Origin of the sequence: Brevundimonas sp. NIBR11 (assembly GCF_027912535.1) — a bacterium.
Classification (GTDB): Bacteria; Pseudomonadota; Alphaproteobacteria; order Caulobacterales; family Caulobacteraceae; genus Brevundimonas.
On record NZ_CP115465.1, the window covers coordinates 2,773,918 to 2,829,380 of the forward strand.

The 55,463-nt window shown below is 67.5% G+C and carries 55 protein-coding genes and 2 tRNA genes (1 of these 57 running past the window's edge); 22 read left to right on the forward strand and 35 right to left on the reverse strand.

Annotated elements, in window-relative coordinates; translation table 11 throughout:
- Positions 1-112: 112 nt before the first annotated feature.
- Both O5O43_RS13905 and O5O43_RS13910 read left to right on the forward strand, forming a co-directional pair.
- Positions 113-188: transfer RNA gene (locus tag O5O43_RS13905), tRNA-Ala, on the forward strand.
- Between the two features lie 23 nt (positions 189-211).
- Positions 212-1,192, forward strand: coding sequence for a rhodanese-related sulfurtransferase (locus tag O5O43_RS13910; RefSeq protein WP_271084492.1), 981 nt, complete (start codon positions 212-214; stop codon positions 1,190-1,192).
- Positions 1,193-1,225: 33 nt separating this feature from the next.
- On the opposite strand, the gene O5O43_RS13915 is transcribed toward O5O43_RS13910, so the two are convergent.
- The 5 genes from O5O43_RS13915 to O5O43_RS13935 form a co-directional block, all read right to left on the reverse strand.
- Positions 1,226-1,513 carry an HPr family phosphocarrier protein gene (locus O5O43_RS13915; RefSeq protein WP_271084493.1) on the reverse strand — a complete coding sequence of 96 codons (288 nt, stop codon included), beginning with the start codon at positions 1,511-1,513 and terminating at the stop codon, positions 1,226-1,228.
- A 2-nt stretch (positions 1,514-1,515) separates the two neighbouring features.
- Positions 1,516-1,920: a PTS sugar transporter subunit IIA gene (locus O5O43_RS13920; RefSeq protein WP_271084494.1), complete on the reverse strand. Its 405-nt coding sequence runs from the start codon at positions 1,918-1,920 to the stop codon at positions 1,516-1,518.
- 109 nt (positions 1,921-2,029) lie between these two features.
- Positions 2,030-2,452: a serine kinase gene (locus tag O5O43_RS13925; protein ID WP_271084495.1), complete on the reverse strand. Its 423-nt coding sequence runs from the start codon at positions 2,450-2,452 to the stop codon at positions 2,030-2,032.
- A gap of 5 nt (positions 2,453-2,457) precedes the next feature.
- Positions 2,458-4,089: an ATP-binding protein gene (locus O5O43_RS13930; protein ID WP_271084496.1), complete on the reverse strand. Its 1,632-nt coding sequence runs from the start codon at positions 4,087-4,089 to the stop codon at positions 2,458-2,460.
- Positions 4,058-4,762 (reverse strand): response regulator transcription factor, encoded by a 705-nt coding sequence (locus O5O43_RS13935; protein WP_271084497.1) that lies wholly within the window; start codon positions 4,760-4,762, stop codon positions 4,058-4,060. Before O5O43_RS13935 ends, O5O43_RS13930 begins: the two co-directional genes overlap by 32 nt.
- A gap of 183 nt (positions 4,763-4,945) precedes the next feature.
- Here O5O43_RS13935 and O5O43_RS13940 point away from each other — a divergent pair, with 183 nt between their 5' ends.
- Entirely contained in the window at positions 4,946-6,658 is a 1,713-nt protein-coding gene (locus O5O43_RS13940; protein ID WP_271084498.1) for a hypothetical protein, read from the forward strand.
- Positions 6,659-7,000: 342 nt separating this feature from the next.
- Here the strand turns inward: O5O43_RS13940 and odhB are convergent, their stop codons facing one another.
- The 9 genes from odhB to O5O43_RS13985 all read right to left on the reverse strand — a co-directional run bounded on the left by odhB (position 7,001) and on the right by O5O43_RS13985 (position 19,380).
- Entirely contained in the window at positions 7,001-8,548 is a 1,548-nt protein-coding gene (gene odhB / locus O5O43_RS13945) for a 2-oxoglutarate dehydrogenase complex dihydrolipoyllysine-residue succinyltransferase (protein WP_271084499.1), read from the reverse strand.
- A gap of 80 nt (positions 8,549-8,628) precedes the next feature.
- Positions 8,629-11,631 (reverse strand): 2-oxoglutarate dehydrogenase E1 component, encoded by a 3,003-nt coding sequence (locus O5O43_RS13950; protein ID WP_271084500.1) that lies wholly within the window; start codon positions 11,629-11,631, stop codon positions 8,629-8,631.
- A gap of 281 nt (positions 11,632-11,912) precedes the next feature.
- Positions 11,913-12,815, reverse strand: a complete 903-nt coding sequence (sucD, locus tag O5O43_RS13955) for a succinate--CoA ligase subunit alpha (RefSeq protein WP_271084501.1) — start codon at positions 12,813-12,815, stop codon at positions 11,913-11,915.
- A 12-nt stretch (positions 12,816-12,827) separates the two neighbouring features.
- On the reverse strand, positions 12,828-13,253 hold the full coding sequence (locus tag O5O43_RS13960) for a PIN domain-containing protein (RefSeq protein ID WP_271084502.1): 426 nt from the start codon (positions 13,251-13,253) through the stop codon (positions 12,828-12,830).
- Positions 13,243-13,497: a hypothetical protein gene (locus O5O43_RS13965; protein WP_271084503.1), complete on the reverse strand. Its 255-nt coding sequence runs from the start codon at positions 13,495-13,497 to the stop codon at positions 13,243-13,245. Before O5O43_RS13965 ends, O5O43_RS13960 begins: the two co-directional genes overlap by 11 nt.
- Positions 13,498-13,553: 56 nt before the next feature.
- Positions 13,554-14,129, reverse strand: a complete 576-nt coding sequence (locus O5O43_RS13970; protein ID WP_271084504.1) for a hypothetical protein — start codon at positions 14,127-14,129, stop codon at positions 13,554-13,556.
- Positions 14,130-14,131: 2 nt separating this feature from the next.
- Positions 14,132-15,322 (reverse strand): ADP-forming succinate--CoA ligase subunit beta, encoded by a 1,191-nt coding sequence (gene sucC / locus O5O43_RS13975; RefSeq protein WP_271084505.1) that lies wholly within the window; start codon positions 15,320-15,322, stop codon positions 14,132-14,134.
- Positions 15,323-15,549: 227 nt separating this feature from the next.
- Positions 15,550-17,055 carry an MFS transporter gene (locus O5O43_RS13980; protein ID WP_271084506.1) on the reverse strand — a complete coding sequence of 502 codons (1,506 nt, stop codon included), beginning with the start codon at positions 17,053-17,055 and terminating at the stop codon, positions 15,550-15,552.
- A gap of 117 nt (positions 17,056-17,172) precedes the next feature.
- Positions 17,173-19,380, reverse strand: coding sequence for a TonB-dependent receptor (locus O5O43_RS13985; RefSeq protein WP_271084507.1), 2,208 nt, complete (start codon positions 19,378-19,380; stop codon positions 17,173-17,175).
- Positions 19,381-19,559: 179 nt separating this feature from the next.
- Here O5O43_RS13985 and O5O43_RS13990 point away from each other — a divergent pair, with 179 nt between their 5' ends.
- Complete coding sequence (locus tag O5O43_RS13990) at positions 19,560-20,273, forward strand: TetR/AcrR family transcriptional regulator (protein WP_271084508.1); 714 nt, start codon at positions 19,560-19,562, stop codon at positions 20,271-20,273.
- Positions 20,274-20,279: 6 nt separating this feature from the next.
- Here O5O43_RS13990 and O5O43_RS13995 read toward each other — a convergent pair whose 3' ends face one another.
- A complete protein-coding gene (locus O5O43_RS13995; RefSeq protein WP_271084509.1) occupies positions 20,280-20,813 on the reverse strand; it encodes a DUF2306 domain-containing protein in 534 nt (177 codons plus the stop codon).
- Positions 20,814-20,905: 92 nt separating this feature from the next.
- Positions 20,906-21,331: a DUF2141 domain-containing protein gene (locus O5O43_RS14000; protein ID WP_271084510.1), complete on the reverse strand. Its 426-nt coding sequence runs from the start codon at positions 21,329-21,331 to the stop codon at positions 20,906-20,908.
- A gap of 65 nt (positions 21,332-21,396) precedes the next feature.
- Between O5O43_RS14000 and O5O43_RS14005 the strand changes: the two genes are divergently transcribed.
- Positions 21,397-22,167, forward strand: coding sequence for a LytTR family DNA-binding domain-containing protein (locus O5O43_RS14005; protein ID WP_271084511.1), 771 nt, complete (start codon positions 21,397-21,399; stop codon positions 22,165-22,167).
- A gap of 38 nt (positions 22,168-22,205) precedes the next feature.
- Here the strand turns inward: O5O43_RS14005 and O5O43_RS14010 are convergent, their stop codons facing one another.
- Together O5O43_RS14010 and O5O43_RS14015 are read right to left on the reverse strand one after the other, a co-directional pair.
- The gene (locus tag O5O43_RS14010; RefSeq protein ID WP_271084512.1) at positions 22,206-23,672 is read right to left on the reverse strand and encodes a carotenoid oxygenase family protein; all 1,467 of its coding nucleotides are present in this window, start codon (positions 23,670-23,672) and stop codon (positions 22,206-22,208) included.
- A gap of 89 nt (positions 23,673-23,761) precedes the next feature.
- A complete protein-coding gene (locus O5O43_RS14015; protein ID WP_271084513.1) occupies positions 23,762-24,178 on the reverse strand; it encodes a DUF2141 domain-containing protein in 417 nt (138 codons plus the stop codon).
- A 261-nt stretch (positions 24,179-24,439) separates the two neighbouring features.
- On the opposite strand from O5O43_RS14015, the gene O5O43_RS14020 reads away from it, so the two are divergent.
- On the forward strand, positions 24,440-24,673 hold the full coding sequence (locus O5O43_RS14020; protein ID WP_271084514.1) for a hypothetical protein: 234 nt from the start codon (positions 24,440-24,442) through the stop codon (positions 24,671-24,673).
- On the opposite strand, the gene O5O43_RS14025 is transcribed toward O5O43_RS14020, so the two are convergent.
- The 10 genes from O5O43_RS14025 to rdgB all read right to left on the reverse strand — a co-directional run bounded on the left by O5O43_RS14025 (position 24,670) and on the right by rdgB (position 35,114).
- On the reverse strand, positions 24,670-25,068 hold the full coding sequence (locus O5O43_RS14025) for a DUF1801 domain-containing protein (RefSeq protein WP_271084515.1): 399 nt from the start codon (positions 25,066-25,068) through the stop codon (positions 24,670-24,672). The genes O5O43_RS14020 and O5O43_RS14025 overlap by 4 nt on opposite strands.
- 32 nt (positions 25,069-25,100) lie before the next feature.
- The gene (locus O5O43_RS14030; protein WP_271084516.1) at positions 25,101-26,780 is read right to left on the reverse strand and encodes a beta-lactamase induction signal transducer; all 1,680 of its coding nucleotides are present in this window, start codon (positions 26,778-26,780) and stop codon (positions 25,101-25,103) included.
- Positions 26,781-26,832: 52 nt separating this feature from the next.
- Entirely contained in the window at positions 26,833-28,380 is a 1,548-nt protein-coding gene (locus O5O43_RS14035) for a response regulator (protein ID WP_271084517.1), read from the reverse strand.
- Between the two features lie 70 nt (positions 28,381-28,450).
- Complete coding sequence (locus O5O43_RS14040; RefSeq protein WP_271084518.1) at positions 28,451-30,028, reverse strand: YifB family Mg chelatase-like AAA ATPase; 1,578 nt, start codon at positions 30,026-30,028, stop codon at positions 28,451-28,453.
- Between the two features lie 82 nt (positions 30,029-30,110).
- Positions 30,111-31,061, reverse strand: a complete 951-nt coding sequence (gene gshB / locus O5O43_RS14045; RefSeq protein WP_271084519.1) for a glutathione synthase — start codon at positions 31,059-31,061, stop codon at positions 30,111-30,113.
- Positions 31,062-31,219: 158 nt separating this feature from the next.
- Positions 31,220-32,035: a transglutaminase family protein gene (locus O5O43_RS14050; RefSeq protein ID WP_271084520.1), complete on the reverse strand. Its 816-nt coding sequence runs from the start codon at positions 32,033-32,035 to the stop codon at positions 31,220-31,222.
- Positions 32,036-32,076: 41 nt separating this feature from the next.
- The gene (locus O5O43_RS14055) at positions 32,077-32,481 is read right to left on the reverse strand and encodes a YraN family protein (RefSeq protein WP_271084521.1); all 405 of its coding nucleotides are present in this window, start codon (positions 32,479-32,481) and stop codon (positions 32,077-32,079) included.
- Positions 32,478-33,353 carry a 16S rRNA (cytidine(1402)-2'-O)-methyltransferase gene (gene rsmI / locus O5O43_RS14060; RefSeq protein WP_271084522.1) on the reverse strand — a complete coding sequence of 292 codons (876 nt, stop codon included), beginning with the start codon at positions 33,351-33,353 and terminating at the stop codon, positions 32,478-32,480. Before rsmI ends, O5O43_RS14055 begins: the two co-directional genes overlap by 4 nt.
- Before the next feature lie 26 nt (positions 33,354-33,379).
- Positions 33,380-34,519 (reverse strand): radical SAM family heme chaperone HemW, encoded by a 1,140-nt coding sequence (gene hemW, locus O5O43_RS14065; RefSeq protein ID WP_271084523.1) that lies wholly within the window; start codon positions 34,517-34,519, stop codon positions 33,380-33,382.
- The gene (gene rdgB / locus O5O43_RS14070) at positions 34,512-35,114 is read right to left on the reverse strand and encodes an RdgB/HAM1 family non-canonical purine NTP pyrophosphatase (protein ID WP_271084524.1); all 603 of its coding nucleotides are present in this window, start codon (positions 35,112-35,114) and stop codon (positions 34,512-34,514) included. Before rdgB ends, hemW begins: the two co-directional genes overlap by 8 nt.
- Positions 35,115-35,674: 560 nt before the next feature.
- Here rdgB and O5O43_RS14075 point away from each other — a divergent pair.
- The 4 genes from O5O43_RS14075 (at position 35,675) to O5O43_RS14090 (ending at position 37,675) form a co-directional block, all read left to right on the forward strand.
- Entirely contained in the window at positions 35,675-36,268 is a 594-nt protein-coding gene (locus O5O43_RS14075) for a DUF2975 domain-containing protein (RefSeq protein ID WP_271084525.1), read from the forward strand.
- 75 nt (positions 36,269-36,343) lie between these two features.
- Complete coding sequence (locus O5O43_RS14080) at positions 36,344-36,580, forward strand: helix-turn-helix transcriptional regulator (protein ID WP_271084526.1); 237 nt, start codon at positions 36,344-36,346, stop codon at positions 36,578-36,580.
- Between the two features lie 4 nt (positions 36,581-36,584).
- Entirely contained in the window at positions 36,585-37,163 is a 579-nt protein-coding gene (locus tag O5O43_RS14085; protein ID WP_271084527.1) for a Smr/MutS family protein, read from the forward strand.
- 20 nt (positions 37,164-37,183) lie between these two features.
- On the forward strand, positions 37,184-37,675 hold the full coding sequence (locus tag O5O43_RS14090; protein WP_271084528.1) for a hypothetical protein: 492 nt from the start codon (positions 37,184-37,186) through the stop codon (positions 37,673-37,675).
- Here O5O43_RS14090 and O5O43_RS14095 read toward each other — a convergent pair.
- The gene (locus tag O5O43_RS14095; RefSeq protein WP_271084529.1) at positions 37,672-38,682 is read right to left on the reverse strand and encodes an adenosine kinase; all 1,011 of its coding nucleotides are present in this window, start codon (positions 38,680-38,682) and stop codon (positions 37,672-37,674) included. The genes O5O43_RS14090 and O5O43_RS14095 overlap by 4 nt on opposite strands.
- 112 nt (positions 38,683-38,794) lie before the next feature.
- Here O5O43_RS14095 and O5O43_RS14100 point away from each other — a divergent pair, with 112 nt between their 5' ends.
- Complete coding sequence (locus tag O5O43_RS14100) at positions 38,795-39,499, forward strand: hypothetical protein (RefSeq protein WP_271084530.1); 705 nt, start codon at positions 38,795-38,797, stop codon at positions 39,497-39,499.
- Complete coding sequence (locus O5O43_RS14105) at positions 39,472-40,368, forward strand: transporter (protein ID WP_271084531.1); 897 nt, start codon at positions 39,472-39,474, stop codon at positions 40,366-40,368. Before O5O43_RS14100 ends, O5O43_RS14105 begins: the two co-directional genes overlap by 28 nt.
- Here O5O43_RS14105 and nth read toward each other — a convergent pair.
- Together nth and O5O43_RS14115 are read right to left on the reverse strand one after the other, a co-directional pair.
- Positions 40,365-41,036: an endonuclease III gene (gene nth / locus O5O43_RS14110; protein WP_271086442.1), complete on the reverse strand. Its 672-nt coding sequence runs from the start codon at positions 41,034-41,036 to the stop codon at positions 40,365-40,367. The genes O5O43_RS14105 and nth overlap by 4 nt on opposite strands.
- Before the next feature lie 65 nt (positions 41,037-41,101).
- Positions 41,102-42,394: an NAD(P)/FAD-dependent oxidoreductase gene (locus tag O5O43_RS14115; RefSeq protein ID WP_271084532.1), complete on the reverse strand. Its 1,293-nt coding sequence runs from the start codon at positions 42,392-42,394 to the stop codon at positions 41,102-41,104.
- A gap of 125 nt (positions 42,395-42,519) precedes the next feature.
- Between O5O43_RS14115 and O5O43_RS14120 the strand changes: the two genes are divergently transcribed.
- From O5O43_RS14120 to O5O43_RS14140, 5 genes are all read left to right on the forward strand, one after another.
- Positions 42,520-43,644 carry an HlyD family secretion protein gene (locus tag O5O43_RS14120; RefSeq protein WP_271084533.1) on the forward strand — a complete coding sequence of 375 codons (1,125 nt, stop codon included), beginning with the start codon at positions 42,520-42,522 and terminating at the stop codon, positions 43,642-43,644.
- Positions 43,641-45,230 carry a DHA2 family efflux MFS transporter permease subunit gene (locus O5O43_RS14125; RefSeq protein WP_271084534.1) on the forward strand — a complete coding sequence of 530 codons (1,590 nt, stop codon included), beginning with the start codon at positions 43,641-43,643 and terminating at the stop codon, positions 45,228-45,230. The genes O5O43_RS14120 and O5O43_RS14125 overlap by 4 nt, the downstream gene beginning before the upstream one ends.
- Before the next feature lie 51 nt (positions 45,231-45,281).
- Entirely contained in the window at positions 45,282-45,875 is a 594-nt protein-coding gene (locus O5O43_RS14130; protein WP_271084535.1) for a TetR/AcrR family transcriptional regulator, read from the forward strand.
- Between the two features lie 131 nt (positions 45,876-46,006).
- Entirely contained in the window at positions 46,007-46,762 is a 756-nt protein-coding gene (locus O5O43_RS14135) for a creatininase family protein (protein WP_271084536.1), read from the forward strand.
- Between the two features lie 23 nt (positions 46,763-46,785).
- Positions 46,786-47,289, forward strand: coding sequence for a phasin (locus tag O5O43_RS14140; RefSeq protein ID WP_271084537.1), 504 nt, complete (start codon positions 46,786-46,788; stop codon positions 47,287-47,289).
- A 3-nt stretch (positions 47,290-47,292) separates the two neighbouring features.
- On the opposite strand, the gene O5O43_RS14145 is transcribed toward O5O43_RS14140, so the two are convergent.
- From O5O43_RS14145 to tsaD, 3 genes are read right to left on the reverse strand one after another with little or no spacing between them, the layout of a single operon-like run.
- Positions 47,293-47,670 (reverse strand): Rieske (2Fe-2S) protein, encoded by a 378-nt coding sequence (locus O5O43_RS14145; protein ID WP_271084538.1) that lies wholly within the window; start codon positions 47,668-47,670, stop codon positions 47,293-47,295.
- Positions 47,667-48,665, reverse strand: a complete 999-nt coding sequence (locus tag O5O43_RS14150; protein ID WP_271084539.1) for an NAD(P)H-dependent glycerol-3-phosphate dehydrogenase — start codon at positions 48,663-48,665, stop codon at positions 47,667-47,669. Before O5O43_RS14150 ends, O5O43_RS14145 begins: the two co-directional genes overlap by 4 nt.
- Before the next feature lie 27 nt (positions 48,666-48,692).
- On the reverse strand, positions 48,693-49,865 hold the full coding sequence (gene tsaD / locus O5O43_RS14155) for a tRNA (adenosine(37)-N6)-threonylcarbamoyltransferase complex transferase subunit TsaD (RefSeq protein ID WP_271086443.1): 1,173 nt from the start codon (positions 49,863-49,865) through the stop codon (positions 48,693-48,695).
- Between the two features lie 37 nt (positions 49,866-49,902).
- Here tsaD and hemC point away from each other — a divergent pair, with 37 nt between their 5' ends.
- The 3 genes from hemC (at position 49,903) to O5O43_RS14170 (ending at position 51,639) form a co-directional block, all read left to right on the forward strand.
- Positions 49,903-50,832 carry a hydroxymethylbilane synthase gene (gene hemC, locus O5O43_RS14160; RefSeq protein ID WP_271084540.1) on the forward strand — a complete coding sequence of 310 codons (930 nt, stop codon included), beginning with the start codon at positions 49,903-49,905 and terminating at the stop codon, positions 50,830-50,832.
- Between the two features lies 1 nt (position 50,833).
- Positions 50,834-51,517 carry a uroporphyrinogen-III synthase gene (locus O5O43_RS14165; protein WP_271084541.1) on the forward strand — a complete coding sequence of 228 codons (684 nt, stop codon included), beginning with the start codon at positions 50,834-50,836 and terminating at the stop codon, positions 51,515-51,517.
- A 46-nt stretch (positions 51,518-51,563) separates the two neighbouring features.
- A tRNA-Thr gene (locus O5O43_RS14170) sits at positions 51,564-51,639 on the forward strand.
- 802 nt (positions 51,640-52,441) lie between these two features.
- On the opposite strand, the gene O5O43_RS14175 is transcribed toward O5O43_RS14170, so the two are convergent.
- Positions 52,442-53,053 (reverse strand): abortive infection system antitoxin AbiGi family protein, encoded by a 612-nt coding sequence (locus O5O43_RS14175; RefSeq protein WP_271084542.1) that lies wholly within the window; start codon positions 53,051-53,053, stop codon positions 52,442-52,444.
- A 411-nt stretch (positions 53,054-53,464) separates the two neighbouring features.
- On the opposite strand from O5O43_RS14175, the gene O5O43_RS14180 reads away from it, so the two are divergent.
- Together O5O43_RS14180 and O5O43_RS14185 are read left to right on the forward strand one after the other, a co-directional pair.
- Complete coding sequence (locus O5O43_RS14180; RefSeq protein ID WP_271084543.1) at positions 53,465-54,838, forward strand: ATP-binding protein; 1,374 nt, start codon at positions 53,465-53,467, stop codon at positions 54,836-54,838.
- Positions 54,835-55,463, forward strand: partial view of an O-methyltransferase gene (locus O5O43_RS14185; RefSeq protein ID WP_348637142.1) — the 5' portion only. It continues 328 nt past the right edge of the window; 629 of the gene's 957 nt are visible here — the first part of the coding sequence; it begins with the start codon at positions 54,835-54,837; its stop codon lies off the right edge, out of view. Before O5O43_RS14180 ends, O5O43_RS14185 begins: the two co-directional genes overlap by 4 nt.

Here is a 55,463-nt window from a genome sequence, read left to right on the forward strand (position 1 = left end):
CTAGCGGGCCGGGGGCGGAAGGCCAAGGATTCGCGAGGCGGCACCCGTGCGGCCCGTTGACACCGCCGCTCTCGCCCGCCTATGTCCGCGCTCGCCTGTGTGACCCGGAAACGGGGCCGTAGCTCAGTTGGTAGAGCGCGTCGTTCGCAATGACGAGGTCAGGGGTTCGACTCCCCTCGGCTCCACCAGGCGTTTGATCTTGACCGTGCAAATGTCTCCGAACAAACCGATGCGTGTCGCGGCCCTGTACCGGTTCGCCCCTGTGGCGGCGCCCGAGGTCCTGCGGGCGGCGCTGGAGGCGCTATGCGGGGAGGATGTGCGCGGCACGCTTCTGGTGGCGCGCGAGGGGGTGAACGGGACCATCGCCGGTCGCCGCCACGCCATCGCGCGCGTCATCGACGGTCTGAGGGCCATCGAAGGCTTCGCCGATACGGAGGTGAAATACGCCGATGCAGACGTCCTGCCCTTTCATCGGCTGAAGGTGCGGGTGAAGCCGGAGATCGTCACCCTGGGCCTGCCGGATCTGGACCCGGCGGTGAACGCCGGGACCTATGTGAGCCCTGAGGCGTGGAACGCCCTGATCGCCGACCCGGACGTGGTCGTGATCGATACGCGCAACGACTATGAGGGCGAGGTTGGGGCTTTCAAAGGCGCGGTCCAGCCGAACACGCGGTCGTTCCGGGACTTTCCGGCGTGGTTCCGGACCGAGGGTCGGACCCTGCTGGATCGGGCGGCCGAGGCGACAGGCAGGGCGCCCAAGGTCGCCATGTACTGCACCGGCGGGATCCGCTGCGAGAAGTCGACGGCGTTCCTGAAGTCCGAGGGGGTTCAGGATCTCTTCCACCTGCAGGGCGGGATCCTGAAATATCTGGAGACGGTCCCGCAGGCCGAGAGCCTGTGGGAGGGCGAATGTTTCGTCTTCGACGAGCGGGTGGCGGTGGGCCATGATCTGTCGGAGGGGACCCACAGCCTGTGCCGGGGGTGCCGCATGCCGGTCAGCCCGGAAGGACGGGCGTCGGCCCACTATGTCGAGGGGGTCTGCTGCGAGCGGTGCCACGACACGCGGACCGAAGAACAGAAGTCAGGCGCGCAGGAACGGGACCGGCAGGTGCGGATCGCGGAGCGGAAGGGAATCGCTCATATCGGAGCCAAGCCGGGCGCCAATGACCAAGGCCTGCCGGGGCTCAAGTAGCCAGGCGCCGCGCGCCGAGCGATAGCCTCAAACTCAAGAGTCCTCGTCGAACTTCCGCGCGACCAGATCGGTCAGGGCGTCGATGGCGTCCTGGGCGTCGGAACCCTCGGCGGAGATGTCGATCGAGCAGCCGTTGCCGGCGCCGAGCATCAGAAGGCCCATGATCGAGCGGGCGTCGACGGTGACGCCGTCGCGGGTGACCTGGATCTCGGCCTCGAAGCTGGAGGCCAGTTTGACGAATTTGGCCGAGGCGCGCGCGTGAAGGCCGCGCGTATTGCAGATGTTCGCGGTCGCCTGGGCGGTCGGCAGGGTCTCGGCCACGGCTACTTCTCGCCCGCCAGGACCCAGGAGGCCACGGAGATGTATTTGCGGCCCGCGTCCTGGGCGTGGGCCACGCAGGTCTCCAGCGTCTCGCGGCCGCGCACGCTCGCCAGCTTTATCAGCATGGGCAGGTTGAGGCCGGCGATGACCTCGGCATGGGTCTGTTCCATGACCGAGATGGCGAGGTTGGAGGGCGTGCCGCCGAACATGTCGGTCAGCAGGATGACGCCGGAGCCGTCGTCCACGGCGGCGGCGGCGTCGACGATGTCGCGACGGCGACGCTCCATGTCGTCCTCGGGCCCTATGCAGATGGCCGCGACCCCGCGCTGGGGCCCGACCACATGCTCCATGGCGGACAGGAATTCGGACGCGAGGCCGCCGTGGGTGACGATGACGAGGCCGATCATGCCGGGCCGAACCTGGAACGCGTTTGCAACGCCGGATATCCCCTATGCCGAGGATCGGAGGCCCCCGCCCCGGTCCAAGCGGGCCTAGATAGGCCAAACCGATCCCGGATTAAAGCCGGTCTATGGCCAGGGTCAGGATCGGACCGGCAGAGGCGGGGCGGATGTCCAGTTTGAGACGCGGCAGGCGGACGCCGTCGATGGTCTCGAAGTCCGGTTCGGGCAGGCGATCGGTCGGGGTCTGGACGCAGTCGACGACCAAAGCGACCCGCACCGAGGGCCGATATCCGCTGGGGATGATATCGAAGGCGCGCGCCTCTATCCGGCCGGCGATGGTCTCCGGCGTCGCGGCCCAGACGGCGCCGTTCGAAGCCCAGACGTGGGCGTAGTCGTCGGCGACCAGCCGCCAGCCCGCGTCGATCAGGCGCAGCGCCATATCGCTCTTGCCCGCGCCCGACGGACCGCACAGCAGGACGCCGCGCCAGCCGGATCGCCCCCATCGAGCGACGACGGTGCAGTGGCGGGGCTGCGGCACGACGCCTACGTCCGGCGTCCGACGGCGGGCAGGGCGACCTCGAACCGGGCGCCCGCGACGGCGCCCGAGGCGGCCAGCCGGTTCGCGGCCGAGACCACGCCGCCGTGGGCCTCCACGATCTGGCGCACGATGGACAGGCCCAGACCCGAGTTGGAGCCGAAGGCCGCCCCGCGCGGCCGCGAGGTGTAGAAGCGCTCGAACACCGTCTCCAGGTTCTCGGGCGGGATGCCGGGCCCGTCGTCCTCGACCACGACGTGGAGCAGGCCCTCCTCATCGCGGTGGACCGAGACGCGGACGCTCGCGCCGGAGGGGCTGAAGGAGCGGGCGTTGTCGATCAGGTTGCGGAACACCTGACCCAGAGGCCCGTCGCGGCCCATGACCCGGGCCGGTCCATCAAGCGCGATCTCCAGCGTCACCGGCGCCTCGCCGGGCTTTCCGGTGGTCTCGTAGATGCCGACGATGTCGGTCAGGAGGGCGGCCATGTCGACCGGGCGCGGCCGGTCGCGGGACAGTTCGGCGTCCAGACGCGAGGCGTTGGAGATGTCGGTGATCAGCCGGTCGAGGCGACGGACGTCCTGTTGCAGGACGGCGGTCAGCCGGTCGCGCTTGTCCTGATCCTTGACCAGATCCAGGGTCTCCAGGGCCGAGCGGATCGAGGTCAGGGGATTCTTGATCTCGTGAGAGACGTCGGCGGCGAACCGCTCGATGGCGTCCATCCGCGTCGACAGGGTGTCGGTCATGGACTCCAGCGACCGGGCGAGGTCTCCGATCTCGTCGCGACGATCCTCCAGGTCCGGCAGGGAGATGGCGCGAGCGCGCTGGAGACGGACCTGATCGGCCGCCGCCGACAGCCGCATCACCGGCCGGGCCACGAAGAGATGCAGCAGAAGGGAGGCCAGCAGATTGACGCCCAGCGCCACCAGGGCGAAGGGGATCAGGGCCCGGCGCTGGGCGTCCAGGATCTGGTCGACGTCGTTGGCCTCCAGCGTCAGCACGCCGAGCACCTGTTGCACATGGCGGATCGGCAGGGAGACGGAGACGACCCGTTCGCCGGTTTCCGAACGTCGCACCGTGGTCTGGGGATCGCCTCCCAGGGCGGCCAGGATTTCGTCGCCGAGCGCGATATTGGCCCGTTCCAGCGTCTCGGCGGTCCTGGCTTCGGACTTGTCGATCGGGGCGGGCGATCCGGCCGGGCGGGCCGGCGGCAGGGGCTGGCCCTCGATGGTGTCGGACACGTCGAAACTGTCGACCAGCAGGACGCCGTCGCGGTCGAAGATGCGGGCCCGCTGACCCTCCGGCACGAAGCGGTCGATCAGGACCTTGGCCGACTGGTCGCGGTTTAGTTCGGGGACCGGCTCGCCGCGCGTGTAGTCCTCGTCCGACAGGACCTTGGCCAGAAGCTCCGCCTGACCCAGCAGGCTCTCCTGACGCGCCTGGACCAGGCCTGTGCGCCATTCGTTGAGCGCCAGGGCGCCGCCGAGCAGGATCAGCAGGCTGATCAGGTTCAGGACCAGGATCAGTCCACCCAGCCGGGACCCGCCGAAACGGGTCAGGCGGCGGCCCAATGCCGCTCCTTGGGTCGGCTCCTCGGACGGCTCCGAAGCCTCAGCTCTCGCGGTATCGATAGCCGACGCCATACAGGGTCTCGATCGCGTCGAACTCGGGATCGACGACCCGGAACTTCTTGCGCATCCGCTTGACGTGGCTGTCGATGGTGCGGTCGTCGACATAGACCTGATCGTCGTAGGCGGCGTCCATCAGGTTGTCGCGGCTCTTGACGAAGCCGGGACGCTGGGCGAGGGCCTGAAGCAGAAGGAACTCCGTGACGGTCAGCTTGACCGCCTTTCCGTCCCAGGTGCTCTCGTGGCGGGCCGGGTCCATGACCAGCTTGCCGCGGCGGATCGCCTTGCCCGACACCTCGGCCGAGGGCTCCGGCTCGCCGCCGTCGCCGCCCGAGCGGCGCAGCAGGGCCTTGACCCGCTCGATCAGCAGACGCTGGGAGAAGGGTTTGTGGATGTAGTCGTCGGCGCCGAGGTTGAAGCCGAGGATTTCGTCGATCTCCTCGTCCTTCGACGTCAGCATGATGACCGGGATCTGCGAGGTCTGGCGCAGGCGACGCAGCACCTCCATCCCGTCCATCCGGGGCATCTTCACGTCCAGGATGGCCAGATCCGGCGGCGAGGCCTCCAGCGCCTCGAGGCCCGTGGCGCCGTCGTGGTACGCGACCACCTTGTGGCCGTGGCTTTCCAGAGCCAGCGACACGGAGGCGACGATGTTCTCGTCGTCGTCCACCAGGGTGATATTGGCCAAATCCGTCTCCTCGTCTGATCCCGACAGACGTCGGGAGCGGTTGAACGCGCCGCAAGCGTAACCGTTCGCCCGTGATCGCGGTGACTTTACGGCCACAGTCGGGCGCTGACCAGATTTGGTTCGCGAAACCGGACCTTAAAGCCTTCGCCCCTAGCCTGCCGCCCAGACCGCAGAAAGCGACCCATGGCCGGACCTGTCCACTACGAGCTCTACGTCCGCAAGACCGCGCCTTCCCCGTGGACGCTGATGCTGGCGACCGAAGAGCGCAAACACGCCGTCGATACGGCCGAGGAAATCCTCAAGGACAAGCACGCCGTCGCCGTCCGTGTCACCAAGGAGACGCTGGACCCCGACACCATGGAGTTCGCCTCCACCACCATCCTGACCAAGGGGGCGCCCGAGGGGCCCAAGAAGCGTCTGGTGTCGGACGACGACAGGTCGTCCAACTGCATGGGGCCGCAGGACCTGTATGCGCCGCACGCCCGCGAACTGATCGGCCGGGTGCTGGAAGACTGGTTGATGCGCAACGGCGCGACGGTCTTCGAACTGCTGCACCGTCCCGATCTGGTCGAGAAGCTGGAGGCGTCGGGGGTCGAGCTTCAGCACGCCTTGCAGAAGGTGGCGATCCCGGAAAGCCAGGCGACCGGACAGGCCTCGCACGAGCTGATCCGCCACTATCAGCGACTGGTGGAACAGGCGATGGAGCGGGTGATCGCCGCCGGGCGCAAGGGGATGTTCCCCGACCTCGCCAACCGGTCGTTGAGCGACGTGGCCCAGAAGCTGACCGGAACGTCGGATCGGGCCTTCGTCATGGGCGGGGTGATATCCGGCGCCCTGATCGGCCTTCGAGGCGCACGGCCGCGTCTGGACCGGCTGATGGATCTGGCGGACCGGGCGCCGGCCGACGGGGCGCCCCGCGCCATGGTCATGGTCGCGATCGAACAGATCGTGTGCGAACTGCTGGCTGCGCGCACCAACCTGTCGGAAATTCTCGGCCCGGCGCTGGATCAGGGCGGCAGCCTGGCCGCCGTGGTGCGGATGGTGGCGCCGCGCGAGATTGAGGCCCTGATCCTGCACGACCCGCGAATGGCGCTTCTGATGCCTTCGGTCGACGGACCTGCGGCGCGGCTGGGGGCGAGGCTGGAGGCCGGGGAGTTGCCGCTTCTGGCGGCGTCGCTGGCCCGGATGGTGCTGCGCGAACTGATGGGTCCGCGCCGGCTGCGGCCTTCGGATGCGCCGGGCGAGATCGACATCCTGCGGACGCTGGCCATCTCGCTGACGGCGACGGCCGGGCGGCTGCTGACGCTGGACGAGGTGCAGACCGCCTTCACCGAACGCTCCAAGAGCCTGGTCACCGCCGACTTCGTCCAGGCCTATGTCGCGCCCTGCGAGACCGTGCTGTGCGAGGCCGAGCAGCTGATCCGCCTGTGCGAGAACGTCACCGGGACCGCGAACAAAAGGTCGGCCGCGCGCTGGCTGGCCGCCTGCGTGTCCTCGCTACGGTTCGAGAGCGAGATGCGGATCAGCTCTCCGACGGCCTCGCGCAAGCTCCAGACCCTCGCCGGGCTGAACCGGTCAGTAAAGGCGGCGGCCCTTTCGGAGAACGACAGCGAACAGATCATGGGCGCCATCGGCAAGGTCGGGGGCGCGGTCGAGGCCGAGGCCAGACTGACCGCCCAGCTGGCTCGCGCGCCCGTCCCCGTGCCGCAGAAGCTCTCGGCCCTGCTGCGGCTGGCCGCGGGCGAAACGGCGCCGCTGGGGCCGGCCTCGGAACGGGCCAAGGCCGAGGCGATCAAGATCTTCCGCGCACCCGAGGCCCGGGCCGCGTTGAGCGCCGCGCCGGAGACGATCGCGCCGCTCAAGGGGCTTATGAAGGCGGCTGGGCTGGCGGCGTGATGCCGCTCCTGCCTGTTCGCCGCTCGGCGAATGGGGAGGAGGCGCGGCCCCGCATGGGGCCGTCACGGAAAAGCCTATCGTGTCATGAGCGGCGCGATCGTCTGCGGCGGCGGATCGGGGAAGGGATCATCCGGATCCATCGAGGCGTCTATTCGAGCCCACATGGATCCGGTTCCGGATGGGTCCTCGCCTTCCTGCGCACGGCCCGACGGCCGCCGTGTGCGAAGAGGCGGGCGGTGTCGGCGACACCGGGAGTCTTGCGAGAACCGGCCACGACGGGGCTTTCGTATCTACAGACAGTAGAGACGCGCTTCCGCCGCTCGCTTCAATCGAACGCTGCTCTCACAGGTCCAGCAGGGCCCGCGCCGGGTCTTCCAGCAGCTGCTTTACGCGGACCAGGAAGGTGACCGCTTCCTTGCCGTCCACGATCCGGTGGTCGTAGCTGAGGGCGATGTACATCATCGGCCGGATCTCGACCTGGCCGTTCACCGCCATGGGGCGCTGGACGATGTTGTGCATGCCCAGGATGCCCGACTGGGGCGCGTTCAGGATCGGCGTCGACATCAGCGAGCCGTAGGTGCCGCCGTTGGTGATCGTGAAGGTGCCGCCCTGCAGCTGGTCCAGCGTCAGGTCGCCGTCGCGCGCGGCCTTGCCTAGCGCTCCGATGCCCTTCTCGATGCCCGCCAGCGACAGCACGTCGGCGTCACGCAGGACCGGAACCACCAGACCCTTGTCGGTGCCGACGGCGACGCCGATGTCATAGTGGTTCTTGTAGATGATGTCCGTGCCGTCGATCTCGGCGTTGACGGCCGGAATCTCCTTCAGGGCGGCGACGACGGCCTTTGTGAAGAAGGACATGAAGCCCAGCTTCACGCCGTGGGCCTTCTCGAAGGCCTCCTTATACTGGTTCCGCAGAGCCATGACGTTGGTCATGTCCACCTCGTTGAAGGTGGTCAGCTGGGCGGCGGTGTTCTGCGATTCCTTCAGGCGGCGGGCGATGGTCTGACGCAGACGCGTCATCTTGACCCGCTCCTCGCGCGGCTGGTCGGCGCGGGGGGCGGCGGTCGGAGCCGGCGTCGCGGCGGACGCAGCCGGGGCCACCGCGGCGCCGATGGCGGCGAGCGCGTCCCCCTTGGTGATGTTGCCCTTCGGACCCGTGGCGGCGATCGCCTTGGGGTCGAGGTTGTTCTCGGCGACCACGCGCTGGACGGCCGGCGACAGGGTGTCGTTCGAAATCTGGGCCGAACCGGCGTTGGCGCTGGCGGCCCTCGGTGCGGGGGCGGTCGGAGCGGATGCCGCGGCGGCGCCCGAACCCGAGACCGAGCCGATGACCTGGCCCGGCGTAACCGTCGCGCCTTCGTCGACCGAGATGGTCAGGACGCCGTCGGCGGGAGCCACGACCTCGAGCGCGACCTTGTCGGTCTCGATCTCGACCAGGACCTCGTCCTTCTTGACCGCGTCGCCGGATTTCTTCGACCACTTGCCGACCGCGCCCTCGGCGACGCTCTCGCCCATCACGGGGATGGTGATGTCCACCGAACCGGCGGCCGCAGCCGGGGCGGCGGCAGGCGCGGGGGCCGGCGCGACGGCGGGAGCGGCCTCAGTCTTGGCGGCCGGCGCGGACGCAGCGGCGGCGGGCGGCTTCGATCCCGCGGCGCCTTCGGTCACCGAGCCCAGCACGGCGCCCGGCGTCACGGTGTCGCCCTCGCCGAACTTGATGTCGCCGAGCGTGCCGTCGACCGGCGCCACGACTTCCAGCGAGACCTTGTCGGTCTCCAGCTCGACCAGGACCTCGTCCTTCTTGACCGGGTCCCCGACCTTCTTCGACCACTTGGCGATCGTGGCTTCGGAGACGGATTCTCCAAGGGCGGGGGTCAGGATATCGGCCATGTGTCGGTTCCGTGCGTTCAGTCTAGGCGGTCATATAGGCCACAACGGCGTCGGGCGGGAGACCGCCCGTCGTCGCTGGTTCAGGCGAAGGCTTCGTCGGTGAAGGCGGCGAGTTCCTTCAGATGCCGGCTCATCAGACCTGCGGCGGTCGAGGCCGAGGCCGGACGACCGACGTAACGGGCGCGTTTCGCCTTCACGTCCATCTTCTCCAGCGTCAGCTCGATCCACGGATCGACGAAGGTCCAGCCGCCCATGTTCTTCGGCTCTTCCTGGCACCAGACCAGTTCGGCGTTGGGGAAGCGGGCCAGTTCGGCCGACAGCGACTTGATCGGCCAAGGATAGAACTGTTCCAGACGCAGGATGTAGACGTCGTTGACGCCCTTCTTCTCGCGCGCGTCCAGGAGGTCGTAATAGACCTTGCCCGAGCACAGGATGACGCGGCGGATGTCCTTGTCGCCCCTGATCGTGACGCCGGAGATCTCGGGGCGCGTCTGGGCGTCGTCATGCAGGACGCGGTGGAAGGACGATCCCTCCGCCATCTCCTTGAGGGTCGAGACCGCCTTCTTGTGCCGCAGCAGCGACTTCGGCGTCATCAGGATCAGGGGCTTACGGAACGGCCGGTGCATCTGACGACGCAGGATGTGGAAATAGTTGGCCGGGGTCGTGCAGTTGGCGACCTGCATATTGTCCTCGGCGCACTGCTGCAGGAAACGCTCGAGCCGTGCCGAGGAGTGTTCCGGACCCTGACCCTCGTAGCCGTGGGGCAGCAGCATCGTCAGGCCGCACATGCGCAGCCATTTGCGTTCGCCCGAGGAGATGAACTGGTCGATCACCACCTGGGCGCCGTTCACGAAGTCGCCGAACTGGGCCTCCCACATCACCATGGTGTTGGGGTCCGACAGGGCATAGCCGTATTCGAAGCCCAGCACCGCCTCTTCGGACAGGGCCGAGTCGATCACCTCGAAATGCGACTGGTCGCCGCCGAGGTTGTTCAGCGGGACATAGCGCTCCTCGGTCGTCTGGTCGACGATGCCCGAGTGGCGCTGCGAAAAGGTGCCGCGCACCGAATCCTGGCCCGACAGGCGGACAGGGAAGCCTTCCGACAACAGCGAGGCGAAGGCCAGGCTCTCGGCGGTGGCCCAGTCGATGTTCTGACCGGTGTCGATCATCTCGCGCCGGGCCTCGTAGACCCGCTTCAGCGTCTTGTGGATGTCGATCGAGTTCGGGATCGTCGTCAGGCGGTGACCGAAGTCCTGGAGCTTGGCCTCCGGCACGGCCGTGTCGCCGCGCGCGTCGTCGCCGTTCGGCAGGGTCTTGCCCTTCCATTGGCCGTCGAGCCAGTCGGCCTTGTCCGCCTTGAAGGTCTTGCCGGCCTCGAACTCCGCATCGAGGAAGGCCTCGAACCGCGCCAGTTCGGCGTCCACCTCGGCCTGGGTGATCACCCCCTCTTCGACCAGACGCTTGGAATAGATCTCGCGCGTCGACGGCAGGGACCGGATCTTCGCGTACATCAGCGGCTGGGTGAAGGTCGGGTCGTCGCCTTCGTTGTGGCCGAAGCGGCGGTAGCAGAACATGTCCACCACCACGTCCTTCTTGAACTTCTGGCGGTATTCGGTGGCCACCTTGGCGGCGAAGACGACCGCTTCGGGATCGTCGCCGTTCACGTGGAAGATCGGCGCCTGGACCATCAGGGCCACGTCCGACGGATAGGGGGTCGAACGGCTGTTACGCGGGCTCGTCGTGAAGCCGATCTGGTTGTTGATGACGAAATGCATCGTCCCGCCGGTGCGGTAGCCCTTCAGACCCATCAGGGCGAAGCACTCCGCGACCACGCCCTGGCCTGCGAAGGCGGCGTCGCCGTGGATCAGGACAGGCATGACCTTGGACCGATCCAGAGCCCACTGGCTTTCCGGCAGACCCTTGTTGGCCTCGCGGATGTCGAACGCCTGTTTGGCGCGCGCCTTGCCCAGCACGACCGGGTTGACGATCTCCAGGTGCGACGGATTGGCCGTCAGCGACAGGTGGACGGAGTTGTCGTCGAACTTCCGGTCCGACGAGGCGCCCATGTGGTATTTGACGTCGCCCGACCCCTCGATGTCGCTGGGCACGGACGAGCCGCCCTGGAACTCGTGGAAGATGGTCTTGTAGGGCTTGCCCATGACGGCGGCGAGCATGTTGAGGCGGCCGCGGTGGGCCATGCCGAACACCATCTCGTCGACGCCCAGCGCGCCGCCGCGCTTGATGATCTGCTCCATGGCCGGGACCATGGCCTCGCCCCCGTCCAGGCCGAACCGCTTGGTGCCGGGGAAGCGTTTGTGCAGGAACCGCTCGAAGCCCTCGGCCTCGATCAGCTTGTTGAGGATGGCGATCTTGCCTTCCTTGGTGAAGCCGTTCTTCTCGAAGGCGTCCGCGCCCTCGAACCGCTGCTGCAGCCAGGATTTCTCCTCCGGCTCGGCGATATGCATGAACTGGATGCCGATATTGCCGCAGTAGGTGCGTTTCAGCACCGCCATGACCTCGCGGATCGTGCCGGTCTCCATGCCCAGCACGCCGTCCAGATAGATCGGACGGTCCAGATCGGCCTCGGTGAAGCCATAGAACTCCGGCGTCAGCTCGGGATTGTTGGTCGCCGTCTCGATACCCAGGGGGTCGAGCGTCGCCTGCAGGTGGCCACGCACGCGATAGCTGCGGATCAGCATCAGGACGCGGATGGAATCGTGGGCGGCGGCGCGAACATCGGCGGCCGAGACCCCGGCGGCGGCAGGCTGGGCGGCGGCGGCCGGAGCGGCGGCGGGTTTCGCCTTCGGGTCAGGCTTGGGCGCCGGCCAGCGGCCGTCGAACACGCCGGTCTCTTCGGTCGGTTCGGTGACGCGCGAGCGGCCCCAGGATCCGGCGGCGGCCGAGGCCTGCACCGTCGCGGCCGAGTCCCGCAGCTGGTCGAAGAAGCCGCGCCATTCGGCCGAGACGCTGGACGGATCGGTCGCCCATTTGTCGTGCAGGTCTTCAATGAAGGCGGCATTGGAGCCGTAGAGGAAGCTGGTCTCGGCAAAGACCTGATTCAGCCGACCGGCATCGTCCGCCATGGTATCGTCGTCCCGACATCGGCCTCGGGTTTCTGAGCGGTCACATCCGCGTGAGGCCGGCGCGGATCATATAGGCGCTGTTTCCTTGTGGGTCATGACCGAACCGGGGCGAAGGGCGAAGAAATTGGCTGTTTCGCCAAAGAAAAACGCCTCCGGCGCGGGCCGAAGGCGTCTTCCCTGTCATTCCGCCGCACGAACGATGCCGAAAGCGGCGGATCGCGCTCCGTCGCTCAAGCAGAGAGCCGCCGCGCGGCGAGCGTTAGCGACACTAGCAAAGAGCCTTAGCCCTTCAGCACTTCAACCAGCGTCTTGCCGAGGCGCGCCGGCGATTCCGACATCTTGATGCCGGCGGCCTCCATCGCCGCGATCTTGGATTCCGCGTCGCCCTTTCCGCCCGAGACCACGGCGCCGGCGTGGCCCATGGTGCGGCCCTTGGGCGCCGTGCGGCCCGCGATGAAGCCCGCCATCGGCTTCTTGCGGCCCTTCTTGGCCTCATCGATCAGGAACTGGGCGGCGTCTTCCTCGGCGCCGCCGCCGATCTCGCCGATCATGATGATGGAGGTGGTTTCCGGGTCGGCCAGGAACAGCTCCAGCATGTCGATGAACTCGGTGCCCTTGACCGGGTCGCCGCCGATGCCGACGGCCGTCGTCTGGCCCAGGCCTTCGTTGGTGGTCTGGAACACGGCCTCATAGGTCAGGGTGCCCGACCGCGACACGATGCCGACCGAGCCCTTCTTGAAGATGTTGCCAGGCATGATGCCGATCTTGCACTCGTCCGGCGTCAGGATGCCGGGGCAGTTCGGGCCCAGCAGGCGCGACTTGGAGCGGTCGAGACGGGCCTTCACCTTGACCATGTCCAGCACCGGGATGCCTTCGGTGATGCAGGTGATGAAGGGCACTTCGGCGTCGATCGCCTCTATGATGGCCGCCGCCGCGCCCGACGGCGGGACATAGATCACGCTCGCGTCCGCGCCGGTCGCTTCCTTGGCTTCGGCGACCGAGGCGTAGATCGGCAGGGTTTCGCCATGCGAACCCGTCCAGTTCGTGCCGCCCTTGGTCGGGTGCACGCCCGCCACCATCTGGGTGCCGTGGTAGGCCAGGGCCTGTTCGGTGTGGAAGCCGCCCGTCTTGCCGGTCAGGCCCTGGACGATGATCTTGGTGTTCTTGTCGACGAGGATGGACATGGGGTCTCTCGATTAGGCGGGAAGGAAAGGATTTTCGACCCGGACCGACCCATAGGTCTGCCCGTGATTGAGGTCTTCGGAATACAGGACCCGCGCGCCGATCTTCTCGGCCGCCGCGATGATGGCGCCGTCCCAGTAGGACAGCTGGTAGCGTCGGGCGTTGTCTATGCCGGCCACCACAATCTCGGACGTGATGGGCTGGCAAGGCTTGAGGGCGATGACGCGGATCCACTCGCGCGCCTCATCGGACGTCAGCGGCGGCGCGCCCTTGCGCGTGGCGACGTCATAGAACTCCGCCAGAACCTGTCCCGAGGTGCAGTAGTCCTCGGTCAGCGCAATTTGACGCGCACGGTCCCACCGATGTCCGGCATGGTCCTGACCAAGCGCGGCATAGAGCAGGATGTTGGTGTCGAGAAAGACCTCGGGATCAGCGATCAAACCGACGATCCCCGCTGTAGATCTCGTCGCGGCTGCCCGGCCGCCAGTCGCCCATCCGGCCCTTGGATTCGTCGATAAGCTTCAGCAGCGCCTCGCGCGCCTCGTCCTTCGTCGTTTCCTGCTGCACCCACTGGGTCAGGAAGCCGCGCACCGCTTCGTTCACGGTCGTTCGCTTCATGGCCGCCAGAACCCGCACCTTGTCGAGCAGGTCGTCGTCGATGGCGAGGGTCAGATTGCGGGTCACGGGCCAAACTCTACACGGGTTATGTGGACCACACAATCCGTGGAGCCGTGCGCCCCCTAATCGAGGCGCGGCAGGAAATACATCAGGGTCGATCCATTTCCGCTCTGATCGATGCCGACCAATCGCATCTGACCGGTTGCGGCCATGGCGATGAACTGGGCGTCCGACAGGCTGCGGCTGGGCGCTCGTCCTTCGGGGGTCTGAAGCCAGGCATAGGCGTCCAGACCGGCGCCGCGCACCCGTTCGAACCCCATGGCCTCGCGCAACCGCGCGTTCAGGGCGCGGTGATCCGTCGGCCGGGCCGAGACGCCGCAGAACTCCATCACGACATCCTCGCGACCGACGCGCCGATTGATCCGTCCCGTCAGGATGATGCTCATGTCGGCGGCGTTCGACCGCATGAAGCCCGCGCGGTCGGAGCTGTTGCGCAGGCGCGGAACCATGCTCTCGGGCACCGGGGAATAGCCCGCCTCGGCCGCGAGCTCGGCCGCGCGCGCCCGGTCGCCCTGGGCGGCCACGCAGACCGAGTTCAGGGTGGAGATCAGATCGACGGGGTCCGGCGCAGGCGCTGTCTGCGCCCGCGCTCCAGTCATCATCAGGGCCGCCGCCGCGAGGACGAGCAGGCCGGGCACGATCAGCCGACCGCCGCGACGATCTTCTGCGCGGCGTCATCTAGGTCGTCGGCGGCCTGGATGGTCAGGCCAGACTCGTTCAGGATCTTCTTGCCCAGTTCGGCGTTGGTGCCTTCCAGACGCACGACCAGCGGCACCTTCAGGCCCACTTCCTTCACGGCCGCGACCACGCCCTCGGCGATGACGTCGCACTTCATGATGCCGCCGAAGATGTTGACCAGGATGCCCTGGACGGCCGGGTCGGCGGTGATGATCTTGAAGGCCGCCGCGACCTTCTCCTTGCCGGCGCCGCCGCCGACGTCGCAGAAGTTGGCCGGCTCCTTGCCGTACAGCTTGATGATGTCCATCGTCGCCATGGCGAGGCCGGCGCCGTTGACCATGCAGCCGATGTTGCCGTCCAGCGCGACATAGGCGAGGTCCCACTCCGAGGCCTCGATCTCCTTGGCGTCTTCTTCAGTCTCGTCGCGCAGGGCCTTGATGTCTTCGTGGCGGAACAGGGCGTTGCCGTCGAAGCTGACCTTGGCGTCCAGCACGCGCAGGCGGCCGTTCTCCATGACGATCAGCGGGTTGATCTCCAGCATCGACATGTCGGTGTCGAGGAAGGCCTTGTAGAGGATCGGGAACAGGCTCTCGCCGTCCTTCGCCGCGTCGCCGTCCAGCTTCAGGGCCGCGTTGATTTCGCTCACGTTGGCGGGCGTGACGCCGGCTTCCGGAGCGATGTCGATGGTCTGGATCTTCTCGGGCGTATCGTGGGCGACGGTCTCGATATCCATGCCGCCTTCGGTGGAGACGACGAAGGACACGCGGCCCGTGCCGCGATCGACCAGCAGCGAGCAGTACAGCTCGCGGGCGATGTCGGCGCCGTCCTCGATGTACAGGCGGTTGACCTGCTTGCCGGCCTCGCCCGTCTGGGCGGTGACCAGAGTGTTGCCCAGCATTTCCTTGGCGTGGGCGACGGCTTCCTCGACCGAGAAGGCCAGGCGGACGCCGCCCTTGGCGTCGGCCGGCAGTTCCTTGAACTTGCCCTTGCCGCGGCCGCCGGCGTGGATCTGTGACTTCACGACGTACAGCGGGCCGGGCAGGGATTTCGCGGCGGCCTCGACCTGGTCGACCGAGGTGACGGCGACGCCTTCGGCGACCGGGGCTCCGAAGCCCTTGAGGACCTGCTTGGCCTGGTATTCGTGAATGTTCATGGATGCGCCCAACGTCTCTCGAGGAGGAATTGGTCGCGCTTATAGGCGTGGCCCCTTCGCAGGTGCAACCGTCTCGCAGACAAGCTTTGGCGGTCTTTGCCGCAGCCGCCGGCGCGTTCGGCGTCGTCGGCGGGCTTTGCCGTAACCGGACTCACCGAAGACTGCGGTGAATGCGTGGGCGAAATCACCGGCTTTGGCAGGGACAGCCTAGCCGAACTCACCGCGAACTAGTCGATCCAGTCACGCTTCAGCGTCCGCGACGCCCCGAACAGCAGCACCGCCGCCATCAGGTAGAAGCCCATGCCCGTGTAGATGGCCCAGCGCAGGCTCTCCTCGCCGAAGCGGGGCGCCAGAAGGTCGCTCATCCAGCCGAAGTAGAAGAAGCCGACGGCGATCCCCAACAGGTTGTTGAACAAAAGGAAAATGGCCGAGGCGGTCGATCGCATCGGGGCCGGCGCCAGATGCTGAACGGCCGCCGTGATCGGACCCAACCACGCCAGGTTCAGACCCGTCGGGATCAGGAAGATCAGGAAGGCCAGGATCAGCTGGGCCGAGTTCGACCCGCCGCCCGGCAGGACCAGACCGATCAGCCAGGGCGAGTTCATCGCCGCGATGAAACACGGGGCCGAGATGATGAAGGCGATGGCGGGCGTCAGCGGATAGGCGCCCTTGCCCTTCTTGGCCAGCTTGTCGGCGATCATCCCGCCCAGCCAGATCCCCATGAGGCCGCCGATCAGGGCGATGCCCGAATAATACCAGCTGGTCTGGGCCAGGGTCAGGTTGAAGCTCCGCATGAAGAACAGCGGCAGCCAGCCCGCCACGCCGTAGCCGCAGACCGAGGACGACGCCGCTCCGAACGCCAGCAGCCAGAAGCTGGGCTTGGGCATGACCACCGAGGCCGTCTTCTTGGCGATCCAGAACGAGACGCCGATGACAAAGGCCAACAGCCCGCCGAAGGCCAACACCAGGGCGTTGCCGACCGCGACGCCGGCGAACTGATTGAGGGCGGCCAGGATCAAACAGCCGGCGCCGAGGCCCAGCATGATCAGGGAGGCGGCGCGGCCGACGCGGTCGGACACGCTTGTCGGCGCGACAGGCGCGGGGTCGACGGCTGCGACCTTGGCCGCATCCGTGCCCCCGCGTACCGGGTCCTTGATGGTCAGGCGCAGCAGAGGAGCCAGCAGCAGGCCCACCAGACCCACGGCGATGAAGGCCGTACGCCAGCCGTAGGTCGCCGCCAGCAGCCCTCCGACCAGCGTGCCGGCGGCGGTGCCCAGCGGGATGCCGAAGGCGAAGCCGGCCAGGGCCCGCGCGCGCTGGCTGGGCGGGAAATAGTCCGCGATCAGGGAATAGGCCGGGGCCACCCCGCCCGCCTCGCCCACACCGACCCCCATGCGGAACAGGAACAGCTGGCCGAAGGAGCCCGCCACGCCGCACAGGGCGGTGAACCCCGACCAGACGGCGAGCGCCCCGGTCATGATCCAGACCCGGCTGGCCCGGTCCGCCAGCGCCGCGAGCGGAATGGCCAGGGTGGAATAGACCGACGCGAAGGCGATGCCGCCCAGAAGCCCGAACTGGCTGTCCGACAGGCCGAATTCCGCCTTCAGGGGGGCGGCCAGAATGCCGATGATCTGGCGGTCCAGAAAGTTCAGCATGTAGACCAGGACCAGGATCGCCAGGACGTAATACCTGTAGCCGGGCTTGATCGGGGCGGCCGTCGTCGCGTCGGTCATCTGGGTTTCCTCTGGACTCTCGTTCCTTGCCCGGACCGTAACCTTGGCCGCGCGAGGTGCAAAAAGAAAAGGGCGGCGGCTCCTTCGAACCGCCGCCCCAGTCGTCTCATGGGTCGCCTAGTAGCGGACCGTCACCGACGCCGAGAAGGTGCGCGGCGGGCCGTAGAAGGCCGAGATCGAGTTGTTGAAGCTGGCGCCGGCGAAGTTGTAGCCGCCGACCTTGTATTCTTCGTCCGTCAGGTTCTTGCCGGTGAGGGCGACCTGGTAGTGGCCGCTCGGCGCGGTCCAGACGGCGGCCAGATCCACCAGGGTGTAGGCGCCCTGGTCGAGGATCGGATCCGGAGCGTCGAACAGGTGGTAGTCCGAGCGGTAGGACAGCGACGGGGTGATGTTCAACTCGCCGCCGCCGACGTCGCCCGTCCAGGTGACCGACCAGAAGCCCGACCAGTCGGGCGAGTTCTGGGGCTCGCGGGTGTTCGAGATATCGACCGGCGCGCCCGTGACCAGGGTCACGAACTTATCGAACTCATTGTGCAGGTAGCCGATCGAGAAGTTCGACGTGATGCTGTCGGTGATGAAGGCGCGGCCTTCGAACTCGAAGCCGTAGATGGTCGAGGCGCCGGCGTTGTCCACGACCGAGGCGATGCCCGTGGCCGGCGGGGTCGCGACCTGCTGGGTCGTGATCTGCTGGTCCTTGTAGTCCGAGTAGAAGACGGCCGAGGCGAACGACAGGCGGTCGTCGAAGGCGTTGCCCTTCAGGCCCAGCTCGTAGGTGGTGACCGTCTCAGGCTGGTAGCCGTTGACCGTCTGGGGCACCAGGGCGGCGTCGCCCCTCATGTCCCAGCCGCCCGACTTGAAGCCCTGCGAGATCGAGCCGTAGCCGGTGAGGTCATCGGTCAGGTCATACGAGACGCTGACGCGCGGCGTGAACTTCTCGAAGGTGTCATCCGCCATGTAGTTGGTGCGGGTCGCGAAGATCGGACGGGCGGCGCCGCCGGTCAGGGGCGAGCGCGTGGCGCCGAGGTAGAAGAAGCGCTGAACTTGGGCGTCCTTCTTGTCCTGCGTCCAGCGGCCGCCGACCGAGGCGTGCAGGCGATCCGAGAAGTCGTAGCTGAAGTCCGCATAGGCCGAGAGCGACTCGGTGTTGACATAGCCGGCCGCAGCGATCGTCAGGCCGAGGTTGCCGGCGATGGTGTCGAACACGCCCGAGGACTCGCCATCGAGATAGAACAGGCCGGCGACGCCGGACCAGTTGTCACCCTGGAACAGGGCCTGGAGTTCCTGGGTGAACTGGTTGTCCGAATAGATGGCTGGAACGTCCAGGAACGGCAGGGGCGTCTGGTCGAAGTCGATGACCGTGGCGGTGTCGCCGCTGCGCCAGGCCGAGATCGACTTCAGGGTCAGGCTGTCGTTGACGGTATACTCGACCGTGACGGCCGTGCCTTGGGTCTCGACTTCCTGGTTGCCGACGATGCCGGCGTTGGTGTCGTAGATGCCGGCTGGAGGCGTGTAGCCGCCGGTCGTCGAGTTCACTTCGCGGTGGCCGTGACGCGGGGCCGAGTCATCCTCGACGCGGTCCCAGGCGAAACGCACGAACAACTGGTCGGTGGGGGTCCACTCGGCGCTGGCGCGATAGGCGGTGACGTCCTTGTCGTACTGCTCTTCGCCGGTGAACAGGTTGGCGCCGAACCCGTCGCGGTCGTATTTGGCGAAGGCGCCGCCGACGGCGAAGGTGTCGCCCAGCGGCAGGCTGGCCGAGAGCAGAACGTCGCGCTGGTTGTAGCTGCCGACCGTGCCGCGCCCCATGACCTCGAACTCGTCGCCGAGGCGCTTGGTCACATATTTGATCGCGCCGCCGATCGTGTTGCGGCCATAGAGCGTGCCTTGCGGACCGCGCAGGACCTCGATGCGGTTGACGTCGAAGATGTCGAGCACGGCGCCCTGCGGGCGGGCGACATAAACGTCGTCGATGTAGAGACCCACGCCCGGCTCGAAGCCCCAGAGCGGATCCTGCTGGCCGACGCCGCGGATAAAGGAGATCAGAGTGGAGTTCGAACCGCGCGCGATCTGGACGGTCGCGTTCGGGGTCTGCTGCTGCAGGGCGGTGATGTCGGTGGCGCCCGTGTTTTCCAGCTGTTCCGACGACAGGGCCGAGACGGCAACCGGAACGTCCTTCAGTTGCTCGTCGCGACGACGGGCGGTGACGACGACGTCGTCCAGCGCGGTCTGGTCGTCCTGCCGCGCCACGTCCTGGGCCACGGCCATCGAGGAAGCCGCGCTCCACGCAGCCCCGGCCAGCAGCACGCTCTTCATGACTCTGTTCATGCGAAACCCTCTTCCAATGATGTTTCCAGCCGAGACGCTTTTATTCAGCGTTCGATGATTTTCGCGGAAACTGACGATCTTTGGCCCCGGTGTCAAACGGCGACGCTTCCGCCGGGGCACGTGGCGGCCTGTCTGTGGCGCCGTTGCACCGAACGGATTTTTCATGGCTAGCTGAATGGATGAGCAAGCTGGACGTCGAGAAGCCGGTTCCTGTCGCCCCCGCCCGTCGCGGGCGCCCCCCCAAGGTCAAGGCCGAGGGCGCAGGCGGCGACACCCGCGAATCCATTCTGGACGCGGCCGAGGATCTGTTTTCGAAACACGGCTTCTATGGCGTCACCATCCGCGAGGTGGCGCGCGAGGCCGGCGTCGATACGGCCCTGGTCCACTATTATTTCGGGGCAAAGCGGGACCTGTTCGACGCGGTCTTCCTGCGTCGGGCCGAAGTCTGGAACAACGAGAGGGTCGAGGCCATCAACCGCTACGCCCTCGCCAACGCCGGTTCGATGACACTGGAGGGGCTGCTGCGCGCCTTCCTGGAGCCGCCGTTCCAGTGGTCGCTGAAGGGCGGGCCGGGCTGGAAACATTATTCGGCGCTGGTCGCCCAGACCAACGCCAACCCGGCCTTCGGCGGCGAGACCATGGCCCGCTATTTCGACCCGGCGATCCGGCGGCTGATCGAGCTGGTCAAGGCGGTCCTGCCCAAGGCCAGGGAGGTCGATCTCTACTGGGCCTACCACAACCTGTCGGGCGCCCTGACCCTGACGCTTGGCGAGACCGGCCGTCTGGACCGCCTGTCGGGAGGGCTGTGCCGCTCCGGCGATCTGGAGACCGCCTGCGACTACATGGTCCGCTTCGCCTCGGCCGGGTTCCGGGCCGTGTGCCCGCAGGACTGAGGCCGGTCAGCCCAGGAAGACGCGCCACAGGCTTCGGCCCGGGAAGAAGGTCAGCATCCCCGCAATCACAAGGGCGCCGACGAACAGCCCGGTCATATGCCGACGATGCGCGGCCATATCGTGCCGGCGCGCGGCATAGAGGCCCAGCGGAAGGATCACGAGGCTCCAGCCCGACAGAATGTGAATCCAGGAGAACCCGCCTGGATTGATGTTGTGAATGAACAGCGAGCTGACGGCGACCGTCGCCATCAGTCCGGCCCAGAGCCAGCCGAGCCGCCGATGCCATGTCGCGCCCTTGACGCCCGTAAGCTGGACGAGGCCAAGGACGAAGGCGGCGAGCGCCGATCCGACGTGCAGTTGCAGAACACCGGTCTGCTGGCTCAGCCAGCGCCATTCCGGGGCGTGCGGGCGCAGCGGCAGCCCTCGCTGCGGACCCCACACCAGGAGCGCGTACAGCAAAACACAGCCCGCCACCGCCACGATCAGCCAAGGGATCGAGGCGCGGAAAGGCGTCGGGCGGGGGGAGGCGAGAGCGGTCATGTCGGTCCTTTCGAGGGACCCATCCTGCGCCGGTCAGGGCGGCGGCGAGCCGGGCCCTTCGTCAACGGCCATGCCGCCTTCGCCGATGAACACTAGCGAAGCGCGAAGGCCTGCGTGGCTCCTGAGGCCGGCAGGTCGAACGCCGCCTCGGCGAACGACGGCGGACCGAACCGGCCGCGTGCATCCCTGGAGAAGCCGTAGGCCTCCTTGGGCAGGCCGATGGGCCAGAGCGACAACCGCCCGTTCGCGTCGGTGTCGTGGAAGGCGGCGACCGCGTATCGACCCGGGGCGAGGCCGGGAATGACCACCGTGGTCAGCGCCCCGGCGCGCGGTACGGTCCGGGTCGCGACAGGCCGCTCGTTGCGGCGAAAGCTTTCGGCGTCGCGATAGACGGCGATGGCCAGGGACCCGCCGCTCCCTCGGCTCGACATGGTCAGGGTGAGGTCGGCGGCCTCGGCCACGGACGGTGCGCCGGCGAGAAGCGTCGCCAGGGCGGCCATCACGATTGCCAACTTCATCGAAGCGCTCTTTGGTCTGTGAACCTTCGACTCACAGACCATATGCCGAGGACCTTCGTCCAGTCATGACAACGACCTCCGCCCTTCTGTCACGACCTTCGACGCTGAGTCTGTTGCGCGGACTGGCGATCGCTGCGGCGGCGGGCGTCGTGCTGGCCCTGGTCGGCGCCTTCGGCAGCGGCAATGCGCCGATGGGATTGCGACTGGCCTACTGGGTTCCAGTGATGCTGGCCGGCGCCGTCTGGGGACACATCTGTTCCTTGCTGATCGAGCGCTGGATCGACATCGACGCGCGACCCTGGCTGGGCGTCGCAGCCCTGACCCTGGCGATCACCGGGCCCGTGTCGCTACTGGTCTGGTGGGTCACGGGCGTCGTGTTCGAGGGTCGCGCCTATCACGCCCACGCCCTGCCGCTGATGCTGGGGCCGGTCTTCATTGTCACCCTGGTGATGAGCGCCATCAATGTGTTCGTGTCCAAGGCCCAACCGATCCAGACCCATGCGGCCCCGGTCGGCGCGGCGCCGGCCCGCTTTCCCGACCGCCTGCCGATGAAGCTGCGGGGCGCCGCGATCCGCGCGGTCCAGGCCGAAGACCACTATTTGCGGATTCACACCGACCGGGGCTCCGACCTGATCCTGATGCGCCTGTCCGATGCGCTGGAGGAGCTGGAGGGCCTGGAAGGCTCGCAGACCCACCGCAGCTGGTGGGTGGCCAGGGACGCGGTTCGCGACGTGGCCCGGGGCGACGGCCGCGCGACCCTGACGCTGGACGGCGGCGTCACTGCCCCGGTCAGCCGGAGGTATGCCAAGGCGCTCAGAGACGCAGGCTGGTACTGAGCCCTTCTCCCTCCCCTCAGGGGAAGGGAGACAGCGTCTTACCCCCGCCACGCCCCATGGAAGCCCGCCGGCAGCGCCACATCCGCCCGCCAGGTCGCGACCGGCCCGGCCTCGACCGAGGCGACATCGAACACGTGCAGCTCGGTGACCCCTTCCGCCAGATTGATCGACGGCGCGACCAGCCAGGCGTCGCGTTCCGCCGAGGCGCCGGGCTTCGGCACGAACACCGCCTCCTCCATGATCTGGTCGTCGCCGAAGCTGAAGGCGTGGCTGCGGCCCGTCTTCCAGTCCTGTACCGCCAGTCCGTTCGGCAGGGGCCGGCCGCCGCGCTCGCCGGCGACATGCACCGTCAAGCTCCGCTCCAGACCGGCCCGGCGGGGGTCGCCTTTAGGAAACTCCGCCGCGACGCCCGATGAGGCGATCTCGGCTCGACCGTTCGGGTGGAGGGTCACAAGCTTCAGCACGCTGGGCTGACCCGGCACGGTTCCGCGACCGGCGACCAGGACACGCGCCCCTTCGATGGCGAAGCTGTTGTCGACATTGGCGGCGACATCGAAGCGAATCGCGCCGTCCGTGTCGACCCAGCCGTCGCCCAGGTGGAAGAAGCCGAAGGTCGGCAGTTCGTAGATCCGCCGGGCCGTCAGATCGGCCTTGTCGACCACCAGAACCTGGGTCCCCATCTCGGGTTTCCAGGCGAACTGCGTCGCGAAAGGCATGCCCCGGTGGTCGAAGACCCACGGCTGGAGCACGAAGACCAGGTGCCGCTCGGTCGCCGTGAAGTCGTGCAGGTACGAGGCGCGCGGCAGGCGGAGGACCTGGGCGTCGATCAGCGAGCCGTCGCCGTTCAGATGCCAGACGACGGCCTGGTCTCCGCTCATGCCCACGTTCCACACGGTGCCGTCCGGGGCGAAGCGCGGATGGGCCTGGAACGGCATGCCCTTCAGGTCGTCGCGCAGGGTGACGAACCGGTCGGTGGCCAGGGTCTCAGCGTCCATCCGCAGCGGCGAACCGCCTTCCCACAGGGCCCAGACCTTGTCGCCCGTGACCATGACGGCCGTGTTCGCGGCGTTGGCGTCATCGGGCGAGCCGATCCGGGCGCGGGCGTCGCCCGCCGTGCCGAAGCCTGGGGTCACGACGGCGTCGAGCGCGGTCTCGGTGCGGCGCTTGGGTGTATCGGCGAAGCGGGCGGCCAGGGTGACGCCGCCATCGCTCATCGTGAACGACCGCATCAGACCGTCGCCATCGAACCAGTGGGTGGCGCTGCCGCCCGGGCGACGGAACTTGCCCGGCCCGTTGCGGAACAGGGTCCCCTCCAGCCCTGCCGGCGTCCTTCCGTGGACCAGTCGCATGGCGCGAGGCGCGATATCGCCTTCCAGGTCGGCGGTGGCCAGGGCCCAGGGGGCGGCGACTTCCTGGGCGATCGCGGCGCGGACCATCTCGGGCGTGGCGACGGCGGCGGACAGGGCGGCGGCGCCCATCAGGAAATGGCGGCGGGAGGGGGTCATGTCGATCTCGATCGGAAGAGGAAGGAAACGGGGCTGAGGCGGCAGGCGACCGCGTCGCCTGCCGCCTCAGCCCTCTTCAGGACTGACGATCAGCGGATGCTGATCGTCTGGGCGGTAGCGCCATCGACCGTGAACTTCGCGCGGTCCCACCCGGCCGGGCCCATGTTGCCGACGGCGTTGTTGGAGAAGGCATAGGGCTCCACCGGCATGCCGAAGGGGTTGGTGTCCATGCGGCCGTTGCCGTTCAGGTCGTGGAAGGCCTTCACCCCGTACTCGCCGGCGGGCAGGCCCTCGAAGGTGACGCTGTGCTCTCCGGCCGCGACATCGACCATGGCGACGCGAACCGGCTGGCCGCCGCCGTAGGTCGCCTGATCGTAAAGGGCCACCATGACCTTGCCGGATGCGGCGGCGGTGTCAAAGGTCAGGGCGACGCTGGCGTCATCGGCGGCGAAAGCCGGAGCGGCGAACAGGAAGGCGGCGGCGGCGATCAGGGCGGTGCGGATCATGGCGGTAGTCCTTGTCTGGAAGAGGCCCGTGTGAGCCTCGTTGGGGGTCTCGATGTCCCGACCCTCGCCCTGTCGCGCTCCGGCCGCCACCGGACTTGCGGCGATGGACGGCGGGGCTTCGTGAACGGCGGCGTGCGGCCGTCCGCGATACGCGAACGAACACCTGCCGCAGGGTCGCTGCGCGAACGGACAGGTGGCCAGTGAAGCCGTTTGGGCGCAGGATGCGTTTCGGGGCTGACGTTCCCGTCCGGAGATCTGCCGATGACCGCGCGTATCCTTTTTTCGTCCATCGTCCTGGGCGCCGCCCTGGCCGCCTCTGCCTGCGCCAGCGGGCCGCGTTCCCATTCGACCTACAGCGAGGAGCTGGCCCAGCTCACCGCCGACTGCCGCGCGCGTGAGGGAATCCTCAGTCCCGTCGGCGGCGGAACCACCGGCCGGCCTCAAACGGACTATGTCTGCGAGATCCGGGGCGCGACCCGGCTGCCGCGCAACTAGGCTTTCGCCTTCGCGGCGTTGGCGGCGACCGCCTCGCGCATCAGGGCCTTGAACGCGGCCTCGTCGATACGCTCGCCCTCCTTGAGGTCGATGGCCCGTCGCGTGCGGCCGCCGAAGCCCGCGTTGAACAGGCCGGTCGGATCGGCCAGGGCAGCGCCGCGCGCAAAGGTCAGTTTGACGTAGCCCTTGTAGACCTCGCCGGTGCAGAGGATGCCTTGGCGCTCCCACACCGGGACGCCCAGCGGGTTCGTGATCTTCTTCCACTTCACCGTCTCGACGACGTCGGGAACGGCCGCATGAATCAGACCCCGGAGATGCGACAGGGTCGCGCCGCGCCAGTCACCCAGCCCCGCCAACTTGGCGTCGATTTCTTGTGTGGCGGCGAGGTCGTTCATGCGATCAGTTCCGGCGCGACCTGGGACTCAGACTATCGGGCCAGCTTCTTGGCCTCGAAGCCCAGCCGGACCCACTCGATCAGGACGAAGACGATGGCGACAACTCCCATCCACGCGGCGATGACGAACATCGGCGCATAGCCCCGGGCGTCGATCAGCTCGCCCAGCGCGCCTCGTCCGAGCGTGCCGATAAGGAGCGCCAGCGAGATGAAGACCGCGAACTGCACGGCGCCGAACGTCTTGTTCGACAGGGCCGAAAGGTAGGCGACGAAGGCCGCCCCCGCGAAGCCGCCGGCGATGTTCTCGCCCGCGATGGCCAGCATCAGCCGGGCAAGAGGCTCGTGAACCCCGATCGCGCCGAACAGGGAATAGAGGCCCGTCGCAGACATGAAGGGTCCGATGGTCGGAGCGCCCAGCGCCAAATCCATCATCAGAAGGTTGGTCGCCGCCGACAGGATGGCGCCGATCAGGAGGCTCCACATCCGTCCGATGACCAGCAGGGCCCATCCTCCCAGGGCGATGCCGACGATGGTCATGAAGACGCCGAAGGTCTTGGACGCCAGCGCCACCTCCGCCTTGGTGTGACCCAGGGCCCCGCCGGTGTCGCCCATGTAGAAGGGGAAGGCGAACGGGCCCCAGACGCCGTCGGTGATGCGATAGGTCAGGATCAGACCCAGCACGATGACAGCGCCCCAGCCCAGCCGCCCCATCAACTCGACCAGAGGCGCCAGGATGGCGTCGTAGAAGGTGTCGGCCAGCTTAGGCGCGCCCAGGGTCTCGACGGCGGTGGCCTCGCGGCCCTTCCACACGATAAGGCCGGCCAGGGCGGCGGGCAGGACGACCGTCGCGCCGACGATCCACGGACCCCAGGAGGCAGTGAACTCGCCCGCGCTGGGCGCCGGCGAGGTGGTCAAGGCCGTGACCATGAAGTTTATCAACATATACGCCGCCCATGCCCAGGCGGCGAGCGTCGCCACCAGGACGGCCAGACGCAGGTTCGGCGAGCCGCGACGCTGTTTGGCGACTGCGGCTCGCGATGACGGCTGGGGCTCGGGCGCGATCAGAGTGCCGATCAGGCCCAGCCCCATCAGGAGACCCGCCGTCAGGAAGACGCCCGGCCAGCCGATGGCGGTCGCCAGCAGAAGCGACCCGGCCCCGCCGACGAGGGCGGCCGTGCGGTAACCGAGCTGATAGATGGTCGACAGCAGGTCGATCGGCGTCTTCTCGTCCGCGACCTCGATCCGCCAGGCGTCGATGACGATGTCCTGGGTGGCGAAGGCGAAGGCCCCGAGCGCCGCGCCCAGCGCCAGCGGCCCCAACACCCCCGCGCCCGGGTTCGACGCGGCGATGGAGGCGAGGGCCAGGCCGATGACGATCTGAAGCACCAGAAGCCAGCTGCGCCGGCGGCCGAACCGCTTGCCGATCACCGGCGGTGTCCATGCGACGGCCGGGGACCACAGGAAGCGGAAAGCGCCGAACAGGCCGATCCAGCTCAGGATGCCGATGGTGGCCACCGGAACCTCGACCTCGGTCAGCCAGGCGTTCAGCGTGCCGATCAGCATGGCGAACGGCAGGCCGGCGGAGAAGCCGAGCAGCAGCATGGCCAGCGTCCGCCGCTCGCGGAAGGCGACCTTCAGAACGGCCAGGCCCTTGGGCTTGACGTCGATCTCGGCGGGCGTCGCTGCGGGCGGCGTCTGGGATGTTTGCGTCATTGCGGGAGCGGCCTCTCTCTCGAAGGGTCGCCGATCTGACGCCGGCGCAGCCCTATGCGAAGGCGACCTTGGCGTGGAACTCTCCGGCCGTCCAGCGGGCGAGGGCGGCGCGCAAGGCCTCCAGCTCCAGAGGCTTGATCAGATGGTCGTTCATCCCCGCCTCGATACAGGCCTGACGGTCCTCGGCGAAGGCGTTGGCGGTCAGGGCCACGATCGGGGTGCGGTCGCCGCCGGCGCGAATGACGCGGGTCGCGGCGGGACCGTCCATGCCGGGCATCCGCATGTCCATGAAGACGAGATCATAGCGGGCGCGCTTGAGGGCTGCGATGGCCTCCTCTCCCGTCGCCGCGGTCTCCACCACGCAGCCCTCGCGACGCAGCAGGGTCTTGGCCAGAAGGGCGCCGACCGGATTGTCCTCGGCCAGCAGGATGCGAGTGCCGGCGAACCGCACGGGGAGGACGCGGTCGTCCTCGGGCGGCGAAGCGGGCGGCGCCCCCTGGGCCTGGCCGGCGCAGGCAGCCGCCAGCACCCGCTCGACCAGCGATGCGCGGCGCAGGGGCTTTATCAGATAGCCGTGGAAGCCGATCGACCGGTAGCGAGCGATCAGGTCGCGTTCCGACGGCTTGAGCAGAACGATGCTGCGACCGCCCTCTGGCAGGGGAGCCAGAGGAAGTCCGGCGGCGGCCGCCCCAGCGTGATCGACCAGGGTTATCGAGGCCGGCCCGCCCACCGGGAAAAGCGAGCCGCCGGACGCCGTGATCTGGTCCTCCGCGGCGGCGCGCACGAAGGGATCGGGGCTGCGCACCTGCAAGGTTCGGCCCGTCAGGGGCTGGAGGCGCGGCGCGGCTTCGGCGAGCGCCTCGAAGGCCGCCTCGAACACGAAGCGGGAACCTCGCGTGCTCCGGGGGCCGGGCCGGTCCTCGACCCGGACGGTCCCGCCCATGGCCGTGGCGAGTTTCTGCACCACCGCCAGCCCCAGCCCGGCGCCGCCGTAGCGGGTCGCGTCCGTGGCGTCGACGTGGCCGAACTCCTCGAAGATGCGGGCGCGCGCCTCGACGGGGACGCCGGGGCCGGTGTCGTCGATGATGAAGGCGAGCGTCGGCCGTTCGTCGGAGCCGCCTGTCCGCTCGACGGCGATACGCACCCCACCCGTCTCGGTGAATTTCACCGCGTTTCCGGCGAGGTTGAACAGCACCTGCCGCAGCCGACCCTCGTCGGCCAGGACGTCAGGCCCCTCGGGCGAGACCGACCAGACGATTTCCAGCCCCTTGTCGTGAGCGCGGGGGCTCAGCAGTTCAGCCACGCCGCGGACCAGACCTTCCAGCTCGACCGGCGCCGGATCGATCTCCAGTTTGCCGGCCTCCAGTCGGGCGTAGTCGAGCAGGTCGTTGACCAGCCCCAGAAGGTGTTCGGCGCTGTCGCGCGCGGCCTCGGCATAGGATCTCTGGGCGCCGTCGAGTTTGGTGCGGGTCAGCAGGCCCAGCATCCCGATGACTCCGTTCAGCGGCGTGCGCATCTCGTGGCTCATCAGCCTGAGGAAAGGATCGGCGCCGCCCGCCCGGCCCCCATCCGCCGTCTCATCCGTCTTGCGTCGCGTCATGACGTTCTCCGCTGCACTCGCATTCTGGAGAGCAGGCGTTAACGACGACTCAATCCTTGCGGGCCGCGCTTCACCAGGCCGGCAGACTTTCCCGCTTCCCCCTCTGGCGGTCGAACTGTTCCTGGGCCCCCACCGTGGTCCGGCGATAGATCAGGGCCTCGGCGATATGGCGGCGCAGCACCCCGGTCGAACCCTCCAGGTCGGCGATGGTGCGGGCCAGACGAAGCGTCCGGGTCCAGCCCCGCGCCGTCAATCCGCCCGCCTCTCCGGCCCGCATCAGCAACGCTCGCCCTGCCTCGTCCGGGGTCGCGAACCGTTCGAGCACGTCACCGGAGGAGCGAGCGTTCAACCCCTGAAGCGGATCGAGACCCGCCTCCCTCACTCTTTCTTCCTGCATGCCGCGCGCGACCGCGACGCGGACGGCCGCCTCGGCCGTGCCCTCGGCGGGGCTGGGCAGGGCCATGTCGGCGGCGGTGACGGGCGGCGTCTCCACCGTCAGGTCGATGCGGTCGAACATCGGACCGGAGATTCGGTTCTGATAGTCGCGCTGGCAGCGGGGCGCCTTTCCGCACGCCCCCTTGCCCGATCCGCCAAGCCCGCAGCGGCACGGATTCATCGCCGCCACCAACTGGAACCGCGCCGGATAGCGCACGTGCGCATTGGCCCGCGCCACCACGATTTCCCCCGTCTCCAGCGGCGCCCGCAAACTGTCCAGCGCCTGGGCCGAGTACTCGGGCAGTTCGTCGAGGAAGAGGACGCCGTTGTGGGCCAGCGACGCCTCACCCGGCTTGGCGCGCAGGCCCCCGCCGGTCAGGGCGGCCATGGAAGCGGAATGGTGGGGCGACCGGAACGGCCGGTCGCGGGTCAGGGCGCCCCGCTCGATCAGCCCGGCCACCGACCAGACCATCGACGTCTCCAGCAGTTCCTGCGGCGTCAGCGGCGGCAGAAGCCCGGGTAGCCGCTGGGCCATCATCGACTTGCCCGAGCCCGGCGGTCCGACGAACAGAATGTTGTGGCCCCCGGCCGCGGCCACCTCCAGCGCCCGCTTGGCGCTCTCCTGACCCTTGACGTCGCGCAGGTCGGCGCTGGCCCCGCCGTTCGTCACCGGCCCCGGCTCGGGCGCGCGCAGGATGGTCGTTCCCTTGAAATGGTTGATGAGCCCGATCAGCGACCGGGGCGCCAGGATCCGCACGTCACCGCCCCAAGCGGCCTCGGGCCCATTGGCCTCCGGACAGATCAGGCCCAGCCCCATCGAGGCGGCGGCGACGGCGGCCGGGAGGGTCCCGCCGACCGGCTGGATCCGTCCGTCCAGTCCCAGCTCGCCCAACGCCGCCCAGCCCTCCAGCGCATCCGGCTGGATCACCCCCAGCGACGCCAGCAGGGCCAAGGCGATGGGAAGGTCGAAGTGACTGCCCTCCTTGGGCAGGTCGGCCGGCGCCAAATTGGCGATGATCCGCTTGGCCGGCAGGGCCAGTCCTATGCCGGCAAAGGCGCCCCGCACCCGCTCGCGGCTCTCCGCCACCGCCTTGTCCGGCAGGCCGACGATGGAGAAGATGGTGGGCCCGTCGGCGCCGACCAGCTGCACCTCGACATTCACGCGCCGCGCCTCGACCCCCTCGAACGCCACCGTCGCGATACTGGCAAGCATGATCCGTCTCCCGCTAAAGAGAACGAACCATGAACTCAAACGGATTGCAAGTCGGCCATGCACACCCGGTCAGGTTGCGCTCTCAGGCGCTGGGGATGTGTTTCGCTTCGATCACGTCCCACAGGATGGCGGCGGCGTCGATTCCGGTGAATTCCTTCAGCTGCACCGCCCCCGTCGGGGAGGTCACATTGATCTCGGTCAGATAGTCGCCGATCACGTCGATGCCGACGAACAACAGTCCCCGCGCCTTCAGCTCCGGGCCGATGACGGCGCAAATTTCCAGGTCGCGGTCGGTCAGCTCGACCGGCGCGGCCGTGCCGCCGACGCGCAGGTTGGACCGCACCTGACCCTCGGCCGGGACGCGGTTGATGGCGCCGACGGGCTCGCCGTCGATCAGGATGATGCGCTTGTCGCCCTTCGAGACCGCCGGGATGAATTTCTGGATCACCAGCGGGTCGCGCGACCCGGTCATGTGGATTTCGATCAGGGCCTCCAGGTTGGGATCCCCGGCCTTCAGGCGAACCACGCCCGAGCCCGCCGCGCCGTGCAGAGGCTTCAGCACCACGTCGCCGTGGCGCTCATGGAAGTCGACAAGGGCGGCCGGATCGGAACTGATCAGGGTCGGCGGCTGGACGCCCTCGAACCGGGTGGCGAACAGTTTCTCGGGCGCGGAACGGACCTCGGCCGGGTCGTTGACCACCAAGGTGCGCGGATGGACCGTCTCGAGCAGATAGGTGGCCGTCACATAGGCCATGTCGAACGGCGGGTCCTGGCGCATCAGGATGACGTCGACGTCCTTGCCGAGATCGAGCTTCACTTCGTCGCCTACGGTGACGTGGTCGCCGTGGACCTGCCGGATCACCACAGGATGGGCGCGGCAGGTCAGGTTAGCGTCCTCCAGCGCCAGGGTGCGGAAGTCATAGACCCACAGCTTGTGGCCCCGCTGTTGCGCCTCCATGGCCAGGAAGAAGGTCGTGTCCGAGGCGATGTTGACCGCCTCGATGGGGTCCATCTGGATGGCGACTTTGAGCATGGAGAAGGATCCCTGTTGGCCGTTCAGGGGTAATGGGCGGCGACCGACGTGTGCGCAAGGAGGGTCGAGAGTCGAAGGGCGAGGGTCGGCAGGGTAGATCGTCGAGGTCGCAGCAGCCTCGGGCTCGCTTTCGACCCTCGGCTCTCATCCCTCGCCCCTCAGTTCAGCCTCATCCTCAGCCGGTCGGCGACGACCTGATGCATCTGGTCGTCCTGGCCGGCGACGGCGCGGGCGCGGCGCAGGGCTTCGAGCGCTCCGGTCAGGGCGCCCTGCTTCTCTCGGGCCGAGGCGACGTCCAGCCAGGGCCGATGGTCGTCGGGATCCAGCAGGGCGCGGCGGACGGCGGAGCGTTCGGCGCACACATAGTCCTCGGCCCTGATCGCCCGGTTGAACAGGACGTTCTGCAGCCGGATCAGCGCTTCTCGATCCGTAACCGGCGCCATCAGCACGTCCAGCCGGTCGGCGACATGCGGCGTCAGACCGGCTCGCAGCGCCCGGCGCGTCAGTTCCGAAGGCATGACGACCCGCCCCTGGCTGAAGGGATCCAACGCCACCGGTCCGGCCGGCGTCTCGACGCGCAGCAGGAAATGGTTGGGGAAGTCGACCCCTTGCGCCTTCACCCCCGCGCGCCTCGCCGCGTCGAGATAGAAGACGGCGAGCGCCGCCGACAGGCCGCGCCGACGCTCGGCCACGTCCAGCACGTCGGTGTTGGCCGGGTCGTCGTAGTGCAGCAGGTCGCCGTTGAACCGCAGATCGGCCGCCATGGTCTCTGCCAGGGCGTCGTCGGGGCTCTCGCCGCCGATCCGCTCGGCCAGCCGTTCGGCGGCGGCGTCGGCCAGGATCCGAGCCTGGGACGGATCGCGGAACGGATAGTCGTGCAGGGCGCAGGCGATGGCCGCGTCCAGCAGCGGGAAGGCATCGTCGTCCGCCCGACCCGCCTCTTCCAGTGCGACTTCCGCCTCTTCGCGCGTCACGCCCCGTCCCCCGACGATCGGTTTTCACCCCCCGGTGAAAACTAGAGATTGCGACGATGACGCGGAATTCGCCCGGGCGCCAGCGCGACAATATCGATTCTGAGATCAAGACCGGCCAAGCTGGGTCTTTGGCGCAACAGTGCGGCGCCCGCCTCGCGCAATCTTTGCAGCTGTTGATTCTCCACGGCATTCAGCGCCGCTTCGAGTGTGGCGCGGCGTTTAACCTCGACGACGACGGCCGTCTGTCCACGCCGGGCGAGGATGTCGATCTCGACTCCGCGCGTCTTCAGCCGGAAGCCGAGGATCTGGTAGCCCTTCAGCATCAACCAGGCCGCCGCGATCCATTCGGCCCCGTGGCCCTCGCGGAAAGCCTGTCCGCCCAGCGCCTGTCGCCAGGCCGCTTTGGGCCTGGCCGGCAGGGATACGCGGACCTTCGGCGGCTTCATCCCTTGCCCTGCAGCTCCAGCGCCCGGCGATAGAGAGGCTTTCTCGGCAGGTCGAAGGCCTCGGCGACTTCGGACGCCGCCTCCCCCGTGGACAGGCGGGCCAGGGCCTCGGTCAAGGCCGTGTCGATATCGGCCTCTGAGGCCACCTCGACCGCGCCGGGGCCGATGACGATCACGATTTCGCCCTTGGGCGCATCGCAGCGCGGATCGACGGCCAGTTCGGCGAGCGTCCCCCGGATGGCCTCCTCGTAGAGTTTGGTCAGCTCGCGGGTCACGGCGGCTGGACGCGGGCCCAGGACCTCGGCCATGTCTGAGAGGCTGGCGGCCAGACGCGGGCCGCTCTCGAAGAAGACAAGGGTCTGACGCGCCGCCTTGACCTCGGCCAGCATGGTCCTGCGCGCCGCCGACCTGGGCGGCAGGAAGCCGGCGAACAGAAACCGGTCGGAAGGCTGGCCGGCGATGCACAGGGCCGCCAGCAGGCTGGAGGCTCCGGGGATCGGGCGGACCGGCAGGTCGGCGGCGATGAACGCCCGCGCCACGACGAAGCCGGGGTCGGAGATCACCGGCGTCCCCGCGTCCGACACCAGCGCCACCACCTGACCCTCTCGCACCCGTTCGACGGCGATCTCGGCGGCGCGGGCGGAAGCATGATCGTCGCAACGTTCCAGCTTCGCCTTCAGCCCATAGGCGCTCAGGAGTTTGGCGGTGACCCGCGTGTCCTCGGCCAGAATCAGATCAGCGGCGGCCAGGACGTCGAGCGCCCTTAACGTCATGTCTCTCAGGTTCCCGATCGGCGTCGCCACCAGATAGAGGCCCGGGGTCACCAGGCGCGGCGGCGGGGCGGTCGGCGGAAAGGGATTGGGCTCGGTCATCGCCGCTTCGTGCCACAGCCGGACGCTCAGGTCAGCAAGGCCTTAAGCACGGCGTCCAGCACCGGCCGTCCGGCGGCGGTCGCCGCGACCCGTCCGTCGGCGACCGCCAGGAAGCCGTCCTCGACCAATCCCTCCACCCGCCCGGTCAGGTCCAGCGCCACGAGATCGGTCAGGGCGACGCCCTCTATGGTGCGTAGGCCGAGCAGCAGCCGTTCCTCGGCGGCGGCCCGGGGATCGAGCGTCTCCTGCTCCGACCACGGCGTCCCGGCGGCGACGCTCTCAACATAGTCGGCGATGCGGCGATGAGCGACGGTGGCGGTTCGGAGCCCGTCCAGCGTCAGCCGGCCGTGGGCGCCGGGGCCGACGCCGAGATAGTCCCCGCCGCGCCAGACATGAAGATTGTGGGCCGATCGCGCCCCGACGCCCCATGCGTGGTTGGACACCTCATAGGCCTCGAAGCCCGCGGCCCCCAGCAGGCTTTGCGTCGCCTCGTACAGGTCGGCGGCCGTGTCCTCGTCGGGCGGGACCAGCGCGCCCCGCTCCATCGCCCGCTCGAAGGCCGTGCCCTCGGCGATGGTCAGCTGGTAGGGGGAGATGTGCTCGAACCCCATCGCGAGCGCCTCGGTCATGGCGGCGGTCCAGCCGGCGACCGTCTGGCCCGGCAGGGCGTAGATCAGGTCGATCGACAGACGGTCGAAGACGCCTGCCGCCACCGCGATGGCGCGACGCGCCTCGTCCGCCGAATGGTTGCGGCCGAGGAACGTCAGCTGGGCGTCGTCCAGCGACTGGACCCCCAGCGACAGCCGGTTGATCCCGGCCTCCTTCAGGGCGCCGAAATGGGCGGCCTCGGCGTCGGTGGGATTGGCCTCGAGCGTGATCTCGACATCGCCCGCCGGGAACAGAGTCCGCGCGCGTTCAATGACACGGGCGACGTCTTCGGGCCGCATCAGGGACGGGGTGCCGCCGCCGAAGAAGATCGAGGCGAGAGGGCGCGACCCCAGCAACGTCGCCTGCGCCTCAAGATCGCAAAGGATGGCTTCGACCAGCACGGCCTGCTCCTCGCGCCAGCCCCGGTCACGTACGACGTTGAAGTCGCAGTAGGGGCAGATGCGGGCGCAGTAGGGCCAGTGGACGTAGAGGCCGACCGCCTCGCCGGCGTCAGTCAATCAGGGCCGCCTTCAGCATGGCGAAGGCTCGCGTGCGATGGCTCATGCTCTCCTTCAGCGCAGGCTCCATGTCGCCGAAGGTCTGGTCGTAGCCTTCGGGCACGAAGATAGGGTCGTAGCCGAAGCCCCTGTCGCCGCGCGGCGGGAAGGTGACGACGCCGTCGACCCGCCCCTCGACCACCACGCACGGCCCGTCGGGCCAGGCGACGGCCAGCGCCGAAGTGAACCAGGCCGAGCGATCCGGCGAGCCCAGTTCTTCCAGCCGGGTCTCGATCTTCTGCATCGCCGAACCGAAATCCTTCTGTGGTCCGCCCCAGCGCGCGGAAAAGATGCCGGGCGCTCCATCCAGCGCTGCAACCGACAGACCAGAGTCATCGGCGAGACTGACCTCGCCGGAGAACTGGGCCGCGTGGCGCGCCTTCAGCATGGCGTTCCCGACGAAAGTCGTCTCGGTTTCGGCCGGTTCGGGCAAATTCAGGTCGGCGGCGGTGACCACGCTGTAATGTCCGTCCAGAAGCGCATGGATTTCACGCGCCTTGCCGGCGTTGTGTGTCGCGGCGACGATCCGCATCCCCTTGATAAGCTTCAACTTCATGCCCGATCACGCCCGTGAAACATTTCATTGCTCAATTTTAATATCGTTAAACGATATGTAACATGACTTCCCACCCCGCACGTCCTATCTATGATCTCAAGAACGGCGGCCACAACGTTCCCCGGAAGGGCCAAGATCGGCAAATCCGAACCTCGTGGTGAAAAGAAGCGGGCATGAATGACCCGCCTCAGGATCGAAGGAATAGAACGATGAACACGATGAACGCCTCGCTGATGATGGACAAGGTCGGCGCTGTGCTGATCAACGCCGCCCTGCTCGCCGCCCTGCCGACCGCCCTGGTCGCCATTCTGGTGCAGGCTTTCTGATACAGGGGTCTCTAACGTTCGCAACGCGGTTGCCCACAGCTTGAGCGACCGCTGAGATGAACGGCTTCAAACCTTCGTTGCTCAACGAGCGAGGCCCCGCGGGCCGAGCGATAGCAACCCAAGAGAGAGAGCCTTCCCCTTTGTCGAAAATCGCGATGTATAGAGCCGTGTCAGGGTTTACCGGACCCTGCGCGGCCATCGCGGCCTGACTTTCTCCGGTTCCTGAGCCCGACGATGTCCCTCACCCGGCCCGAGCTGCGCCTGCCGAAGATGCCCAAGGGCTTTCGCGCGCCGTTCCGCACCATGGGACCCGGCTCCGTATCCAGCCTGCTGAAGATCGCGCTGGATGTCGCCTATTTGCTTCTGATGATCATCACCGCCGTTCTGCTGCTGGCGTTCCTGGCGTCGATCTTCATCCCCCTGTCCAACATGAATGTGACCGTCGCCAACGATTCCGGCGGACGGCAACAGGCCCTCACCCGACCCCTCCTGCTGTTCGGCGTCGGCGCCCTGACCGCCTATTTCGGCGGCTTTCTCCTGATCCTGCGAAACCTGCGGATGATCTTCCGCACCCTGACCGTGGGCGACCCCTTCCGGCCCGAGAACGTGCGCCGGCTGCGGCAGATCGGCCTGATCCTGGCGGTCGTCACCGGTGGGGTCTGGCTGGTCCAGGGGCTGGTCGCCGCCCGCCTCGCCCCCGGCATCCTGGATTCGCAGGGCGCCGGAGAGCTCCTGACCCCCGTCTTCTCCGTCCTGGTCGTGTTCGTCCTGGCCGAGGTGTTTAAAGAGGGCGCGCGTCTGCGCCGCGAGTCAGAGCTCACTATATGACCGGCGAGGCACGCGAACGCGCTCAAGCAGCGAGCGACCGCGTCGTGGGCGGTAGCGCCCCGAAGGGCGCCTGAAATGGCCATCCGCGTCCAGCTCGACAAAATCCTGGTGGAGCGACGGATGTCGCTGACCGAGCTCGCCGACCGTGTCGGCGTGACCTTGGCCAATCTGTCGATCTTGAAGACCGGCAAGGCGCGGGCCGTGCGTTTTTCGACCCTTTACGCCCTGTGCCGCGAACTGGACTGCCAGCCGGGCGATCTTCTGGTCTACGAGCCCGGCCCGCCCGAGCCGGACGCCGAGGGCGAAGACTGACCCCGTGGCGCGGCGACCGCCTCCCGATCTGACGGCCGAGGACCGCCGCATCTGGGCCAGGGTGTCCGGCAGCGTCACCCCGCCCAAGACGCGCAAGGCCGCGCGCATCATCCCCGGCGCGATCCTGCCCGACGAGCCCCTGAAGCCCGAGACGATCAAGGCGCCGCGCCCGCCGGTTCTCGGAAAGCCCAAACCCTCGACCAAGATCCGCAACGCCGCGCTTGCCGCTCCGGCAAAGCCCACGCCAGTCGCGCCCCGGTCGGCGCCCGAAGAGCTGGAGCCGCGCCGCCAGCGCCGCCTGTCGCGCGAACGCGACCCGATCGAGGCCTCCATCGACCTGCACGGCTTCGGCCGGTTCGAGGCCGAGGACCAGCTGCGCGCCTTCCTGATGCAATCCCATGCCCGCGGCCTGCGCGCGGTTCTGGTCGTGACCGGTCAGGGGCGCAGAGGCGGCGGGATCATCCGCGCCTCCATCCACGAATGGCTGCAGGGGCACGCCCTGCGCGGCGTGGTCTCCGGCTTCGCCATGGCCCACCGGCGCCACGGCGGCGACGGCGCAATTTACGTCACATTGAAACGCTAGGTCCGGGCAGGAGGACCAACATGCCCGCAAAGTCCCGCCTCGCTTGGGTTCTGGCCGCGGTCCTGGCGTCCGTTTCGACCCCGACCCTGGCCTGCGTGATCGCTCCGCCGACCCCGGACGAGGCCATGGCGGAACGCGTCAGGAATCATCAGGCCACGCTGTGGGCCCGCTCGGACGTCGTGTTTCTGTCCCAGACCTCCGGCTTCGATCGCGTGTCCCTGACCAACTCGACCGCTCAGGGAAACAGCACGACCCTGGTCCCGTCGCTGGCGCTCAAGGGCGACCTGCCGACCGAGCCGATCGGCATCCGCCACACGACCTTCACCAGCTGCGGACCGATCCCTTTCCTCGACGCCCTGTCGGCGCGCGAGGGCGACTGGTTCGTGATCTTCGCCCGTGAGCTGCCGTCGGGCCTGTCGGTCGACGCCACCGTGCCGATCGACGAACTGGTCGATCCGCAGGCCCTGCGCGCTTGGGCCAAGGGCTCGGCGCCGCCGGCGCCCGCAACCTAGGCCTTCAGCGTCAGGCCGTTCTCGGCAGCCAGGTCCGCCAGCTTGACCATCGGGCGCGGACCCCAGTGGGCGATGACTTCCGAGGCCGCCAGCGAGCCCAGCTTGCCCGACTGTTCCAGCGTCAGGCCGCGTGCGACGCCCAGGAGGAAGCCGGCGGCGTACTGATCGCCCGCGCCTGTGGTGTCCTGCACCTTGGCGACCGGATAGGCGGCGACCGCCACGCGCTGGTCGCCGGAGATGATGACCGAACCCTCGGCCCCGCGCGTGACGGCGGCGATCTTGACCATGGCGGCCAGTTTCGTGGCGGCGGCGTCGAAGTCTTCGGTCTCGAACAGGGCGGCCAGTTCGCCTTCGTTGGCCAGGACGATGTCAGCCGACTGTGCGATGAACTCCAGCAGTTCGGCGCGCCAGCGGGCGACGACGAAGGTGTCCGACAGGGTGATGGCGACCTTGCGGCCCGCCTTGTGCGCGGCGGCGGCGGCGGCCTCGAAGGCGGCGCGGGCCGGGGCCGGATCGAACAGATAGCCTTCCAGATAGACGATGGCGCTGGACCCGATCAGGTCGGCGTCGATGTCTTCCACGCCCAGCTGGTTCGCCGCGCCCAGGAAGGTGCACATGGTGCGCTGACCGTCCGGCGTGACGTTGATCAGGCAGCGACCAGTTCCGGCGCCGTCCTTCAGGACCGGGGTGTCGAAATGCACGCCCGAGGCGCGGATGTCGTGGGTGAAGACCCCGCCCAGGGTGTCCGGAGCCACCTTGCCGACGTAGGCCGCGCGACCGCCGAACGAGCCCACGCCCGCGACCGTATTGCCGGCCGAGCCGCCCGAGGCCTCCACCCCCGCCGCCATGGCGTCGTAGAGGGCCGCGCTCTGGGTCTCGTCGACCAACTGCATCGAGCCGGGCGTCAGGGACTGGGCGATCAGGAAGGCGTCGTCGCAGGGCGACAGGACATCGACGATGGCGTTGCCGACGGCGCAGACGTCATAGGTGGCGGTGGTCTGGGTCATGGCCGCCCCATAGCGGGCGGGACGCCGGCGCGCCAGTGGCGGATTGCCGAAGCTTCACTTGCCGCGCGGCCGCCGGTCGGCATGATCACCACCATGACCTCGGGAGTTCGCCATGCTGAGCCTGATCGCCGCCCTCGCCCTCCAGACTTCCGCGCCCACCGTGGTCCCCGACGGCGGCCGGATCAGCGAAGAGCGGAAATGCTTCACCCTCAGTATGACGCGCGGCGACCAGACCCGCCCCCTCGGCCTGACCTGGCAGACGATCGAGCGAGACACGGTCGACGGCCAGCCAGTCCTTCGCGTGGTCGTGCATCAGTCGGTCAACAGCGGCGCCTTCGACATGCGTGACGAATTCTTGCTGGAGGCGGCGACCCTGCGGCCGATCTCCCTCATCAACATGCGACAGGGACAGGTCCACGTCCGCGCGACCTATGGCTCCGACCGCATCACGGGCGAGACGATCACGGACGGCGTCGCCACCCCCATCGACATCCCCCTGACCGGGCCGGTCTGGGAGGGCAATCTGTTCGGCCAGACCTTCGCCGCCCTGCCTCTGGCGGAGGGGGCGGAGTTCAGCCTGCCCTACTGGCAGTACGACAAGGGCTTCGGATCGTTTTCGGTCAAGGTCGTCGGCAAGGAGACGGTGCGCACGCCCGACGGCCCCGTCGAGGCCTGGGTCGTCGAGGCCGGCGCCGATGCCGATCGCGACCTGACCTATCTGATTTCCACTTCGGGGAACCGCGAACTGGGGTATCGGGCGGCGCAAGGATCGCAGGCCCTGGGCGGCGATTGTTCATCGCTGGAGAGCCTGCCCTGACCCAGATCGCCATCCTCACGCCCGCCGCCGACGACCCGGCCTACAAGAGCCACTGGCCCGTCGTGCTGGAGCGGTTGTCGACGGCCCTCGCCATGGCCGAGGTCACCGCCGTCCCGACCGCCTGGACCGACCATGTCACCCACGCCTCGGGCCTGACGGGCTATCCGTTGGTGCTGGGCGTCCTGACCTGGGGCTACTACGAGCGCCACGGCGACTGGCTGGCGGCGACGAAACTCTGGGGCGAGGCGGGCGTGCGGATCGCCAATCCGGCCACGGTACTGGGCTGGAATTCGGACAAATCCTACCTGCGGCGACTGGAAGCGGCGGGCATCGCCATCCCTCCGACGGCGTGGAGCGACGGCGTCACGCAAGATCAGGTCGATGCCGCCTTCGACCGGTTCGGGACGGACACCCTGGTCGTCAAGCCGACCGTCTCCGGCGGGGCCTGGAAGACGGTGAAACTCTCGCGCGGCGAGATCCTGACCGACGCCCCCGACGGTCCGGCCATAATCCAACCCTTCCTGCCCGAGCTCGTGGCGAACGGCGAACTGTCCCTGCTCTTCTTCGGCGGCCGATTCAGCCACGCGGTGGTGAAGCGCGCCAAGGCAGGCGACTTTCGCGTCCAGGTCCAGTACGGCGGCGACTATGCCCACGTCGCGGAACCGCCCGCAGACGCCGTCGAACTGGCCGAGCGGGTGCTGGCGGCGATCGAGGAGCCCCTGCTGTACGCCCGCATCGACATGGTTCAGTCCGCCGACGGATGGCTATTGATGGAGGCCGAGCTGGTCGAGCCGGACTTCTACCTGGCCCAAGCCCCGGATGGCGGGCGCCTGTTCGCCGAAGCGGTCAAGGCGCGGCTGGACATTTAGGCCGCCATCAGTCCCCGCGCCGGGCACAGGTCGTTGATCATGCAGCCGGCGCAGTTCGGCTTGCGGGCCGTGCAGGTGTAGCGGCCGTGCAGGATCAGCCAGTGGTGGGCCTTGGGCAAATAGGCCTCGGGCACGATCCGGTGCAGCTGGTCCTCGACCTTGTCGGTCGTCGCGGCGTTGGCCAGACCCAGCCGGTGCGAAACGCGGAAGACATGGGTGTCCACCGCGATGGCCGGCTCGATGCCGAGTTCGTTCAGGACGACGCTGGCCGTTTTTCGGCCCACGCCGGGCAGGGCCTGCAGGTCCGTGCGGTTCAGGGGCACGACGCCGCCGTGCTGCTCCAGCACGATGCGGCTGAGCGCGATGACGTTCTTCGCCTTGTTCCGATAGAGACCGATGGAGGCGATGTAGGGGACCAGCCCCGCCTCCCCCAGGGCCAGCATCTTCGCCGGCGTGTCGGCGACGGCGAACAGCCGGTCGGTCGCCTTGTTGACCGAGACGTCGGTCGCCTGGGCGGACAGGGCGACGGCGACGACAAGTGTGAAAGGGTCAGTGAAGCTGAGCTCGGTCTTGGGCTTCGGCATGACGCGGGCCAGGCGGACGAAGATTTCCTCGACGCGATCCTCATCGGGCGGAAAGGCGAAGATCGGGATCGGCGCGCCAGTCATGACGCTGCCGGCCTTGCGGGCCGGCGGCTTCACGGCGGCCTTCGGCTTGGCGGGTCTGGCCACGCTCACTCCGCCGACGGATTGGACAGACGCGGGTCGATCCCCAGTGCGACCATCGCCTCCACCGCCGCCCGTTCGCCCTCCATCCAGGCGCCGTGGCAGGTGCCGTAGAAGTTCGGCGAGGTCGCCTCGCCGGCGACGAATATCCGGTCCTCGATCGGTCGTCTCAACCGCGCCCGGGCGCCGGTCTCCCGGTCGCCCAACCCCGGCAGGACGTGGGAGTATGCCCCCATGGAGAACGGGTCGACTCCCCACATTGAGGTCGACAGGACGCGCAACCGTTTCGGGAAGCTGGACCCCAACAGGTCGGCCAGCTCCGAACAGGCGAAGTCGAAGAAGGCGGCCTCGCCTTGCGCCTCCAGCCCCCAGGCCAGGTCGCCGCCGAAATAGCCCTCGATGATCGGGCGCCCGAACGGCCGCAGGTGATACCCGCCGGTCTGGGACGTGTCGGTCCGGCCCCACAACTGACTGTCCTTGGGAAACTCCTCCCAGCCCTCGACCGCCATATGCAGCTTGGACGCCAGGCCCAGAGGCGCGCCCGCCGCAGCCTCGATGAGTTCGGACAGGGGCGGATCGAACCGCACCGCCTCCGAAGCCAGCACCGAGGTCGGCAGGGTCAGGATCACGGACTTCGCCTCGATCGTCCCGCGCGCGGTCTCGATCGTCAACCGAGCCGCCGACCGGTCGATACGCTCGACCGGACAGTTCAGCACCACCGGGACCTCGGCGCCCAGAAAGGCGATCAGCGACCCATAGCCTTCGGTCACCCGATAGTTGATCCCGGTGTCCTCATAGGCGTCGTAGTCGAGGGTCGAAACCTCGGCGAATTTCGCGCCGTTCAGGGCGCCGGAGATGGCGTCCATCCGCGGGTTCCAGCGGTCGCCGGGAATGAAGAGGTTGGAGGCCGCATTGTCGTCGCCGGCCTTGGCCGCATCGGCCACTCGCTGGTCGAAGGCGTCGAACGTCTCGCCGAACTCGACCTGTTCCGCCGGGGTCAGGCCGAGGTTGAAGGCCTGCTGCCGCCACGGCGGGGAGGTTTGGTCGATGGTGAACCCGGCCTCTCGGCCCAAGGTGCACAGGACGTTCTCGTCGGCGGAATGCAGCCAGCCGCACCCCAGGTCGATCGGCATTCCCTCATGCGCGACCGAGTGGGCCCGTCCGCCGAGACGGCCCCGCGCCTCCAGCACCACCACCGCCACGCCCGCCCGGGCCAGCCGACGCGCTGCCGAAAGCCCGGCGGACCCGGCCCCGACCACGGCGACATCAATGGAGGAGGGCAGGAAAATCGAAAGGCTCATCAGGCGTTGTGAACAGGCCGAAACATGACGTGTTCCCGTTGGCCCGCAAGGGGATTGATTTTTGGACGATTGGGTCCATTTTACCGTCCGTCTTCCCCGACGCCTATTCTTAGAGACCTGTACGCATGGCCCTCGCTCCCGCTCTGAAGAAACGCCTCCCGCTCATCGTCGGAGGCGTCGTCGCCATGGGCCTGATCGCCGGCGGCGCCGTCTGGTGGCAGAACAAGCAGCGGTGGGAGACCACCGACAACGCCTTCGTCCAGGCCGATGTGACCCTGGTCAGCCCCCAGATCGACGGCTACGTCGCCGAGGTTCTGGTCACCGACAACCAGCGGGTCCAAGCCGGCCAGATCCTGGTCCGTCTCGACGACGCCGACGCCAAGGCCCAGCTGGCCGCCGCCGAGGCCAATCTCGCCGCCCTTCTCGCGGCCGTGGACAACGTCGACGCCCGCGCGGCCCAGGAACAGGCGATGATCGCATCCCGCGCCGCCGGCGTCGCCCAGGCTCGCGCCCAGGCCCAGCTCGCCGAGGCCCAGGTCAACCGCTATACCACCCTGCAGCGCCAGGGCTGGGTCTCGCAGCAACGTATCGAGACCGAGCGCGCCGGGGCCCAGACCGCCGCCGCATCCGTCGCCGAGGCCCAGGCCGCCCTGGTCGCCGAACAGCGCACCGCCGGCGTTCTCGGCTCGACCCGCCAACAGAGCCTGGCCGCCGTCGACCAGGCCCGCGCCGCCGTCGAACAGGCTCGCACCAACCTGGATCGCACCGTCATCCGCGCCCCGTCCGCCGGCGTGGTCGGCGCGCGCGGCGTCCGCGCCGGCCAGTACGTCCGTCCGGGCGGCCAGCTTCTGTCGCTGGTGCCGCTGGGCGAGACCTATGTCGTGGCCAACTTCAAGGAGACCCAGCTGGACCGGCTGCGCCTCGGCCAGACCGTCCATATCGAGGCCGACGCCTTCCCCGGCATGGACCTGACCGGCCGCATCGACAGCTTCGCCCCGGCGACCGGCTCGGAATTCGCCCTGATCCCGGTCGAGAACGCCACTGGCAACTTCACCAAGATCACCCAACGCGTGCCTGTCCGCATCCTGGTCAACCGCGCGGATGGCGGCGCGGCCCTGCGGCCCGGCCTGTCGGTCGAGGTCAAGGTGGATCTGAAGAGCCAGGGGGGCGCCTCCTTCGCAGAGGCCGCCACCGGAGCCACACGCCTGGCCGACGCCGGCGCGCCCACTGGTCGTCTGGCGGCCCAATGACCGCCGCCACGCTGGACGGGGCGCCCCGCCCCGCCGCCGAGCCGAAGGTTAACTGGACCCTGCTGATCCTCGGCTTCGCCGGGATGGTCATCGGCCAGTTCATGGCGATCCTGGACATCCAGATCGTCGCCGCCTCCCTGCCCCAGATCCAGTCTGGCATCGGCGCATCGGCCGACGAAATCAGCTGGATCCAGACCGCCTATCTGATCCCCGAGGTCGTGATGATCCCCCTGTCGGGATATCTGTCGCGGCTCTGGGGGACCCAGAAGGTCTTCCTGATTTCCTGCGGCGGCTTCGTGATCATGTCGATCGCGGTCGGTCTGTCGTCCTCGGTCGAGGTGATGATCTTCTTCCGCGCCATCCAGGGTTTTGTCGGCGGGGCCATGATCCCGACCGTCTTCGCCACGGCCTTTACAGCCTTCCCCCCGTCCAAGCGCGTCACGGCGTCCGTCTTCATCGGCCTCATCGTCACCCTGGCCCCCACCGTTGGCCCGACGCTCGGCGGTCACCTGACGGAACTGGCCAGTTGGCGCTGGCTCTTCTTCATCAATGTGCCGTTCGGCCTGCTGTCCTTCTTCCTGGTCTGGCGCTACGCGAACTTCGACAAGGGGGATCCGTCGCTGTCGAAGGGCTTCGACTGGCTGGGTCTCGGCCTCATGGCCACCTTCCTGATGAGCCTGCAGTTCGTGCTGGAGGAAGGGTCCAAGAACGACTGGTTCGCCGACGACCAGATCCTGTTGCTCTCGGTCGTGGCCGGGCTGTGCGGCCCAGCTTTCATCTGGCGGTCGCTGACCTACTACAATCCGGTCGTCGAGCTACGGGCCTTCAACAACCGCAACTTCATGGTGGGGGTCGTGATGACCTTCACAGTCGGTGCGGCCCTGTTCGGCGGCACCTTCCTGTTGCCCCTATTCCTGGCGCGGGTGCGCGACTATTCGCCGGCCGAGGTCGGCACGACCATGGTCGTCTCGGGCCTGGCCATGTTCGCCACGGGACCGTTCGCGGGTCGTCTGGTCCGGGTTCTGGATCTGCGCGTCCTCATGTTCTCGGGCTTCATGCTGTGCGCATGGGGCATGTGGGACGCCCATGCCGTGACCACCGAATGGGGCTTCTGGGATTTTGCAGGGGTCCAGGCCCTGCGCGGCGTCGGCGTCATGATGGCCATGATCGCCGCCCAGCAGGTGACCATGTCCACCCTGCCGCCACACATGGTGAAGAACGCCTCGGGGCTGGTGAACCTATTCCGAAATGTCGGCGGCGCCTTCGGCCTGGCGATGCTGAACACATCGCTCACGACCAACACCGCCTTGCACATGAGCGAGCTGACCCAGGCCATCCCCCAGACAGACACCCGCATGCGTGAGATGCTGACCGGCATGGCTTCCATGATGTCGGGCTCGATCGATCCGGACGGCGCGGCGCTCAAGGCGGTTTATGGGATCCTCCAGCGCCAGGCGACGACGCTCGCCTTCGGCGACGCCTTCGCCATGCTGGCCCTGGGTTGCGCCTTCGCCGCCTTCGTCACCCTGCTGTCCCGGCCGGTCAGACCGGGCACGGGCGCCCCGCCGCCGGCGGACGCGCACTGATGTCTACCGCCTGTCTTTGCGCCACGTCCCCTCACGGGCCGAGGCTCTGAGATGCCCCGTATCGCCGGTCAGATCGACGAGAAGAAGTCGCAGGCTATCCTCGAGGCGGCGTCGGCCCTCTTCGCCGAGAAGGGCGGTTCCGCCTCCATGGAGGAGATCGCGCGTCGCGCCGGTGTCTCGAAGCAGACCCTCTACAACCGCTACGCCTCCAAGGTGGAGATCGGCCGGGCGATCGCCGAGCAGCGGTCCGAGGCCATCACCGCTCCCCTGCGCTCCGGCGACGACGTGCGAGCAGTGCTGACCGCGCTGGCGTCCACGCTGCTGAACAAACTCTGCACCACCGAGGGGCGGGTCGCCATGCGCGGCGTCGCCCTGATGTCCCCGCACGCGCCAGATCTGGCCGAGGCGGTCTATCACGCCGGTCCGGGCGAGAGTTTGCGCCGGCTTTCGGCCTATCTTGCGGAACAGGACCGGCTGGGGACGCTCCGCGTACCCGATCCGGCCGGGGCGGCGGAGATGTTCACGGGCATGGTCATGGGTCACGGCCACCTGCGCGGCATCCTCGGCGTGGAGGAGCCCCCCATCGACCAGTCGGGCCGCGCCCGCGAAACCGCCGATCGCTTCATCCGGGCTTTCGCGCCGTGACCGACCGGGCGTAAGGACAGTTTAATCCCGCCTTCCGCGCTCAGGCAAAGAGCGACCGCATCGCCTGTCCTCCGGCTGACCGAAGATTCGGACCAGGGGCGAGCGTAGCGCCCAAAAGAGAGTCTTTTTCCATGCTGATCGCCTACTCGTCCTGGCCCGAGATCGACGCCCGCCTAAAGGGCGGCGCGAAGACGATCATCGTGCCCATCGGCTCCAACGAGCAGCACGGGCCCACCGGCCTTCTGGGCACCGACTGGATGTGCCCAGAAATAATCGCCCATGCGGCCGAGAAGACCGACGACAGCCTGATCGTCGCCCCGACCTTCAACATCGGCATGGCCCAGCACCATCTGGCCTTCCCGGGTACGATCTCCTTGCGTCCCTCGACCTTCATGAGCGCCATCACCGACTGGATTTCGTCGCTGATCCGCCACGGGTTCGAGCGCATCTATTTCCTCAACGGCCACGGCGGCAATGTCGCGACCATCGAGGCGACCTTCTCGGAAATCTACGCCGAATGGTCCTTCGTCGAGGAGCAGCCGCCGATGGTGCTGAAGCTCCGGAACTGGTGGGACCTGCCGGGCGTCAACAGCCTGTGCAACCAGATCTTCCCGACCGGCCACGGCATGCACGCCACCCCGTCCGAGATCGCCGTGACCCAGGCGGCCTATCCCGACCGGATCAAGACGGCCGACTATTCGCCGAAGATCGCCCCGAGCGGCCCGATCCGCGACGCACTCGACTATCGCGCCCGCTTCCCCGACGGCCGCATCGGCTCCGACCCGGCGCAGGCCAGCCCCGAGAAAGGTCAGCGGATCATCGACGCCGCCGTCCCCGCCCTGATCCGCGACGTGGCCGCCTTCGCCCAAGAGGTCTTGCCGGGCTGAAGGAAAGGGTCCAAGCCCGGCCCATGACACCGCTCGACAAAGCCCTGCGCGACAGCCGCCGGATGCAGAAGAACGCCACCTCGGCGGCCCTGACCGCCGCCAGCGGCGGCGAGATGATGCGCGCCGCCTCCGACGTTATCGCCGCGCGCCTGAGCATCATGGCCGAGGGGCTGGCCAATCCGATGAAGGCCGACATGGCCGAGATGTCCCTCATGGGCACCGAAAAGGTCGAGGCCCTGTCGGAATCGGCCGCCGCCGTCGCCGGCAACCTGGGCGACCTCGCCGCCCGGATGTCGAAGTCGGCGATGGACGAGATGAGCCACGCCCATCGCGCGGCCTCGGCCATCGCGTCCGCCGCGACCCCGGCCGGCGCCGCGACGGCCCAGTTCAACTATGCAGTCGGCTGGTGGGGCCGCGCCGCGGGCCAGATGCTGACCCTGAACACCGAGCTTCTGAAGGCTCAGTCCGACGCCCTCAAGCCCATCCATTCGGCCGCCGTCGCCAACGCCAAACGGTTGAAGCGCTAGGTCTCAGGCCGTCCGCAAGATTCCGCTCTCGACCTTCACAGGCCAGGGCGTCAGCTTGCCGCCCGCGCAGGGTCCGCCGACGCAGGCGCCCGTCAGAGGCGCGAACACCGCTCCGTGCCAGCCGCACAGAATTAGCGATCCGTCCGGCGTCAGATAGCGGTCCATCTCGATGGCGATGGGGAAGCCTTGATGCGGGCAGCGGTCGATGTATCCAGCGACCTCGCCGTCCTTGCGTACCACGAAGCCGTGGAAATAGGCGTCGCCGATCTGCAGCACGAAGCCGCGCGAACCGGGCTCGGCGATATCGTCCAGCACGCAAAGGACCACGTTCGGCGGGGTGGTCCAGACGCGCTTCCGGTCCGCCGGAGCCGCTTCGGTCATTCGCGCTCGGCCTTGAGCGGGCGCGACAGCAGGGCCTCGATCATGGCGTCCACCGTGGTCTCCCCGGCCAGCAGCGCCGCCGTCGCCTCGCAGATCGGCATCTCCACGCCCATCTTGCGCGCCAGGTCGCGCACGGCCGGCGCACTCTCATAGCCCTCGGCCACCGATCGTTTGCCCGCCAGCGCCTGGACGATCGACTGGCCTTGGCCCAGCGCCAGACCCAGGCTCATGTTGCGCGATTGCGGACTGGAGCAGGTCAGAACGAGGTCGCCCAGACCGCACAGCCCCGCCACAGTCTCCGGCTCTCCGCCCAGGGCCACGCCCAGTCGGGTCATCTCCGCAAAGCCCCGCGTGATCAGGGCGGCATGGGCGCTGCGCCCCAGACCCCGCCCTTCTGAGATCCCGCAGGCGATGGCGAGGACGTTCTTGATCGCTCCGCCGACCTCGGCCCCTATCAGGTCCGTCGCCAGATAGGGGCGGAATCCTGGACCCGACAGGGTCTCCATAAGAGCCTCGCCCAAGGAGGCGTCCTCGCAGGCCAGGGTCACCGCGGTCGGCAGCCCCTTGGACACATCCGCCGCGAAGCTCGGTCCCGACAGGACGGCGGCCGGCGCGTCGGGTATGGTTTCGGCCAGCACCTCGGTCATCAGCTTCAGGGAGCCGCGCTCGATTCCCTTGGAGCAGAGCACGATGGGCGCCGCGTGCCGGTGATGCGGTGCATAGGCCGCCAGCGTCGAGCGCATGAACTGCGCTGGCGGCACGGCCAGGACCAGATCGCACGCCGACAGGCCGGACAGCTCCGACGTCACCGAAATCCGGTCATCCAGCACCACGCCGGGCAGGAAGGCCTCGTTGACGCGGCGGTTGCCGACGCTCTCGATCACCTCGGGCTCGCGCGCCTGCAGGATCACGTCCAGCCCGGCGCGGGCGCAGACCAGGGCGAGGGCCGTACCCCAGGCCCCTGCGCCGATGACCCCTGCGGTGCGATAAGCCATGAATTCTCCCTCGGTCGCCGACGTCTGTCAGGCTTTCGCGCCCTTGCGCCCGGTCGGATGGACAGGATCGGCCAGAGCGCGGGCCTCGTCCAGCGGCCATCGCGGGCGGGCGGGCGCATCGATATCCGAAACCAGCCCCAGCTGAAGCCGTTCCGCCCCCGCCAGGGCGATCATCGCCGCATTGTCCGTGCAATAGGCCATCGGCGGAGCAAGGAAGTCGAACCCACGCTTCGCCGCCGTCGCCTCCAGCACCCGCCGCACCGTCTTGTTCGCCGCGACGCCGCCCGCCACGACGAACAGGAGTCCTTGTTGGCCTACCACCTCGCCCGCGGGGCTCGCCTGCTTGAGGCGCTGCTCATGCCGCTCGGCAAAGTCAGCCATGGCCCGGTCCGACCGTTCCGACAGCTGGCGCGCGATGGCGTTCTGCACCGCATCGGCCAGATCGGCCCGGTCCTGATCGGTCTCGCAGGTCTGGGCCAGCCGCGACGCCGCCGTCTTCAGCCCCGAGAAGGAGAAGTCGCAGTCCTTCCGCCCCAGCAGAGCCCTCGGCAGGTCGAAACGCGACCCGTCGCCGCCCTCCGCCATCCGCTCCAGCGCCGGCCCGCCGGGGTAGCCGAGGCCCATGGCCTTGGCGATCTTGTCGAAGGCCTCGCCGGCCGCGTCGTCTATGGTCGTGCCCAGACGGCTCATGTCGCCGATGCCGCGCACCTCCAGAAGCTGGCAGTGGCCGCCCGAGACCAGCAGCAGCAGGAAGGGGTACTCGACCTTCGCCCCCAGCCGCGCCGAGACCGCATGCCCCTCCAGATGGTTGACCGCCACTAGAGGCAGGTCGCGCGCCAGGGCCACGGCCTTGCCGAAGCCTAGCCCGACCATGACCCCGCCGACCAGACCCGGCCCGGCCGTCGCCGCCACGCCATCCAGTTCGCCGTAACCGAGGTTCGCGTCCGCCATGGCTCGGCGTACGACACCATCGATCATCTCGACGTGGCTGCGCGCCGCGATCTCCGGCACCACGCCGCCGAAGGCCGCATGGTCTTCGATCTGGCTGTGCACCACCGACGAGAGCACCGTAGCTACGCCGTCCGGCGTCAGCCGCACGACCGACGCCGCCGTCTCGTCGCAGCTGGTCTCGAGACCCAGAACCGTGAGGTCGCCGGTTGTCGCTCCGGTCCTGCTGCTATAGTCCGCGCCCATACTCATCGGGTCGAGGTAGCGACCCCGCCGGACCCACGCAACCATGGCCCCCCTCATCCGCATCGGCACCCGTCGTTCCGCCTTGGCCCTGGCCCAGTCCGGCATGATGCAGCGCGCCATCGCCGCCGCCATGGACCTGACGCTCGAACAGGTCGTGCTGGTCGAGATCGTCACCACCGGCGACCGCATCCAGGATCGCCGCCTGATGGAGGTCGGGGGCAAGGCCCTGTTCACCAAGGAGATCGAGGAGGCCCTGATCGACGGCCGCATCGACATCGCCGTCCATTCGATGAAGGACGTCCCCGCCGAACAGCCCCCCGGCCTGACCATCGCCGCCATCCCCGAGCGCGAGGACGCCCGTGACGCCTTCATCAGCCGAGACTGGCCGAGCTTCGACGCCCTGCCCCACGGCGCCCGCCTCGGCACCGCCTCCCTGCGGCGTCAGGCCCAGGCCCTCGCCCTGCGTCCCGATCTTGAGATCGAGATGCTGCGCGGAAACATCGACACCCGCCTGCGCCGCGCCGCCGACGGCGAATTCGACGCCATTCTTCTGGCCGCCGCCGGGCTGAACCGTCTGGGTCGGACCGAGGCCGTGCGGGAATACCTGTCGCTGGACGCCTTCCTGCCCGCCCCCGGCCAGGGCGCCCTCGCCCTCCAGACGCGCGACCACGACACCGACCATGCCTGGGTCGCAGCCCTGAACCACGCGCCCACCGCCCTCGCCGTCGCCGCCGAGCGGGGGGCCATGGTCGCGCTGGAGGGCTCGTGCCGCACCGCCGTCGGCGCCCACGCGACGCTCGACGCCGACCACCTGACCCTGACCACCGAGATGCTGGCCCCCGACGGCACGGCCCGCTGGCGTCGCGCCGGGACCTCGGCTCTCGTCGAGGGCGAGGCGGCCGCGCGCGGGCTCGGCGAACAGCTGGGGCATCAGGTCCACGTCGCGGCGGGCGACCAGACCTTCTCCGGCTGACATGATCCCGATCCGGACCGTCTGGATCACCCGCGCCCAACCCGGCGCCGACCAGACCGCCGAGCGCCTCTCCGCCCTCGGCCTGAGCCCGCTGGCGGCGCCCGTTCTGACCCTCCATCCGCTTGATGTTCGACCCGATACGGAAGACTTCGGCGCCCTGGCCTTCACCAGCCGCAACGCTGTCACGCTGTTCGCTGAGCGATCGGGCGACCGCAACCTGCCCGTCTTCGCCGTCGGCGACGCCACCGCCGCTGCGGCGCGGAAGGTCGGCTTCACCAGGGTCCGTTCCGCCGACGGCGACCTCGGCGCTCTGGCCGGCTTGCTCCGCACCGAAGCGACCGGCCTGACGGTCCTCCATCCCTCGGCCGCCGAGCCGGCCGGAGACCTCGCGGCCCTCGTCGGCGACATGGCCCGCGTCATGTCGGTCGCCGTCTACGAGACGCGCGACAGCGGGACCGATCTGCCCCAGACCTGGGACGTCGTCCTGATCCACTCGCCGCGCGCCGCCCGCGCACTGGCCGGCCGCCTCTCGCCCGACGTCGCGCGAGGTCGCATCGCCGTCGCCATCTCGCCCGCCGCCGCAGCGCCGCTGGCCGGCCTCCCTTTCGCGGAAGTCCGCATCGCCGACACCCCGACCGAAACGAGCCTTCTAGCGACGCTTGGCAAGCCGGGGAGCAACGTATAAAGAGCCGCTTCCGTCGTCGCGGCCTCGCCGGCCGCAACCCGACAGGGCCGCTTTAGCTCAGCTGGTAGAGCACATCATTCGTAATGATGGGGTCAGGTGTTCGAGTCACCTAAGCGGCACCATTTTTTCTGTTTAACTTCAGCATCTTGCTCGTTGAAAGACGACCGGGTCTTCTCGTTTTGAAGAGTCGTGGAAGCAATGTGGAAGCTGCCTTCTATTCCGCACTTTTCCACAGGTTTCGTAATGCAAGCGCCCGATGGTCCATGCGTCCAGTCACGGGCTGGACGGTTCCTCAAGTCACGCCGGGGCTAGCCGCCGAAGCCGAAGCCCCCCGTGCAGCCCCGGGGCATAACGGTTCTAGGAAGGCTGGTCGTGATTCTGGGAACCGATCTGCCGGGCGGTAGCTCGCGACTTCGAGAGCCGTGACTTTAGGAACCGAGGCTGCACGTCGTACTCTCTGCTGCCCGGGAGAGCTCCGCTAGGCGGCCCTTGCTTCTGCTGTGTTCGCGAAAGTGGGTCGACTAACGTACAGCTCAATGTCCGAAGCTCTGTACCGCACCCGGCGACCCAGCAGGATAAACCGCGGGCCGCCCCCGCGCAGTCTCCAGTCTTCAAGTGTCCGGTGAGAGACGCGCAGAATGCGCGCTGCTTCTTTCGTGTTCAGTAGTCTGGGCAGGACTGGCTCGCAGTCTGCGTTGGTCCCATGTCCTCCCGGCCAACCCTCAACAACCATTCTGTCTCCTCTGAGCGGATTGGCAGATCGCCATCCAGAAACAGAGGGTCTAGCTGCCCCAACTGGCAGAGTCGCTTGGGAAAGCGCCGACCCTTATCCTACTGTTTTACATGATTAATTTGCGCCTTAACCCTCGGCGGTAGGTCTCACTGGGGCGCGGGGCCGAGCTATGGCTCGGTATCAGTCCACCTTCACCACGGTCCGGACAGGTGGTTTGCGATCTGCGCCTCGTTCCACCGGCCATCAATGAACGGGCAGTTGTAGTTGGGACCGACGTTCTCAGCTCCGGCGTCCTCAAAGAACTGCCGCGCGGCTTGATGAGAGTCTTGCGGGATTATGAGGAAGGCTACGTCGGCTGGTGTGAAACTGAAGTCGCCGACGTGCCGCCACTCCCGTTCCCATTCGAAGTTGTAAGTGCCCCCCACCACATCGACGAACGGCGTGATCGTCCAGATGTGGGCATCCGGCGTATTGCGTCCTTGAGCCATGAGCGCGCGAATCGCATCTGCCACTGGCTGGTCCTTGTAGGCGTAGAGGATCGGATTTCCGCCCCTGGAGACGACGAAGTTCTTCCGGAACACGATGCCGTACTGCGATCGCCGATCCACAATACGAGACAGGTAGTGGAGCGGCGTTTCGCTAAAGCAAGCTACTCGCTGGCTATCGATGTTCGGGGCAGTCTGCCGAGCGATCCCGAACGGATTGTACGCGCGGATCACTTGCTGACTGAGGATGCCCATAATCCCGTCGTAAGCGGACGAGTGACCCTGGGGCTTCGTGAAATGCACGACGTAGTCGGACATGTCAGACCAAGCCGAGTTACCGGGCTGGACCAAGTGGGTGCTGCGATCTGCGACGGGGATGATAGCCATAACTCATTGTCGCAATCGGTACGCCAGTAGAGAAGTGGCTTGTTGGACCGCTTAAGGCCCTGGCTGAAAACGTCTGGCGGAGCCGAGGGGAGGCTCAACCAAGTGCCTAAATCCTTGTGGGATAACAGGGTCTCAAGCCGCTCGCACAACGATTTGGAGGTTATGCGTAACAGGTGCGCGTAACAAGGCTGACACCCGGCGTTAGCGGTCTTGGATGCCAATTGACCACATAATTCGGGCCCTCAGAGAGGCCCGCTCACCACCGGGTTAAAGCTTGCCTCCGAGGGTCCGACGATATCTAGTGAACCTAAGGCTGTGTAAACTCGCCACCCCGGGGAAAATATGACCGACATCTCTGGCCCTGACGCGGTTGTCAAAGACGACGATCCCCGCATCAGCGCGATGCCCACCAAGGCGTTCTTTGTCGACATGTTCACGAAAGACATCGCGCTCGACCAAGCGGTTTTGGACCTACTGGACAACTCGATCGATGGCGCGAGAGCGATGTTCGGCGAGAATGCCGAAACGTACGATGGGCGAGTGGTGCGCATAGAACTGAGCCGGGACCGGTTCCGGATCTGGGACAACTGCGGGGGCTTCGACAAGGAGAGAGCGCGAAAATACGCGTTTAGATTTGGACGTCCCGTAGAGGCTGGGAAATTGAGGAGTTCTATCGGACAGTTCGGCGTCGGTATGAAGCGCGCGCTGTTCAAATTCGGGAGAGAGTTCACAGTTCACTCCGCAACTCAGGGAGAGCAGTGGGCAGTTTATGTCAATGCAGAGGAGTGGGAGAAGGACGACCAAGACTGGCATTTCCCGTGGGAGGATTTTGCGCCAGAAGCACCGATTTCTGCGACAAATCCAGGAACAGAAATCGTCGTGAAAAATCTGCGACCTGCTGTCGCCAATACATTTGGTTCAAAGTATTTCGAAAATCAAATTATTGCATTGATTAAGTCTAAGCACAGAGGCTTTATCGCTAAAGGCATCGAGGTATTTGTAAACGATATTCGAGTCCAGCCCCTTGAGCTCTTGGTGGTTAACGATGCGAAACTGTCTCCATTCGTCGAGGAGATAGTGTTCGCAGACCAAGGTGTCGCAGACGTCCGTGTTCGTATTATTGTAGGTCTTGGAGACTCTCTGCCTAGACTAGCTGGATGGTATGTTGTCTGCAACGGACGATTGATATTGGATGCTGATCGCCGCGATATTACCGGATGGGGCGTAGTCGAAGACAGCGTTACAAAGACAGGAATTCCCGGATTCCATAACCAGTATGCACGATTCCGCGGGATTATAAGTTTCGATTCCGAAGACTCTACGCGGCTTCCTTGGAATACGACTAAGACGGATGTCGATCAGGACAACCCGGTATGGCAGTCAGCTCGTGAAAGAATGATCGCTCTAATGCGGCCTGTCATTGATTTTCTCAATTCACTGGATAGAGACATCGAGGAGCACACGAGAGAGAGGAGCCCTCTTCTTAAGTTTGTTCAAGAGCGAGCCTATTCCCGGTTCGAGCACATCGTTGGAGAAAAAACCTTTGACCCTCCGGCACGCGAAGATCTTGGCGAGGTTATACGATGGGTAAAAATCCAATACTCTCGGACCACCGACGACGTTGAATTTCTTAAGGGAGCGTTGCGGGTTGGTTCGGCAAAGGCCGTTGGAGAAAAGACTTTCGATCTCTCGTTGGCTAAACATCGCCCATCATGAGCGGTAGCTTCAGCAAAATAGACTATTCCATACGTCCTGCGAAGTATGCGGAGCGCAGGATGCTCCGTGATATATTCCGGAGAACTAGCGCGTTTCAGCCGGCGGAACAGTACACCTATGTGGGTTTTGGATCGGTCTGGTTCTCAGATTTTATCCTTTTCCATCGGTCCTTGGGCATTCAGAAGATGGTCTCCATTGAAAGCGCGCGCTCTGCGGAAAGGCGCGTGCGCGATAACGTGCCGTTCCGCATCGACCTCCATTTCGACCGAGCCGCCAAAGTCCTGCCCACGCTGAGTTGGGGTGAGCGGCAGTTCATTTGGCTCGATTATGATGACGCGATGAGCCCTGAGACTCTACGTGACGTACGAACCGCCGCAGGGCGGCTACGGTCGGGCTCGCTTCTCGCTGTGTCCTTCCGCTGCTCGGCGGCGCGTGAAGTCGACCAGGCTGATGTCGATGACTCAATCTCTGCCATGGATCGTTTCCGAGAACGATTTTCATCCAGTCAGATTCCTGCCGACGTGAGCGAGGAGGATTTGACTGGCTGGCCCTTCGCCTCAGTCACCAGGCGCATGATTGAAAGCGAAGTCGAGGCGGCGCTGAATGTTCGAAACTCTGCGTCTAC

Bases quoted from the DNA above. Each gene is read 5' to 3' on its own strand.
- O5O43_RS14075 (WP_271084525.1), top strand. From the start codon at position 35,675: ATGTCCCTCACCCGGCCCGAGCTGCGCCTGCCGAAGATGCCCAAGGGC.
- gshB (WP_271084519.1), bottom strand. From the start codon at position 31,061: ATGCTCAAAGTCGCCATCCAGATGGACCCCATCGAGGCGGTCAACATC.
- O5O43_RS13950 (WP_271084500.1), bottom strand. From the start codon at position 11,631: ATGGCGGACGATGCCGGTCGGCTGAATCAGGTCTTTGCCGAGACCAGC.
- O5O43_RS14115 (WP_271084532.1), bottom strand. From the start codon at position 42,394: ATGAGCCTTTCGATTTTCCTGCCCTCCTCCATTGATGTCGCCGTGGTC.
- tsaD (WP_271086443.1), bottom strand. From the start codon at position 49,865: ATGAGTATGGGCGCGGACTATAGCAGCAGGACCGGAGCGACAACCGGC.
- hemC (WP_271084540.1), top strand. From the start codon at position 49,903: ATGGCCCCCCTCATCCGCATCGGCACCCGTCGTTCCGCCTTGGCCCTG.
- O5O43_RS13985 (WP_271084507.1), bottom strand. From the start codon at position 19,380: ATGAACAGAGTCATGAAGAGCGTGCTGCTGGCCGGGGCTGCGTGGAGC.
- O5O43_RS13995 (WP_271084509.1), bottom strand. From the start codon at position 20,813: ATGACCGCTCTCGCCTCCCCCCGCCCGACGCCTTTCCGCGCCTCGATC.
- O5O43_RS14150 (WP_271084539.1), bottom strand. From the start codon at position 48,665: ATGGCTTATCGCACCGCAGGGGTCATCGGCGCAGGGGCCTGGGGTACG.
- O5O43_RS13940 (WP_271084498.1), top strand. From the start codon at position 4,946: ATGGCCGGACCTGTCCACTACGAGCTCTACGTCCGCAAGACCGCGCCT.
- sucD (WP_271084501.1), bottom strand. From the start codon at position 12,815: ATGTCCATCCTCGTCGACAAGAACACCAAGATCATCGTCCAGGGCCTG.
- O5O43_RS14135 (WP_271084536.1), top strand. From the start codon at position 46,007: ATGCTGATCGCCTACTCGTCCTGGCCCGAGATCGACGCCCGCCTAAAG.
- O5O43_RS14095 (WP_271084529.1), bottom strand. From the start codon at position 38,682: ATGACCCAGACCACCGCCACCTATGACGTCTGCGCCGTCGGCAACGCC.
- O5O43_RS14125 (WP_271084534.1), top strand. From the start codon at position 43,641: ATGACCGCCGCCACGCTGGACGGGGCGCCCCGCCCCGCCGCCGAGCCG.
- O5O43_RS14080 (WP_271084526.1), top strand. From the start codon at position 36,344: ATGGCCATCCGCGTCCAGCTCGACAAAATCCTGGTGGAGCGACGGATG.
- O5O43_RS14015 (WP_271084513.1), bottom strand. From the start codon at position 24,178: ATGATCCGCACCGCCCTGATCGCCGCCGCCGCCTTCCTGTTCGCCGCT.
- O5O43_RS14030 (WP_271084516.1), bottom strand. From the start codon at position 26,780: ATGACGCAAACATCCCAGACGCCGCCCGCAGCGACGCCCGCCGAGATC.
- O5O43_RS14100 (WP_271084530.1), top strand. From the start codon at position 38,795: ATGCTGAGCCTGATCGCCGCCCTCGCCCTCCAGACTTCCGCGCCCACC.
- O5O43_RS14140 (WP_271084537.1), top strand. From the start codon at position 46,786: ATGACACCGCTCGACAAAGCCCTGCGCGACAGCCGCCGGATGCAGAAG.
- O5O43_RS14120 (WP_271084533.1), top strand. From the start codon at position 42,520: ATGGCCCTCGCTCCCGCTCTGAAGAAACGCCTCCCGCTCATCGTCGGA.
- O5O43_RS14055 (WP_271084521.1), bottom strand. From the start codon at position 32,481: ATGAAGCCGCCGAAGGTCCGCGTATCCCTGCCGGCCAGGCCCAAAGCG.
- rsmI (WP_271084522.1), bottom strand. From the start codon at position 33,353: ATGACCGAGCCCAATCCCTTTCCGCCGACCGCCCCGCCGCCGCGCCTG.
- O5O43_RS13910 (WP_271084492.1), top strand. From the start codon at position 212: ATGTCTCCGAACAAACCGATGCGTGTCGCGGCCCTGTACCGGTTCGCC.
- O5O43_RS13980 (WP_271084506.1), bottom strand. From the start codon at position 17,055: ATGACCGACGCGACGACGGCCGCCCCGATCAAGCCCGGCTACAGGTAT.
- rdgB (WP_271084524.1), bottom strand. From the start codon at position 35,114: ATGAAGTTGAAGCTTATCAAGGGGATGCGGATCGTCGCCGCGACACAC.
- O5O43_RS14005 (WP_271084511.1), top strand. From the start codon at position 21,397: ATGACAACGACCTCCGCCCTTCTGTCACGACCTTCGACGCTGAGTCTG.
- O5O43_RS13930 (WP_271084496.1), bottom strand. From the start codon at position 4,089: ATGGCGTCGGCTATCGATACCGCGAGAGCTGAGGCTTCGGAGCCGTCC.
- nth (WP_271086442.1), bottom strand. From the start codon at position 41,036: ATGACTGGCGCGCCGATCCCGATCTTCGCCTTTCCGCCCGATGAGGAT.
- O5O43_RS14020 (WP_271084514.1), top strand. From the start codon at position 24,440: ATGACCGCGCGTATCCTTTTTTCGTCCATCGTCCTGGGCGCCGCCCTG.
- odhB (WP_271084499.1), bottom strand. From the start codon at position 8,548: ATGGCCGATATCCTGACCCCCGCCCTTGGAGAATCCGTCTCCGAAGCC.
- O5O43_RS14130 (WP_271084535.1), top strand. From the start codon at position 45,282: ATGCCCCGTATCGCCGGTCAGATCGACGAGAAGAAGTCGCAGGCTATC.
- O5O43_RS14035 (WP_271084517.1), bottom strand. From the start codon at position 28,380: ATGACGCGACGCAAGACGGATGAGACGGCGGATGGGGGCCGGGCGGGC.
- O5O43_RS14025 (WP_271084515.1), bottom strand. From the start codon at position 25,068: ATGAACGACCTCGCCGCCACACAAGAAATCGACGCCAAGTTGGCGGGG.
- O5O43_RS14090 (WP_271084528.1), top strand. From the start codon at position 37,184: ATGCCCGCAAAGTCCCGCCTCGCTTGGGTTCTGGCCGCGGTCCTGGCG.
- O5O43_RS14165 (WP_271084541.1), top strand. From the start codon at position 50,834: ATGATCCCGATCCGGACCGTCTGGATCACCCGCGCCCAACCCGGCGCC.
- O5O43_RS14000 (WP_271084510.1), bottom strand. From the start codon at position 21,331: ATGAAGTTGGCAATCGTGATGGCCGCCCTGGCGACGCTTCTCGCCGGC.
- O5O43_RS14010 (WP_271084512.1), bottom strand. From the start codon at position 23,672: ATGACCCCCTCCCGCCGCCATTTCCTGATGGGCGCCGCCGCCCTGTCC.
- O5O43_RS14040 (WP_271084518.1), bottom strand. From the start codon at position 30,028: ATGCTTGCCAGTATCGCGACGGTGGCGTTCGAGGGGGTCGAGGCGCGG.
- O5O43_RS14175 (WP_271084542.1), bottom strand. From the start codon at position 53,053: ATGTCCGACTACGTCGTGCATTTCACGAAGCCCCAGGGTCACTCGTCC.
- O5O43_RS14180 (WP_271084543.1), top strand. From the start codon at position 53,465: ATGACCGACATCTCTGGCCCTGACGCGGTTGTCAAAGACGACGATCCC.
- O5O43_RS13920 (WP_271084494.1), bottom strand. From the start codon at position 1,920: ATGATCGGCCTCGTCATCGTCACCCACGGCGGCCTCGCGTCCGAATTC.
- O5O43_RS14145 (WP_271084538.1), bottom strand. From the start codon at position 47,670: ATGACCGAAGCGGCTCCGGCGGACCGGAAGCGCGTCTGGACCACCCCG.
- O5O43_RS13990 (WP_271084508.1), top strand. From the start codon at position 19,560: ATGAGCAAGCTGGACGTCGAGAAGCCGGTTCCTGTCGCCCCCGCCCGT.
- sucC (WP_271084505.1), bottom strand. From the start codon at position 15,322: ATGAACATTCACGAATACCAGGCCAAGCAGGTCCTCAAGGGCTTCGGA.